The sequence below is a fragment of the Roseicyclus sp. genome, assembly GCF_018402035.1.
Lineage (GTDB): Bacteria > Pseudomonadota > Alphaproteobacteria > Rhodobacterales > Rhodobacteraceae > Roseicyclus.
In genome coordinates, this window is record NZ_JAGYJN010000009.1 from 1 (window position 1) to 54,674 (window position 54,674).

Sequence of the window (54,674 nt, forward strand, 5' to 3'; positions counted from 1 at the left end):
GGTCCATCAGATGCGCGCCCAATACGATCCGGTCGATCAACCCAAAGGCCAGCGCGTCATCGGCGGAAAATTTCTGCCCACCCAAGAGCAACAGCTTGGCCCGCGCCGGTCCCATCAACGCCACAAGCCGCCCGGGGTCGGAGGGTTGCGGCAAAAAGCCAAGCTTCGCCACGGGATAAAAAAACCGCGCCTGCGGCACCGCGATGCGGATGTCACAAGCCAGCGCCATGCCAAAAGCACCGCCCGCCAATGTGCCGTTGAGGGCGGCGATGGTCAAACAAGGCAAGGCCGCAATCGCACCCGAGACCTGTTCCCACAAGGGCGATGTCGCCAGACCCGCGCGCGCCGCATCCAGATCGGCACCGGCCGAGAAAACCTTGTCGCCCGCCCCGGTGATGATCAGCGCGCGCAGATGCGGATCGACCGAGGCTTCGAGCAGCAGATCGACCAGTTGCTCCAGCATCGCAGCGCTCAACGCATTGGCCTTTTCAGGACGGTTCAGCGTCAGCGTCCAAAGCCCGTCATCGCGCGCGCAATCGATCATGGGCCGACACCCACGGCTGCGCGGATATCTGGATCGCGCAGCGAGATGTCGTTGCCCAACCACGGGTCTGCATCAGCCCCGCACATCCAGATCAAGGCCTTTGCGGGCCATTCGGGCGGGATATGCACTGACCAATCCAGCTGGCTGATCGCGTTCACACCCGATTGCTTGATCTCGCGCTGCATGTCGGTGGCAACGGTACCGGGTGACAGGCCCAGCGCACGAATACCGCGCGCGCCATATTCGGTATTGAGGCAAGCGGTGAACATCTTGGCCCCCGCCTTGGAGGCGCAATAAGCGCTCCACCCCTCAACCGGGTTGACGGCAGCGCCCGAGCTGACGGTGATGATCGTACCGCCACCGCGCTGCAACATCAGCGGAAGGGCCGCGTGCGCGCCGTGAAACACACCCTTAAGATTGATGTCGATGGCTTGGCTCCAGACCTCGGGGTCGGCAGCTGCAACATCGGCGATGGGGTCGATCACGCCTGCATTGCTGATCAACACATCAAGGCCGCCAAAGGTAGCAGCGCCAGCCGCAAGGGCGGCCTCCACCTCCCAATAGCGGGTCACATCGCAAGGCACGGCCAGCGCGCGTGCGCCAATCTCGCCCGCAAGCGTGGCAATCGCATCGCGGTCGCGCGCCAAAAGCACGACATTGGCACCTTGCGCGGCAAAGGCGCGCGCAGCGGCCGCACCGATCCCACGGCTTGCACCGGTGATCACAACGGTTTTTGCGCTCATATCGGGCATGGGCTTCCCTTTCTTGTGTGGTGTCTGCGCGACTGGGATGCTAGCGCCACTGATCCGGCGCGACCAGACCAAAGCGTCGCGAACGTCGGATCGGGACTTGACCGCAGCACGGCCTAGGGCCGACAGTTTGGGTTGACGCGCTGCCCACACTCTCTTTCTCGGATGGATGCCATGACCTTTGCAAAACCGCTCATCGTGACATTCTCGGCACTGGCGCTGAGCTGGGCGCAGCCCTTGTTCGCCCTGACCGCATCAGAGCTTTGGGCCGAATGGCAAAGCCAAGCCGCAGCCATGGGCCAGACTGTTACCGTGCAAGAGCAGATCACCGGTGACGGCAGCCTGACGCTCAACGGCTATGCCATGCGCTACGCCGATGGAGAGGTGACCACCATCGCGCGGCTCGATCAGCTGGTGTTCACCGAAACCGGTGATGGCCGTGTCACGATCACCATGTCCGACACCCATAATCTGACCGTCAGCTTTCGCCCGGATAATATCGGGCCGCCGGTTGATCTAAACTTTGCCCTCATCGCGCCAGATCTGCGCGTGATCGCCAGCGGCACGGCGGCAGCACGCGCCTATGACTTTACCGCCCCAAGCTTGATGCTCGAGGATCGCCCGATCACCGGCGGCAGCGGCCCGCTTCCGGTCATCGATGTCATGGTCGCGCTGGCCGATCTGACCGCGCGTTACGAGATTGATGGCACCAATCCCGCCGATCTGCGCTATGCCAGCAATGCGGCGATCAGCGGCATGTCAGGTGCAATCCAGATCAGCCCACCGCCCGGCGAAGATGGGCATTTGAAGGTGAGTTTTGCTTTGGGTGCCAGCACCAGCGCCGGCACAGGCCAGCTTGGCAACATCGCCAACCTCGCAGCCAAGCCCGGTGCCTTGCCCAAGGATTTCGCCGCCAGCAGTGCCTTGGCCTATGACAGCGCGCGGCTCGAGATGACCTTTTCGCATCCGCGCGATGCCTTTACCCTGTTGACCTCTAACCAAGGGGGGCGACTGTCCACCGATGTCTCGCGCGATCAGATCGACTTTGCCCTGAGTGCAATGGCGGCATCCACTTATCTGGCCTCGCGCGAATTGCCGGTGCCTGTGGCCTTTACGGTCGGCGGGGCCGAGCTTGCCTTTCGTCTGCCGTTGGCACCCCGCGATCAGGCCCAAGATTTCGCATTGCGGCTGGCCTATCGCGAACTGGCACCCAGCCCCGAGGTTTGGGCGCTTGCCGATCCGGCAGGGGCCATTCCGCGCGATCCGATCACCGCGATTGTTGACCTCGGCGGCACGGCGCGCATCTTGCGCGATCTGCTTGCAGTCGATCCCACAGCGATGGGCGATATCCCCGCCGAGCTTGTCGATCTGCGCATCAACGAATTGCGCATCACTGCTGCAGGTGCGGAATTGACCGGCAGCGGGCGTGCCGATTTCCCGCCCGGTCCGATCCCCATGCCCGTGGGGGCAGTGGATTTGCAACTGCGCGGGCTAAACGCGCTTTTCGACCGGCTACAGGCGGCGGGTCTGGTACCGATTGAGCAATTGGCCATGGCGCGCGGGCTGCTGGGTGCGTTTGCCCGCCCCGGTGCCACACCCGACACGCTAGAGACGCGGCTGGAATTCACCCAAGGCGGTGGGATCACCGCCAATGGTGTGCCCTTGCGCTGAAGCGCGCGCCCCAAGGCCCAGACCGATGGGGCGGCTGGGATGGCTTGCGCCGGGCGGGTGCGGGCACTAGGTCGATGTGAACCCCAAGCGCCAAGGTGCCATGCCCATGTCAACATCCCTCGCCGATCTGACCGAAGCGTTGCTTCACCACGCGCGCCGCGCAGGCGCGGATGGCGCGGATGCAATCGCTGTCGATGGCACCTCGCTATCCATCAGCGTGCGCGGCGGCGCCTTGGAACAGGCCGAGCGCTCCGAAGGGGTTGAGATCGGGCTACGCGTCATCGTCGGGCAGCGGCAAGCCTGTGTCTCCGCCTCGGACATCCGCGACGAAACCTTGCGCGAAATGGCCAGCCGTGCGGTCACTATGGCGCGTCTTGCCCCCGATGATCCGACCGTGGGGCTGGCTGATCGCGAGCAACTCTCCACCCTGCGCAATGGTGACGCGCTGGATATGTGCGACCCCGGCCCCGATCCCGACCCCGCGCAGCTTGAGCGTATCGCGCAAGAGGCCGAGGCCGCGGCGCTTGCCGTAAAGGGCGTCAGCCAAGTGCAGGCCGCCAATGCGGGCTTTTCGCGCAGCCAAGTGCATATGGCCGCCAGCAACGGCTTTGCAGGCGGCTATGCGCGATCCGATCATGGGCTGTCTTGCGTCGCGATCAGCGGCGAGGGTTTGGGGATGGAGCGGGATTATTTCGGCGATGGGCGCAACCATGCCGCCGATCTTTTGTCCGCCGAAGAGATCGGGCGCATCGCCGGTGAACGCAGCGTGGCGCGTATGGGCGCGCGCAAACCGAAAACCGGCGCATATCCGGTTATCTTTGACGAGCGCATCTCATCGGGGCTGATCGGGCATCTTTTGGCCGCGACCAATGGCACCGCGATCACGCGCGGCGCATCTTGGGCGCGCGATCTCATGGGCGCACAGGTCTTGCCAAGCGATTTGTCGATCATCGAAGACCCGCATCGCCCCCGCGCCTCGGCCTCGCGGCCCTTTGATGGCGAAGGCTTGCCAACCCGGCGGCGCATCATCGTGGCCGATGGCATCTTGATGGAATGGACATTGGATCTGGCCACGGGGCGCAAGCTGGGCCTGCCATCCACGGGGAGCGCCAGCCGCGGCACCTCGTCCCCGCCGTCACCTGCCGTGGGCAACGTCGCCCTGACGCAAGGCGCGCAAAGCCGCGCGGCGCTCTTGCGCGAGATGGGAACGGGTTTGTTGATCACCTCGATGATCGGCTCGTCGATCAACGCGACAACAGGCGATTATTCGCGGGGTGCCTCGGGGTTTTGGGTCGAGAACGGCGAGATCACCTATCCCGTCAATGAATGCACCGTCGCGGGCAATCTACGCGATATGCTTTTGACGATCCGCCCGGCCAATGACGCGCGCCCGCACCTCAGCCGCGTCGTGCCCTCGCTTTTGGTCGAGGGGCTGACGCTTGCCGGGGCCTGAGGCGCGCGAAGATTTGCTTTTGCTGATCGAGGCGGCGCGCGGCGCAGGCCGGATCGCGGCGCGCTATTTCCGCGACGACCCCGAAACATGGGACAAGCCCGATGATGCCGGCCCCGTGACCGAGGCCGATCTGGCCGTGAACGACATGCTGCATGACCGGCTGATGGATGCCCGCCCCGATTATGGCTGGCTGTCCGAGGAAACGCCCGACAATCACGCCCGGCTGGGGGCGGCCCGTGTCTTCGTCATCGACCCGATTGACGGCACCCGCGCCTTTATCGAAGGAAGCTCGGCCTTTTCGCATTCTCTGGCCGTGGTCGAGGATGGGGTGGTGATCGCGGCGGTGGTCTATCTGCCGATCCGTGGCAAGCTTTACGCGGCATCTTTGGGGGGTGGCGCGACACTCAACGACAGGCCGATCCGCGCCTCGGATGCGCGCCATTTCCACGAGGCAGAGGTCTTGGCCACCAAGCATACGCTTGGACCCGCCCATTGGCCCCATGGCGTGCCAGAGGTCACACGCGCCTATCGCCCCTCGCTTGCATATCGCATGGCGCTGGTGGGTGAAGGGCGCTTTGACGCGATGCTGACATTCCGCGCGACATGGGAATGGGATATCGCCGCCGGGACGCTGATCATCACCGAAGCGGGCGGTATGGCCACTGACATGGCAGGGCAAGGTTTGCGCTTCAACAGCGCCAGCCCAAAGGTCGACGGTGTGCTGGCCGGTGCGCCGGTGTTGCACGCAGCCTTTCTACAGGCGCGCGGCAACGCCGCTTGACCCGCGCGGGCCAATCCCTAGGGTGCGCCGCAGCTTTGCCGGTCGCCCAAACATGAATGGCTGACATATCTTATGGAACGCTCACTTGCCCTTGCTCTCTATCTCGCCTGGTCAAAGCGCGGCGCTTTGGGCTTTGCCGAAGGCAAGCTGACCCAGCGCGCGAGTGCCGGTAAGGAAGACCCCGCACGGCTGGATGAGCGGCGCGGGATCGCCAGCCGCCCCCGCCCCCAAGGGCCGTTGATCTGGTTTCACGCCGCAAGCGTGGGCGAATCAATCGCCCTGCTGGAGTTGATCCGCCTGTTGTTGGAAGAGCGGCCCGAGCTTTCCATCCTTGTGACCACGGGTACCGTCACCTCGGCCGCCGTGATGGCCGACCGCCTGCCCGAAGGGGCGATGCACCAATATGTGCCGCTCGATGCGCGCGCCTTTGTGGCGCGTTTCCTTGATCACTGGCGACCCGACCTCGCGGTCTGGACCGAAAGCGAGCTATGGCCCGCCTTGATCTGCGAAACCCATGCGCGGGGCATTGCGATGCTTTTGCTCAATGCGCGCATGTCCAAGGCCAGCCACGACCGCTGGCGGTTCTTGCGCGGCATGGCGCGCAGCCTTTTGGCCCGGTTCCAGCTTGCGATGGTCCAAGATGACCTGAGCGCCATCTACCTGCGCCGCCTTGGTATGCCGATGGACCGCTTGATGGTGACAGGCACCCTTAAGGAAGGGGCCGCTGCCTTGCCGGTCGATAACCGGTTACTTGATGCCATGCGCGCCGTGATCGGCAACCGCCCGGTCTGGGTCGCGGCCTCGACCCATCCGGGCGAGGAACGCAAAGTGCTTGATGCCCATCGCATCGCGATGCGCACCAATCCGCGGCTTTTGCTGATCCTCGTGCCGCGCCACCCTGCGCGCGGCGATGAGATTGCGGTGATGCTCGACGATGACGCTTGGGCCTATACACGGCGCAGCACGGGCGAAAACCCCGAGGCCGAGGCCCCCGTTTACCTCGCCGATACAATGGGCGAGTTGGGCCTATGGTATCGCTTGGCCAGCGTCAGCTTTGTCGGCGGCTCATGGGAGCCGATTGGCGGGCATAACCCGTTCGAGCCTGCCGCCCTTGGATCGGCCATATTGCATGGCCCCTATGTCAGCAATTTCGTCGATATCTACCAACGCCTGAGCGATGCACGCGCGGCAAGGCTTGTCGCCTCACCGCAGGCCTTGGCCGAGGCGGTTGATGAATTGCTTGCCCCTGACCGCGCCGCGATCATGGCCCATGCCGCGTGGGAGGTTGTCTCTGCCGGGGCGGATGTGACGGATCGGGCCAAGGCGATCTTGCTCAAGGCTTTGGACGGGGCGCTCGGCTGATGCGCGCGCCGATGTTTTGGCACGCCTCACCGGGGCTATGGGCGAGGCTATTCTCACCGCTTGGCGCGCTTTATGCGGGCGCGACGCGGCGGCGGCTGGCGCGCGGCCCGCGCGCGCGGCTGGATGTGCCGGTGATCTGCATTGGCAATCTGAATGCGGGCGGCACGGGCAAGACACCGACGGTCATCGCGCTGGCTGCGCGTTTGGCCGCGCGCGGGGTCGCGGTGCATGCGGTCACGCGCGGTCATGGCGGCACATTGCAAGGGCCGGTCCGTGTCGTGGAACGCCAGCACATCGCGGCCGAAACCGGCGATGAGGCACTGCTGTTGGCGGCCTTTATGCCGACATGGGTGGCCAAGGACCGCGCGGCAGGCGCACGCGCCGCAATCGCCGCTGGGGCGCAGGCGATCTTGCTTGATGACGGGTTTCAAAACCCCGCGCTCGCCCATGATTTGGCCATCGTCGTGGTGGATGCGCATATCGGTTTTGGTAATGGCTTGGTTATTCCTGCCGGGCCGTTGCGCGAACCCATCGCCACCGGCTTAGCGCGCGCCGATCTGATTTTGTCGATTGGCGATGCGCAGGCGCAAGCGCGTTTCGCCCAGACATGGGGGCCGGTTCTGACCCTGCCGCATGTCACGGGCGCGCTGGCGGCGCTGCCAACCGGCCTGCCGCTTGCCGGGGTGCCCGTGTTGGCCTTTGCAGGGATCGGCCACCCCGAGAAATTCTTTCGCACACTGCGCGCGATGGGCGCGGATTTACGCGCCACCCATGCGTTGCGCGATCACCAACCGCTGAGCGATGCCTTGATGAGCCGCATGCTGCGCGAGGCCAAGGCGCTGGGCGCACAGGTGGTGACGACCGAGAAAGACGCCGTCCGCCTTGCGCCCGCACTGCGCGCGCAGGTCATGACCTTGCCCGTGCGGCTCGAGATCGCGGATTGGGAGGCGTTGGATGCCGCGCTCGCGCGGGTCTTGACGGCGCGCCCTGCACAGCCGTGAGGGCAAGAAAAAGGGGCGGCCCAAGGGCCACCCCATCCAAAGTCGCGTTGTGCCTTATTGCGCGGCAACAAGCGCTTCGTCGATCAGCACCGCCATTTCGGCATAGCTCATGTTGGAATGCAAACGCCCCGCGATCACAAAGGCAGGCGTGCCCGAGATATCATGCTCGGCCATATGCGCCTCGTAGCGAGTGATCAGCGCTTGGGCCATCGCCCCATCGGTCAGGCAAGCGTCGAGCTGTTCATTGCTCAAGCCCGCCGTACGCCCGATCCGGCGCAGATTCTCGGCCACCTCGGCGGGTGCGCCCTGCGTCCATTCGGCTTGACGACCATAGATCAGATCGACGACGCCGAAATACCGCTCTGGCCCCGCACAGCGCGCGACCATCCCGGCCCAAAGGCCGAAACGGTCAAAATAGACCTCGCGGTAGACATAGCGCAGGCGGCCTTGATCGATGTAATCGGCCTTGAGCAAGGGCAGCGTGTTCTCGTGGAATGTGCGGCAATGCGGGCAGGTAAACGAGGCGTATTCGATCATCTCGACCGGCGCATCCGGATCGCCCATGACCATCTCGATCACCTGCGGCGCATCGGCGGCGGCGGCATCGCTTGTCTGCGCATTGGCTGGTTGCGGCAATAGCGACAGGGCCGGGGTGGTTTGCGGGCGCAAAGCCGCATAGCCGCCTGCAACCAAGACACCGGCGCCTGCGCCCAAAAGAATGGTTCTGCGATCCATGTTCTGCTCTTCTCCTCAACGATCTCTGGGGGTTAGCACATTGCGCGCAAGACGCGCGAGGGCTTGTTTCAATCCATCATCCGCCACCTGATCCACGGTCGCCATTGCGCGCGACAAGGTCGCGGGGTCAGGCGGCAGGGGCGCTTTGGGTGGCTGGGCGCGAAAGGCCACCTGACCATCGGCAAAGCCCGTTGGCGCGGTCTGGGTGATATGGACATGGGCAATGGCGCGGTAGCCATAGGTGGCATTGACCCGTTCAAGGATACGTTCCTTTTGCATCTCGAGAACCGGGGCATGGCCGCCTGTCGTCAGCAAGATCAAGGTGCCACCAAAGCCGCGGCTCCAGCTGATGCGCACGGGCCGCGCGATGGCGGCAATCTCTGTGCCGACGATCTCTTGCCAATGGGTCAAAAGCTTGGCCTCGCCAAAGCCACGCTGGGCTGCGGGTGCCTTGAGCGTGCTGCTAAGCAATGCACCCGCCGTCTCGAAGCCGCGCTTGCGGCGCGCGGGCGGATCAGTTGGCGATATTTTGGGCTTGCGCGGCATGGGTTGCTTTCGTGTTGTCGCGGTCAATCTATGCCTTAATGCGATGCTAACCAATAACAGCCTGCGGGGGAGCAGATAAACCTTGCGTGACGGGTTTTCCGATAGCGATGCCAGCGCGGCCCTGTTGCCGTGGTATGATGCCCATGCGCGCGATCTGCCATGGCGGATTGCGCCTATGGCACTGGCGGGCGGTGCGCGGCCCGACCCCTACCGCGTTTGGCTGTCCGAGGTGATGCTGCAACAAACCACCGTGGCCGCCGTGCGCGGTTATTTCCACGAATTCACAACACGTTGGCCCGATGTAAGTGCTTTGGCCGCGGCCGAGGATGCAACGGTCATGGGCGCTTGGGCGGGGCTTGGCTATTATGCGCGGGCGCGCAACCTGTTGAAATGCGCCCGTGTCGTGGCCCAAGATCATGGCGGACGCTTTCCCAACGATGAGGCGGGGCTTTTGACCCTGCCCGGCATTGGCCCCTACACGGCCGCCGCCATCGCGGCGATTGCCTTTGACCGCCCGGCGGCGGTGATGGATGGCAATGTCGAGCGCGTGCTGGCGCGGCTTTTTGCGGTGCAAACACCGCTGCCAGTCGCGAAAACAGAGCTGAAAGCGCTGGCAGAGCGGCTGACCCCCGCCAAGCGGCCCGGCTGTTACGCGCAGGCGGTGATGGATCTGGGTGCCACGATCTGCACACCGCGCAACCCCGCCTGCGGTATCTGCCCCTTGCGCGCGATGTGCCGGGCCAGCGCCATGGGCATCGCTGCCGAACTGCCGCGCAAAATGCCCAAGAAACGGGTTCCGACACGGCTTGGCATCGCTTATCTTGTGCGGCGCGCCGATGGCGCGATGCTGCTTGAGACACGGCCCGAGACGGGGCTTTTGGGCGGCATGCTTGGCTGGCCCGGCAGCGATTGGGCCGAAACACCCCCGCTTGAGGTGCCGCCTATCGCCGCCGATTGGCACGATCCGGGGCTTGAGGTGCGCCATACCTTCACCCATTTCCACCTGCGGCTAGCGCTGCGGCTGGGGTCTGTCGGCCAAGATGCGACACCTGATCGCGGCGAATTTCACCCGCGCGCCATATTTCGGCCCGCAAACCTGCCTACAGTGATGCGCAAGGCGTGGGATCTGGCCCAAGGGGCATGGCCAGAGGATTGACCAAAAGCCCCCCACGCGCAAAGCATCGCCAAAGGGTGAAAGGAAAGACCGGCCATGATCCCCGCAGCACATGTCGCAAAATTTGCCCGCGCCCTGCCCTATTGGATGTCGCTGGCGCTGTTTCCGCTGATTGCCTTTGTCGCCGGGCAAGGGGGCTGGTGGCTTATCGCGATGCCGCTGATGACATGGTGGCTGTTTAGCCTGCTTGATCTGGCCATTGGCCTCGATCTGGACAATGCCGACCCCACCACGCCCGAGGCTGATCTGTTTTGGTATCGGTTGGTGACGCTGGTGTGGTTCCCCCTCCAGCTTGTGACGATTTTCGCGTTGATCCATTTCGCCACGCACAGCGATACGCTGTCCACCGCCGAGGCCTTTGGCCTGTTTTTCGGGGTTGGCGTGCTTTCGGGCACCATTGGGATCAATTATTCCCATGAACTCATGCACCAATCAAACCGGTTGGAACGCTGGTTGGCCGATCTGCTGTTGGCAAGCGTGCTGTATTCACATTTCCGCTCTGAACATCTGTTGGTCCATCACCGCTATGTCGGCACGACCCGCGACCCGGTGACCGCGCGCTACAACGAGGGGTTCTTTCGCTTTTTCCCCCGCGTGCTGCGCGACAGCTTGATCAGCGCATTTCACGCGGAAAAGGCGATGCTGGCGCGGCGCGGCAAGGCATGGGCAGACCCGGCAAACCCGTTTTGGCGCTACTGGCTGTTACAGGGGCTTTTCCTGATCTTGGCCTTTGCATTGGGCGGTTGGGTGGGGGTGGCGCTGTTCATCTTCCAAGCCGCCATCGCCGTGTGGCAGTTGGAATTGACCAATTACATCGAGCATTACGGGCTGACGCGCAAACATCTGGGCGAGGGCAAATATGAGCATGTCTTGCCACGCCATTCGTGGAATGCGGCGCACAAGGCGTCGAACTGGCTGTTGATCAATTTGCAGCGCCACTCCGACCATCATTACAAGCCAGACCGCCGCTTTCCGCTGTTGCAGAATTATGCCGAGGATGCCGCCCCACAGCTGCCATTCGGCTATCCGGTGATGACCATGGCCGCGATGATCCCGCCCTTGTGGCGGCGCGTCATGAACCCGCGCGTCAAGGCGTGGCGCCGCCAATTCTACCCCGAGATTTCGGATTGGACGCCCTATAACAAGGGTGCGCTGCCCGCCCCGCGCTAGCTTGCGATGGCGTCAAGCGCGCCCAGCCTGTGACGAAAGCGTCATGGGGGAAATGCCAAGGCTGGCCAGCCCCCCTTGCCATTTGGTGTCGTGATCGGTGGCAAAGACCAGATCGGGCGGGGCATCAGCGGTCAGCCAGCTATTCTCGCCGATCTCATCCTCAAGCTGGCCGGGGCCCCATCCGGCGTAGCCCAGCGCCATGAAGGCCCGCAAAGGGCCACGACCCGCCGCCATGTCACGCAAGATATCCGTCGATGCGCTCAGCGCGAAATCGGCATTGATCGCATGATGTTCTGCATCATCGGACCGATATTCGGTGCTGTGCAGCACAAAGCCACGGCGCATATCGACGGGTCCGCCGTAGCAGACCGTCAGATCGGGGGTATTTGCCTGTCGTGCAATCCCCAATTGCCCAAGAATATTGGAAAAGCCGATATCGGACATCGGCTTGTTCAAGATCAGGCCCATCGCCCCTTCGGCGGAATGGCTGCATAGCAACACGACACCGCCATGAAAGCGTGGATCGGCCAGATCGGGCATCGCGATCAACAGCTTTCCGGTCAGATCAGCAAAGGAGGCGGTGGTGTTCGTCATGGCACAAAGGATGGGGCTTTGCCCTGCCATGATCAAGCGATACGCGCGACAAGATCGCCACAGACACGCGCGCGTCGCCAAAACGTGACTTTCCATTTCAGCGCCAAGTTTCTAGCTCCCATGGGATGAAGATTGCAGCACAAAGATATCTCGCCCTTGTGATCGCGCTTGGCCTGTTTTGGGGCGCAGGCGCGGCACGGGCCGAGTTTCAGGGGCAATCCGTGGCCGATGTGGTCACGGTGTCGTTTTTGCCCGGTTGGCGACTGGCCGATGGCAACCATATGGCCGCGATCCGGATCGATCTTGCACCGGGGTGGAAGACTTATTGGCGCGCACCGGGCGAAGGTGGGGTGCCAACGCTGATCCATCTCGACGAAAATGGCGCGGTCCGCGATGTGCTTATCCATTGGCCAAGGCCCGATGTTTTCGTGATCAACGGCATGCGCTCGATTGGCTATAAGGACAGTGTGATTTTACCCTTGGAGTTCATCCTTGGCGCAGCGGGCGAGGTCGCGATTGCAGGGCGTGTTGATATGGGCGTCTGCCTTGATGTCTGCATCCCCGTCACGCTGGATTTGACCGGCCGCTTACCTATGGTCACGCAACGCAGTGCGGCGATTGTCGCAGCGCTGGCTGACCGGCCCCTGACCGCCGCAGAGGCCGGTGCCGGCACGGCGCGCTGCCAACTCACCCCGATCTCGGATGGGCTGCGGGTCAGCGTCTCTATCGCGTTGCCGATGACGGGCGATCTGGAAACCGTGGTGATCGAGCATCGCGATCCGGGCATGTGGGTGTCGGAAACCATGACGCGGCGCGATGGCATGACCATTTCGGCCACCGCCGATATCGTGCCGCCCCATCACGGGGCCTTTGCACTGAACAGGCGCGATCTACGCTTTAGCGTGATCGGCGCGCAGATGGCGGTCGAGCTTGAGGGCTGCCAAGGTTAGCGCTTAGGCAGAGCGTGCCTTGGCGCGCTGCATCAGCATGATGGCCCCCGCCCAAGCCAATACGCACAGCAGCGCCGCACCCGCGACAAAGACACCAAAGGCCGCCCATGTGCCATCGGCCAACCCGGCCAATGGGCCCACCATGCCACCGCCCCAAATCGCGCCGCCCAAGGTCGCGGCGAACAGGGCCAGCAGGGCCAGCGCCAATCCGCCGATGCCCAGCGCCACACCGCGTTGACGGCGCATGGCGCCCAAGGCGCGACGCAGCGCGGTGAATTGCTTACCGATGTCTTGCTGCATCGCCATGATCGCGGGCACGACCAAAAGCACGATCAACATCCCGAAACCCAAACCATAGACCAGCGTGATCACCGTGGGCTTAAGGAATTGCGCATCCGAGGAAGTCTCGTAAAGAAGCGGCGCAAGACCCAGAACCGTGGTGAGCGTGGTCAACAGCACCGGGCGCAAACGGTCGCAGGTACCATCGATGATCGCGGGGATCAGCCCACGCTCTTCGGCATATTCATCGACGGTTGTTACCAAAACGATGGAGTCGTTGATGATAATCCCCGTCATCCCGATCAGGCCAACGACCGTGAACAGCGATAAGGGCACATCCCAAAGCGCATGACCCCAGATCGCACCGACAAGGCCAAAGGGAATGATCGCCATCACCACCATGGGGCGGGTCCAGCTTGCGAAAATCCACGCCAGCACAAGGTAGATCCCAAGCAGGCACAAGATAAAGCCAGTCATCGCATCGCCAAGGAATTCTTGTTCTTGCTCGGCAAGCCCTGCCAGACGCGTCGCCACGCCATAGCGCTCTTCGATCTGCGGGATCAGCACATCGCGCAACTCGGTCATGATCTCTTCGGCGCGCACCGGGTCATCTTCGGACAAATCGCCCGTGACGGAAATCAGCCGCACGCCATTCTCGCGCTGGATGGTGGAAAAGCCCTGCCGCGCGGTGACGGTCACGATATCGGCCAGCGGCACATATTGCCCCGAGGCCGACCGCAACAGCGTGCGGTCAAGGAAATCGGCGGTCAGCTCGTCCTTGGGCATTTCCACGCGGATGGTGGCGGTGCGCGGCCCATCGGGGAAACTGGCCGCCTCGATCCCGCCCAACCGGTCGCGCAAAACCCGGCCCAATGTCCCGATCTCAAAGCCAAGCGCCGCCCCTTGCGGCGTTAATTCAAGGCTCAATTCCTCGCGGTCATAGGCCATGCTGTCTTCCAGCCCCGAAACCTCGGCAAAGCGGGCAAGCTGGGTTTGCAGGCTGATCGCCGCGTCTTTCAATGTTTGGGTATCGGCGCCGAAAATCTGCACATCGATGGAATCACCACCGGGGCCGCCACGGAACCCACGGAAACTGACGGTTTCGGTCAGCGGAAGCTGGCGCACCTCATCTTGTAGCTCGGAAACAAAGGCGAAGGAGGAATAGGGGCGCAGATCGGCATCGATCAACTCAATCGCGATAGAGCCCAACAGATCGGCATCCTTGTTCTCGACACCCGACAGCCCGCCACCTGTGTTGCCACCGATCTCGGCCACGACATAGACCAGCGGATTGGTGCCATGCTCGGCCTCATAGCGGGCGGCGACGGCTTCGGTCGCGCGCTGCATTTCGCGCATCATGGCAAGGCTGTCATTGCGGTCGGCCGCATCGAGCATGGCGAAATTGCCGGTCACGGACGACAATTCCGGCGCGTTGAAAAAGCGCCAGACGACATCGCCGCGCAAAAAGCTGGCCGCTTGCGTCGCCAACAAAAAGATCATCGCCGCCAAGACCGGGTAGCGCGCCACAACGACAAAGCGCATCACTGGGCGAAAGGCCGTCTGCTTGACCCAATCAAAGCCGCGATTGACCACCCGCGAAGGCAGATCATACCAATGCGTCTTGGCCGAATGGGCCAGCGCGTGGGCCATGTGATTGGGCAAGATCAAGAAGCATTCCACAAGGCTCGCGATCAAGACCACGATGACGGTAAAGGGGATATCGGCGATCAAGCTGCCAAAACGCCCACCAATCGCGGTCAGCGCGGCAAAGGCCAGCACGGTGGTCACAGTGGCCGAGAACACCGGGGCGGCCATGCGGCGGGCGGCGGTTTCGGCGGCGGTGACAGGATCTTCGCCCAAGTTTCGGGCGCGGTAATCGGCATGCTCACCCACGACGATGGCGTCATCGACGACGATCCCCAGCGTGATGATCAGCGCGAATAGCGAGATCATGTTGATCGTCAGCCCCGCCGCCCACATCAACGCAATCGCCGCCAGCAGCGCCACAGGAATACCCGCCGCCACCCAAAATGCCGTGCGCGCATTGAGAAACAGGAACAACAGGCCCACGACCAGTGCCAAACCCAAAAGGGCGTTATCGAGCAAGATATTGATCCGGCCCGTGATCGCCTCGGCGCGGGTGCGGATCAGGTCGATGGTGGTGCCGCTGGGCAGCGTCGCCTCCATCTCGGTGGCGACTTGTTCAACAAGCGCCTGAATGGCGATGGCATCGCCATCTTCCGAGCGGTCCACACGAATGGTTATGGCGGGGTTCTCGCCCACGAAATAGGCGCGCTCGCGGTCCACGCCTTCGGTGCGGACGGTGGCGACATCGCCCACGCGTAGCGTCGACCCATCGGCATTGGTGCGCAACGACAGTGCCGCAATCTCGGCGGCGCTGCGCTGGGCGGCACCTGTGCGGATACGCGCATTGGCACTATCGACATCCCCCGCAGGTGCCGTCGTGGCGGCCGCGGCGATGACGCTGGCGATGTCGGACATGGCGATATCGTGGCGGATCAACGCGGCAGGCGAAACCTCGACCACGGTTTGCGGTGCGGCAACACCGCGAATGGTGGTGCGCGTCACACCGACAGCGAATAGCCGGGCGGCGAACTCATCGGCGAAACGGCCAAGCTGGGCGGGTTCCACCGGGCCTGTGATCACCACATCGGTGACATTGTCCCACCACGACCCGCGCCTGACCGAGGGGTCATCGGCATCTTCGGGCAAATCAGAGACAGCATCGAGTGCGGCCTGCACCTCATCGGCGGCGCGTCCCATATCCCAGCCGGGCTCAAATTCCACCCCGATCGAGGCGCGCCCTTCGCGGCTGGAGGCATCGGTCGCAACCACACCCGGCACCAGCAAAAGCGCAGGCTCAAGAATGGCGACAATGCCCTCGTCCACATCCTCGGCACCGGCACCTGACCAGCCGATGACAATATTGATCTCGTCCGAGATGACATCGGGAAAGAACTGCGCACGCATCTGCGGGATAGCCGCCAGACCTGCGACCACCAGCAGCATAAGCAAAAGGTTTGCGGCTGTGCGGTGTCGGGTAAAGTAGCTCAAGATACCGGCGCCGCCGGGGGGAAGGCTGCGCATCGGTCTAACTTCCCATCCGGCTTTCGATGCGCGCGACCATCTGCGCTGGCACCTCGTCTTGCGACAATTGGTTGAGCATATTGGCCTTCACATCGGCTGGGATATAGCCGTTGGCCTCGACAAAGGCGATCAGCCGTGCCCGGCGCTCGGGGTCAAGCGCGATGGTCTGCGGTGCCTCGGGCGGGGCTTCACCGCTCTCGGCCTCGCGGATCGGGTTGATGCGGATACCGTCGCCCAAAACCGGGGTGCGGGCCAAAACCACCTCGCGCCCATCCAGACCCGGCGCGCGCACAAGCACATCATCGCCTTGGCGGCGCAACAGCGTCACGGCCACGGATTGCAGCCGATCTTCATCGCCCAGCACAAGGATACGCCCATCCGAGCCATAGGCCGTCGCCGGAAGCCGCGCGACACCGTCAAGCGGCGGCTCTTCCAGTTCGACGCGCACGAAATCGCCCACGCGCAAACCACGCGGCACATCGATACTGGCAAACAAAAGCCGCCCCGATTGCCCCGCTTCGACCGCACCGCTTTCGCGGGTCAACTTCGCAGTCGAGGCCAGATCCATACCGAAAACATCCAAGATCACCCGCACATTGGCATCGGGCAATGTCGCGCCATCGCGCAAAAGCTGCGCGTATTGGGCGGTCGAAATGCGAAAGGCGACCTCAAGCGCGTCTGGGTCGATCAGGCGCGCGATCTGTTCGTTGCGGTTGACCAAGCGCCCCTCGACCAGCGTGACGCCGGACAAAACGCCATCGAACTCGGCGCGTAGCACTGTATCAGCGCGCGCGCGTTCGGCATCGGCCAAGGCGATGGCGCGACGCTCAAGCGCTGTTTCGGCCTGTGCCAGCCGGGCCTCGGCCTGCGCCAGCGCTTGGCGACGCGACAAGACCGCTTGCGCGGCGTTTGCGGCGGCAAGCTCGGCGGTTTCGACGGAGGCCGCACTTCCGACACCACGCGACAGCAGATCATTCTGCCGGTCCAAGGCACGATCGCGCAGTTCGGCCTGACGGCGCGCGGCGGCGACATCTTCACCCGCAAGACCCACAGCGCGGGCCGCATCGGCCAGTTCAGCCTCAGCATCGCGCAGATTAGTGCGCGCACTGGCCAAGGCGCTGTCGGCCTGCGTCGGGTCGATGCGCATCAAGACCTCGCCTGCCGCGACCGCGCCACCCTCCTCAAAACTGGGGGAAAGCGCGATCACTGTCCCCTCGGCGGGGGCGCGCAATTCGAGCGTGCGGCGCGAGCGGATTTCGCCAAAAGCGGTCAAGATCGGCGTTTGCGCCCCGATCACGATAGGCGCGACCTCAGCCGAGAAAACCCGCTCACGCGCGGGCATGCTGCCGCCACCGCCCGACATGCGATCTTGGATGGCACTGAAAATCGTCTGACCCGCCATGGCCAATAGGCCAAGCGTCACAGCAAATAGGAAAAGCCCGGTCAGGGCACGGCGGAAAAAGCGCATAATTGGCTGCCTTTAGGGGTCGCTTGGTCTAAGATAGGCACGAAAACCGAATGGGCAAAAACATCGATGCAGCGGTTACACGATGCATCCGCCTATTTCCGTCGCAGATGCTCATCAAGCCGTGGCAGGATCTCGACGAAATTGCAGGGGCGATGGCGATAATCAAGCTGGAACGCTAAGATTTCGTCCCACGCATCGCGGCAGGCACCGCTTGAGCCGGGCAGCGCAAAAAGATAGGTGCCACCCGCGACACCACCTGTGGCGCGCGATTGCACGGCCGATGTGCCGATCTTTTGCATCGAGATCATGGTGAACACCGTGGCAAAAGCCTCGATCTCTTTTTCATAGACGTCGCGATGCGCCTCGACCGTGACATCGCGCCCGGTCAGCCCGGTGCCGCCCGTGGTCAAGATCACATCGATCCCCGGATCGGCCACCCAAGCGCGCAATTGATCTGCGATGGCGGCGCGTTCATCGCGCAGCATGTGGCGCGCGGCCAGAATATGACCCGCCGTGGTCAGCCGTTCGACCAAGAGATCGCCGGATTTGTCCTCGGCCATGCTCCGGGTATCGGACACCGCCAGAACGGCGATGCGGACGGGATGGAAAGGGCGGGTTTCGTCGATACGGCTCATATCTTGGTCCTTAACCGGGCCTTGAGCGACAAGAGATCCGCCCAGGCGGCCGCTTTTTCCTGGGGGCGGCGCAACAGATAGGCAGGGTGCAGCATGGGGATCGCGGGGCGATCATCCAGCGTGACCCATTCACCGCGCAAGCGCGTAATGCCGGTTTGATCGATCAGCGCCTCGCAGGCGGCATTGCCCATCAAGACCACCAGATCGGGCGCGGCCAAGGCGATGTGGCGGCGCATGAAGGGGGCCATCATCGCCAATTCCTCGGCCTCGGGCTTGCGGTTTTGCGGCGGACGCCATGGCACGACATTGGCGATATAGACCGCCCTTGCCGGATCGGTCGCGGCGCGGTCAAGGCCGATGGCCGCCAGCATCCGGTCAAGCAACTGGCCCGATTGGCCGACAAATGGCTTGCCCTGCTGTTCTTCGTCGCGGCCCGGTGCCTCGCCCACGATCATCACGCGCGCGCCGACCAGACCATCGGCAAAGACCAGCCGCGTCGCGGTTTCGCGCAAGGGGCAATGGGCGAACCCCTCCATCGCGGCGCGCAGCGAAGGCAGGTCTTGCGCGGCGCTAGCAGCAGCTTGGGCCAAAGCGACCGCATCGACAGAGGGCACAAGCGGCGCGTCAGCGACAGGCGGCGCGGCAACAGGCCCACGCGCAATGGGCGCCATGGCGGCGGGAACAGGGACGGTTGCTTGATCGGCCAAGGCGAAGCGGTCAACGGGCATGTCGCCCAAGGCCTCATCCGCGCCTAGCTCTATCTGCCAGTCGAGCATCGCAAGCGCGTCATGAAAGCTTAGATCATCCATAGGCCGAGGTTATGCCGCCCTGCGTCGCGATGGAAGAGCCGAACAGCTTGCCGCCCTGCCCCACCCACACCTATAAGCGGGCAACGCGACATGCACCGAGGCAGAGCGATGACATTCAACCAGACCCATCTCTTGGGGATCGAAGAGCTTCACCCGGTGGAGATCACGACACTTCTGGATCGCGCCAATGCCTATGCCGAAGCCGAGCGTGGCAGCCGCGAGCATGGCCAGCCGCTGAAGGGGCTGACGCAGATCAACATGTTCTTCGAGGCCTCGACCCGGACGCAGGCAAGTTTCGAGATCGCGGGCAAGCGGCTGGGTGCCGATGTCATGAACATGGCCATGTCGGCGAGTTCCCTGAAGAAAGGCGAAACGCTGATCGACACGGCGTTGACGCTGAACGCCATGCATCCCGATCTGCTCGTCGTTCGCCACCCCCATTCGGGGGCGGTCAAACTTCTCGCCGACAAGGTGAATTGTGCGGTGCTGAACGCGGGCGATGGGCGGCATGAACACCCGACCCAAGCGCTACTCGATGCGCTGACGATCCGGCGCGCCAAGGGGCGGCTGCACCGTCTGGTGATCGCCATTTGCGGTGATATCGCGCATAGCCGCGTCGCGCGCTCGAATATCCACCTGCTTGGCAAGATGGAAAACCGGGTGCGCCTGATCGGTCCGCCCACGCTGATCCCGCCCGGTGCCGCCGATTGGGGGGTCGAGGTTTATGGCGACATGGCCGAGGGGCTGAAAGACGCCGATGTGGTGATGATGCTCAGGCTTCAGAAAGAACGGATGGATGGTGCCTTCATCCCGTCGGAGCGGGAGTATTTCCACCGCTTCGGGCTGAATGCCGAAAAGCTCAGCTTTGCCAAGCCTGACGCCATCGTCATGCACCCCGGCCCGATGAACCGCGGGGTCGAGATCGATGGCAATATCGCCGACGACATCAACCGCTCGGTCATTCAAGAACAGGTCGAGATGGGCGTGGCCGTGCGCATGGCCGCGATGGAACTGCTGGCCGGAAACCTGCGCGCGCGGCGGGCGGCATGAGCGAGCGGCTTCATGTCTTTGCGGTGAACGCCGAGACGGGCCTGCGCCACACCCATTTGACCCGTGCGCAGGGCGAAGCGCCCGCTTTGCCGCCGCTGGCTGATTGGCTGGGAACTGCGGTTGATACCGATGAGATCGAGTTGTTCCCGATCCGCGATCTGGGCGACATGATGCTGTCGGATTACATCACCATGGCCTTTGCGCCCAAGGCGCTGGAAGGCGATGATGCACGGCGGATGAATGCGCTGTTGGGTCATGTGCTTTTGGTGCCAGAGCGCGCGCTGGGGGGAAAGCCCACGCCGGGTGCGGCGCTGACGTTGATTGCAAGCCTGCCCTTGGCAGGGGCCGATCACAAGGCGACGCTGCCCAAGGCGGCGATGGATCTGCGCGCCGATCAGCCCAGCGCCCCGCACCCTGCGACCAGCCGCATAGGCGGGCTGCCTTGGCTGATCTTGGGTCTTGCGCTGGTGGCGCTGATCCTTTTGTGGGTGTCGTGATGGGGATGGCGGCAAGATTGCGCCCACGCGGCGGTGCATGGGGGCAACGGCTTGGTGGGATGGACAGCATAAGATGACCAATGCACTTCTGAGAAATGCGCGCCTGATCGACCCCGAGGCGGGGAGTGTCACCCTCGGCTGGCTCAGGATCGAAGGGGGGCAGATCGCCGAGATTGGCCAAGGTCCGCGCGCAGGCGGGATCGATTGCCAAGGAGCCTGCCTTGCGCCGGGGATCATCGATATCGGCGTCAAGGTGGGCGAACCCGGCGAGCGGCACAAGGAAAGTTTCCGCACCGCAGGCCGCGCCGCGGCGGCGGGCGGTGTGACCACGATGGTGACCCGACCCGACACAGCCACCCCCATCGACACCCCCGAGGTGCTGGAATTCGTCACCCGCCGCGCGCAAGAAGATGCCGCCGTCAAAGTGCGCCCCATGGCCGCGCTGACCAAAGCCCGCGAAGGGCGCGAGATGACCGAGATCGGCTTTTTGATCGATGCCGGTGCCGTGGCCTTTTGCGATGGCGACGCGGTCTGCCCCACGCGGGTTCTGTCGCGCTGCATGACCTATGCGCGGTCGCTGGATGCGCTGATCTTGGGCCATCCGCAAGATCCGGGGCTAAGCCATGGCGGGGCGGTGACATCGGGAAAATTCGCCTCGCTGCGCGGGCTTCCGGCGGTCTCGCCCATGGCCGAGCGGATGGGGCTTGAGCGCGATCTGGCCTTGGTCGAGATGACGGGCGTGCGCTACCATGCCGACCAGATCACCACCGCTGCCGCCCTGCCCGCGCTCGCGCGTGCCAAGGCGGCGGGTCTGGATGTGACGGCGGGTGTGTCGATCCATCACCTGACGCTCAACGCCTTTGACGTTGGCGACTATCGCACCTTCTTTAAGGTCAAGCCGCCGCTCCGCGACGAGGATGACCGGGTGGCAATGGTGGCGGCGGTACGCGATGGGCTGATCGACATCATCTGTTCGATGCACACACCGCAAGATGAAGAAAGCAAGCGCCTTCCGTTCGAGGCGGCGGCCTCGGGCGCGGTCGGGCTTGAAACACTGCTGCCCGCAGCGCTGAGGCTTTACCATGCCGAGGCGCTCAGCCTGCCGGAATTGTTCCGCGCGCTCGCGCTCAACCCCGCGCGCCGCTTTGGGCTGGCCGGGGGGCGGCTTTGCCCCGGCGCGCCCGCTGATCTGGTGATGTTCGATCCCGACATCCCCTATGTGCTGGATCGTTTCGCCTTGCAGTCGAAATCGAAAAACACCCCCTTCGACGGTCAACGCATGCAGGGCCGCGTGCTGCGCACATGGGTCGATGGTGCGGTGGTCTATGACCGCGCGCAAGGTGCAATTGCATGATCCCTATGTTCGAGACATCTTTCGCGCTTTTGGGGCTGGCGGCGGGTTTGGCCTATCTGCTGGGATCGGTCCCATTCGGTATCGTGATGGCACGGCTTTTCGGGTTGGGCGATCTGCGCCAGATCGGGTCGGGCAATATCGGGGCCACCAATGTGCTGCGCACGGGCAACAAATTGGCGGCCTTTCTGACCTTGGTGCTGGATGCGGCCAAGGGGGGTATCGCGGTGCTGGTTGCGCGCCACTTCTTGGGCGAAGATGCCGCGCAGGTCGCGGCTTTCACGGCGTTCTTGGGTCATTGCTACCCGGTGTTTCTTGGGTTTCACGGTGGCAAGGGGGTTGCGACTTTCTTGGGCACATTGCTGGCCTTGGCATGGCCCTTGGGCCTTGCGGCCTGTGCGACATGGGCCGCCGTGGCCGCGATCTGGCGCATCTCATCGCTTGCCGCATTGGCCGCCGCCGCGCTGTCGCCTGTCTGGGCGCTGTTGCTTGGGCTGCCGCAGATCGTGGTGCTGGCCATCGGGTTGGCCGCGCTGATCGCGCTGCGCCATCAGGCCAATATCGCCCGGCTCATCGCTGGCACCGAACCGCGCATTGGAAAGAAAAGCTAAATCAATACCGATAGGCGCTGTAGATCTTGGTCAGATCGCCCGCCCAATCGCCGTGGTAATGATCAAGCAATTCATCGGCAGGCACGCGGCCTGTCTCGGTGCTTTCTTTCAGCGCGTTCAGGAAATGCGTCTCATCAGTGATCAGACCGCCCGCACCGGGGCAGGCGCGCGCTTTCAGCCCGGCCTCCGAGATTGCGACAACCTCGCGCGCCAGATCATGCATGGAGATCTTGCCCACCACGGCCTGTAGCCCATCGACCGAGGCCGCGACGCGCAGCGCATCGCGCGTTTCGGCATCCCAGCCCTTGACCAGATCCCACGCGGCATCGAGGGCGGATTGATCATACATCAGCCCCACCCAGAACGCAGGCAGCGCGCATAGCCGCCGCCATGGGCCACCATCGGCACCGCGCATCTCGATGTATTTCTTGACGCGCGCTTCGGGAAACACCGTGGTCAGGTGATCGGCCCAATCGCTCAGCGTCGGCATCTCGCCGGGCAGCGCGGGCAGTTGCCCCTTAAGGAAATCGCGGAACGACTGGCCCAGCGCATTGATATATTTGCCGTCGCGGTAGACGAAATACATCGGCACATCGAGGACATATTGCACCCAAGCCTCAAAGCCGAACCCATCCTCGAACACGAAGGGCAGCATGCCGGTGCGCGCGGGATCAAGATCGCGCCAGACGCGCGCGCGCCATGATTTGTGGCCATTAGGCTTGCCGTCAAGGAAGGGCGAATTGGCGAAAAGGGCCGTGGCAACAGGCTGCAGCGCCAGCGCCACGCGCATTTTCTGCACCATATCGGCCTCAGAGCCGAAATCGAGGTTCACCTGCACCGTGCAGGTGCGGCGCATCATGGTGGTGCCCATGGTGCCGACGGTTTGCATATAGCCATCCATCAGCTTGTAGCGCCCCTTGGGCATCAAGGGCATATCTTCGTGCCGCCAGATGGGGGCCGCCCCCAAACCGATGAATTCCACGCCCAGCTTATCGGCCACCTCGCGCACTTCGCGCAGATGCTCGTTCACCTCGTCGCAGGTCTGGTGGATCGTCTCAAGCGGTGCGCCCGAAAGCTCCAACTGGCCGCCGGGCTCAAGGCTGACATTGGCACCATCCTTGGTCAGCCCGATGATGTTGCCGCCCTCGAACACGGGGGTCCAGCCAAACTTGGCCTGCAACCCCTCGAGCACTGCCTTGATCGAGCGTGCGCCCTCATAAGGCAAAGGCGCCAGCGTATCGCGGCAATAGCCGAATTTCTCGTGTTCGGTGCCGATCCGCAAATCATCCTTGGGCTTGCATCCCGATGCGAGATATTCGGCCAATTGGTCATGATGTTCGATCGGGCCGCCGCCGGACTGGGGGATGGACATCGGTTCTTGCTTCCACGTTCGGGGCTCTGGTTACGGCGAGAGGTGGCCCGATGGGGCTACTGTGTCAAGGCCGGAACGTCCGCCCGCCACCATAGCCGCGTTTCGCCCAAGGCCGATCCGTTGCGCGCCACCAAGAGGCGTTGGCCGCCAAGACCCGGCAGGGTCGTGAAGGCATCAAACAGCGCATCGGCCCCTTTGGCATCCACTGGCACCTCAAGCACCTGCCCCGCCTCATGCAGCACCCAAACCGCTGCGCCCGCATGATCGCGCCTGAGTGTCAGCGCGGTCAATTCGGCAAGCGAGACCGCCCCACCCGTGACAGGCCCCATGTACAATATACGCCCCTCGACCACCTGCACGATCCCCGGCCCATCGCCTGCGGTGACAAAACGCGCCCGCCGCACCGCCGGGATCAGCGCAAGCCCGGCGAATGCGGCCAGCACATAGCCAAATCCCTGCACCACCGGGCCGGGTCGCGCCGCGATCCACAGCCCAAGGGCCAGCACGCCACAGGCGGCGATCACCTCGGACCAGCGGCGCAAAAGAAGCGCCACCTCGGGGCGGAGAAATCCGCTCACCGCCAATCCCCCAAGCGTGTCTGAAACAGCGTCAAGGCAGCCACGGCGGCGGTATCGGCGCGCAGAATGCGGGGGCCAAGGGCGATCGGCGTGACAAAGGGCAAGGCGCGCAAGCGCTCGCGCTCGGCTGTCGAAAAACCGCCCTCTGGGCCGATCAGGATAGCCCAGCCGCCGCCGGAGGCATCCGGCGCGACAAGCTCCGGAAGGAGCGTGGAGCGGCCCATAGCGGTTTCATCGGCAAAGATCAGGCTCCGCCCTGAGGGCCAGTCCGACAAGACCCGATCAAGACGCTGCAAATCGCTGACCTCTGGCACAAAGGTACCGCCGCATTGCTCGGCGGCCTCAACGGCATGGGCTTGTAGCCTGTCTTGACGGATGCGTTCGGCATTGGTGAAATCGGTCTGCACCGGCATGATGCGCGCGGCCCCCATCTCGGTCGCCTTCTCGACGATGAAATCGGTGCGTGCTTTCTTGATCGGCGCAAACAACAGCCACAGGTCAGGTGGCAGCATCAAGGGTGCCGTTTGGCTTTCGCAAACAAGGCTGCCGCCGCGCTTGCCTGCCTCGGCGACAAGGGCGCGCCATTCGCCGTCGCGGCCATTGAAAAGCGCCACCTCGGCCCCTTGGCCCAGCCGCATGACGTTGAACAGGTAATTGGCCTGCTCCCGCGACAGGTCGACCGTTTGCCCCGCCTGCAAAGCGTGGTCTACATAGAGGCGTATCTTGGGACGGTTCGACATGGGGCAAAGAATATGAGCGAGGCCCGCGAAAGGCCAGAGGGCCAAGTTGCCGACGCCGTGCGCGGCAATTGGGTGGACCGTTTGGCCCCGCCCGCCACGCGCCCCTATCTGCGCCTTAGCCGCGCTGATCGGCCGATCGGGACATGGCTGTTGCTCTTGCCCTGCTGGTGGGCGCTGTTCTTGGCGGCGGCGTCCGAGGGAACCGGGATTGGCGCGGGCGAGCTGTGGCTTTTCGCAGGCGCGGCCATGGGCGCATTCTTGATGCGCGGTGCGGGCTGCACATGGAACGACATCACCGACCGCGATATCGATGCGGCGGTGGCGCGCACAAGGTCACGGCCCATTCCATCGGGGCAGGTCAGCGTGAAACAAGCACTGGCCTGGCTGGTGGCCCAAGCGCTGGTTGCCTTTGCGATCTTGTTGACCTTCAACCTGCCCGCGATTGTCTTGGGCATCGCCTCGCTTGCGACGGTGGTGATCTATCCTTTCGCCAAGCGCTTCACATGGTGGCCACAGGTGTTTCTGGGCCTGGCCTTTAACTGGGGCGCTTTGCTTCTTTGGACCGCGCAGACGGGGCAACTGGGCTGGCCTGCCGTCTTGCTTTATCTGGGCGGGATTAGCTGGACCCTGTTTTACGACACGATCTATGCCCATCAAGACCGCGAGGATGATGCGCTGATCGGGGTGAAATCGACCGCGCGGCTGTTTGCACAGAATACGCTTGCTTGGCTGCGCGTCTTTCTCATCGCGACGGTGTGCTTGCTGGGTCTGGCGGTGCTCATCGCCTTGGCCGATGCGTCGATCCTTGCGCTTGTTTTGGCTGTGGCGGGGGTCTGGGGCATGGGCTGGCACATGCTGTGGCAATTGCAACAGTTGGATATCGATGATCCCGCGACCTGCCTCAGGCTGTTTCGCGCCAACCGCGATACAGGGCTCATCCCTGCGCTGTTTTTCGCCGTCGCGGCCTTGCTTTGATTGAACCCGGCCCCGCGAGGCTGTAGGCCGCTTAAATATCACCGCGCGAAAGTTGCCAAAGCATCCCATGATCCGGTCCCCCCTGCTTCTTCGCATCTGCGCCTTTGGCCTTGGGCTGGGCTTGTGCATCGTGACGGCTGGCCTGCTCGCCTTGTGGATGGAGCGGCGCTCGGTCGATGCGGTCAGCACGGCATTGACCGATACCGGCATCACATGGGCCAGTGTCAGCGCTGATGGGCTGCAACTGTTCTTGGATGGCACCGCACCGAACGAAGCGGCGGCATTTCGCGCCAGCCAGCGCGCCGCCACACAGGTTGATGCCGACCGCATTATCAACCGAATCGAGATCGCCCGGCGCGATGACCTGCGGCCACCGCGCTTTTCGCTCGATATCCTGCGCGCCAGCGACGGGATCCAAGTGATCGGCCTTGTTCCGGCTGCAACCGGTGTCGATGCGATCAACACGACGATCACCGAACTTGCCCAAGATGGGTCAGTCGACAATCTGATCGAGACCGCTGATTTCGCTGTGCCACCCGCATGGGAGGCAGCGCTGAGCTATGGGCTGGAGGCGCTGCGCCGCCTGCCGCGATCCAAGATCACCATCTATGCCGACCGGGTCGAGGTGCAGGCCATCGCCGAAAGCATCGCGCAACAGGGCGAATTCATGCGCATGCTTGGTCAGAACCAGCCCGACGGCGTCACCGTCTATCTCGATATCTCGGCACCACGCCCGGTGTTCACGCCCTTTCAGTTGCGGTTTTCGATCACCGAGGAGGGTCAGGCGCGGCTTGAGACCTGCGTTGCCGATAGCGAGGTCGCGCAACGCCGCATCCAAGCTGCTGCCGTGGCAGCAGGCGCACAGGCCACGCCCTTTTGTCAGGTCGGGCTTGGCGCACCATCAGCGCAGTGGGGTGATGCCGTCGTGGCCGCAATCGCCGCTTTGGCCGATTTGGGCCGCGGCACGGTCGCCCTTTCCGATACCGATGTGACCTTGATCGCAGCCGCAGGCACCAGCCAAGATGATTTTGATAAAGTCTTGGGTGAACTGGACAACGCCCTGCCAGCGCTGTTTTCGCTGCAAGGGGCCTTGAGCCAAGACAGCACCAACGCTGCAAACCCCGAAGGCCCAGCGCGGCTCATCGCAACGCTGGATGATGAAGGCCAGATGCGGCTGCGCGGGCGCGTGCCCGACGGCCCGGTCGGGCGTTCGGTCGCGACCTATGCACGCGCGCTTTTCGGGGCGGAACGCGCCGATATCGCCATGCGCGAGGTCGGCGACCTACCCACAGGCTGGGCGGTGCGCGCGATGATCGGGCTGGAGGCGCTGTCACGGCTGAACGAAGGCACGATGACGCTTGAGCCGGAGATGCTGATCCTGCGCGGGCGCACCGGCGATGCGGCGATGGAATCAGAGCTGTCTCGCTCCTTGGCTGATGCTTTGGGGCAAGGCGCGGCGTTTGAGCTGCGGGTCAGCTATCTTGAGGCGCTTGATCCGATGGCCGCGCTGCCCAGCCCCGAGGAATGTGTCGCACGGATTGACGCGATCCAAGCCGATGCAAAAATCACCTTTGATCCCGGCTCGGTCGAGATCAACGAGAGTGCTGCGGCAATCCTTGATCAGATCGCAACGGTGCTGCCCGATTGCCGCCATGTCAGGATGGAAATTGCAGGCCATACCGATAGCCAAGGCCGCGAGGAGATGAACCTCAACCTCAGCCAATCGCGCGCCGATGCGGTGCTCAATGGGCTCTTGGCACGCAATGTGCTGGTCTCGAATCTTGTTTCGCAGGGCTATGGTGAAAGCCAACCGATTGCGCCCAACGACACCGAGGAAGGGCGCGAGCAAAATCGGCGCATCACCTTCAGGTTGTTGAGCGAGGCCAGCGATGACGCCGCACTTGCAGATGCGCAGGTCGATGATCCGCGAAGCGCGCCCATCGGCAACCCCCGACCGCGACCTGATCGCACGCCAGATGCGGCCGCGCCGCCCCCCGAGCAGGAGTGAGCAAAGTTGAACCGTCTTGAATTCGTCATCGCCATCGCGGCCATCTTGTTTGTCGCCTTTATCCTTGGATGGGTGGCGCACATGTTGTTGTCGCGGTTCAGCCGCGTGTCGCGCGCTGATCTCAACGAGATGGACGCCATGGCCAAGGCGCTGCATGATGCGGAAGAAACCCGCGATCAAGCCATCGCCTATCTGCAGCAGCGCGAAGCGGAACTGACGGGCCAGTTAAGCCAGACCGAGGCAGAATTGCGCGCGACGATGGACGGGCTGCGCGAGGCTCGCCAAGAGACCGAGGAGTTGCGGCTTTATATCGAGCGCAGCAATCAGGGGCAGGATTGACCGGCAGCGCCGAGCAGCAAGGCTTGGTATGGGGGCTCTGCCCCCGCCCGTTCCGGGCCCCCCCGGGATATTTTTGAAACGAAGAAGACCTTAGGATTGAGTTGCATGGTCAGGTATCGACCATGAAGCCAAGGCGTCTTCGTCTTCGGCGCGCGCAGCGACCCATGCGGCACCCGCTGTGGTAATCTCTTTCTTCCAAAAGGGCGCGCGCGATTTCAGGTAATCCATCAAGAAGGCCGCCCCCGCGAAAGCATCGGCGCGGTGGCGCGCAGCGGTTGCGACCATCATGATGGGGTCGCTGGGCGCAAGTGGGCCGTAGCGGTGCAAGATCATCGCATCGATGAGCTGGAAACGGTCAAGCGCCTCGGCCCGGATCGCGGCAAGGGCCGTTTCGGTCATGCCGGGATAATGTTCGATTTCCATCGCCTGCAGATCGCCCGTGGCCAGATCGCGGGTGATGCCCGAAAAGCTGACGATCGCACCGGCACCGGGCACCGTTTCAGCAAAGGCGTTGAGCTCGGCCCCCATGTCGAAGGGGGCGGATTGCACGCGAATGGGGGGGGGCGCCATGCTCAGCCCCCGGTCATCGGCGGGAAGAACGCGACCTCGCGCGCGCCGGCAAGCGGGGCGTCCATCTCGACCAATGCATGGTCGATGGCCGCGCGGATCGCGCCCGGATCGGAAAAGGCCAGCGCATAACCCTCGTCGCGCGCGGCGAGTTCGGCGATCAAATCGGCGATGGTCGCAGCCTCGGTCTCGACCGTCTCGGCGTTCGTGCCAACGCGTTCGCGCAGCCAAGCGAAATAGCGGATTTCGAGTGTCATCAGCGCTCCGTCAGATAGGGCATCGCCTTGCGGAAGTAATCAAGCCCGGTGAGCAATGTCAGGGCGGCGGCGGACCACAACAGGACCAGACCGCCGTAAGATGAGAGCATCAGGCCGCTGAATTTCCAGTTCAGCCCGACATCATCGCGGATCGCACCGTTCAAGATGCCCGAGACAATCTCGGCATTCATGCCCAAGGTCTGCATCACGAAGTAATGATCGAACAGGCCCCAAGCAAACAGCATGGTAATGGCCACCATCTGAACCATCGTTTTCCACTTGGCCAAGGGCGTGACCTTGAGCGTGCCAGCCTGATGGCCCAGAAATTCGCGCAGGCCAGAGACGAACACCTCGCGCAGCAAGATCGCCACGACCGGGATCAAGGTCCAAGCGGTGATGCCATGGATGCCAAGGATCACGGCAAGCGCGATGACGACCACGGCCTTGTCCGCGATCGGGTCGAGCATGGCGCCAAAACGGCTGATTTGGTTCCATGCGCGCGCAAGGTAGCCATCGACATAATCGGTGAGCGAGGCGAGCAAAAAGATCGTCATGGCCGCCCAATCCGCGAAGGGGCGGGGCAAGATCAAGAAGACCAGCGCCACCATGGGGGCCGCGATCATGCGGGCGACGGTCAAGATATTTGGCAAGGTCCAGCGCATAAGGGATGGGTAGCGCGAATGTAGCCCCGGCGGAAGGGGGGCGTTAGCCGCGCTCGTGGAAATGATCGTAGATCTTTTGCGCCAAAGCCTCGTTCACGCCGTCCACGGCCCGCAGATCGGCAAGATCAGCCCGCGCCACCGCCTTGGCCGAGCCGAAATGGGCCAAAAGCGCCCGTTTGCGCGCCGCACCGACCCCTGTGATATCGTCAAGCGGCGTGGCGCTGACAGCCTTGGCCCGCTTGGCGCGATGCGCGCCGATGGCGAAGCGATGCGCCTCGTCACGCAGGCGTTGGATGAAATAAAGCACCGGATCATTGCGCTGAAGCGCGGTTGGGCGGTGGCCGGGGCGATGGAATTCCTCTTTGCCCTGATCGCGGTCGATCCCCTTGGCCACGCCGATGAAGGGGATATCGTCGATACCGAGATCATCCATGATCTGTTTGACCGCCGAGACCTGTCCGGCCCCGCCATCGATGAGCAACAGATCGGGCCAAGACGCGCTTTCGCGGTCGGGATCTTCCTTGAGAAGGCGCTGAAAGCGACGGGTCAGCACCTCTTTCATCATGCCAAAATCATCGCCGGGCGTCAGATCGGTGCCGCGAATGTTGAACTTGCGGTATTGCGATTTGAGAAAGCCATCGGGGCCTGCGACGATCATCGCACCCACGGCATCGGTGCCTTGGATATGGGAGTTGTCGTAAACCTCTACCCGCTGCGGCGGTGCCTCCAGCGTGAAGGCATCGGCCAACCCTTCCAGCAGCTTGGTTTGCGCCTGCCCCTCGGCCATGCGGCGGGCAAGGCTTTCGCGGGCGTTGCGCAGCGCGCCATCGATCAGCTCGGCCTTTTCGCCGCGTTGGGGGACCAAAATCTCGACCTTGCGACCCAGCTTTTGGCTGAGCGCGTCGATCATCAGATCGGCATTGTCGATCATATGGCTGAGGATCAGCTGTGGCGGCGGGTCTTTTTGATCGTAGAATTGGCCCAAGAACGCCTCGAGCACCTCGGGCGGTTCGATATCGGGGCCGATGCGCGGATAGTAATCCTTGTTGCCCCAATTTTGATTGGCGCGGATGAAGAACACCTGCACACAGGCCTGCCCCCCCTCCATATGGAGCGCGATGACATCGGCCTCGCGCACGCCGCGCGGGTTGATGCCTTGGGCCGATTGCACATTGGTCAGCGCGCGGATGCGGTCACGTAGCGCGGCGGCGCGCTCAAACTCCATCGCCTCGGCGGCTTGCGTCATCTGGGTGGCCAATTGCACCTGCAATTCGGTCGAGTCGCCCTTGAGAAAGCGCATCGCATCATTGACCGAAGCCGCGTAATCGGCCGCACTGATCTGGCCCGTGCAAGGGGCCGAGCAGCGCTTGATCTGGTAGAGCAGGCAAGGACGGGTGCGGCTTTCAAAGGTCGCGTCGGTGCAATTGCGCAAAAGAAACACACGCTGAAGCTGGTTCAGCGTGCGGTTGACCGCACCCGCGCTGGCGAAGGGGCCGAAATAATCGCCTTTGGCCGTTTTGGCACCGCGATGTTTCATGATCTGCGGAAAGGCATGGTCGCGGGTGACAAGGATATTGGGAAAGGATTTATCATCGCGCAACAGCACGTTGTAACGCGGCTTGAGCTGTTTGATGAGGTTTTGTTCCAAAAGCAGCGCCTCGGTCTCGGTGCGCGTGGTCAAAAACATCATCGTGGCGGTTTCACGGATCATCCGCGCAATGCGCGGGGAATGGCCCATGGGCTTGGCGTAGTTCGCGACACGTTTTTTCAGCGCGCGCGCCTTGCCGACGTAAAGCACCCGGCTTTGGGTATCGAGCATGCGGTAAACACCCGGCGAATTGTCGAGCGTGCGCAGATAGGCGTGGATCACCTCATGGCCGGTCGCGGGGGTGGTGTCAGGTGGCTGTGTCATGGTGACGAGAGCTTTCGCGATTCCCGTGATGGCTGCAACGGAACCGAGGGGGGATCAAGGGCTGAGCTGTCCACTCAAGCTGTGGATAAGACTGCGGAGAAAACCAGAGCGAGCGGAAATTTTCCTTGGTTTTGCATAGGTTCTACGATTTGCCTAAAATTTAGGCTTATCCGTAAGATGCTGTTTTTAAGTGATTTATTTTTTCATATTGTGCGAGATTAACGCGCTGTTACGCAAGTTTAACAAAAGCTTCACATAAACGATCGCGGTGGAAAACTACCTATCCGTATCGAAAGGTGATGCTATTCCACTCCGATGACGTCTGGGGTTTCCCATCCGAGATGTTGGCCGCCATCGACACAGATCAATTGGCCCGTCACGGCACGTGCATCAAGCAAATAGCGCAGCGCATCACAGATGCCTTTTTCGTCGGCACCACGGTTGAGGATGGTGGCGGCACGCTGACGGGCGAAATGCGCGGCACTTTGTCTTGCGCCCTGTAGGGTCGGGCCGGGACCGATGGCATTGACGCGGACACGCGGGGCCAAAGCTTGGGCAGCGGTGCGCGTCAATGCCCAAAGGCCCATCTTGGCGATGGTGTAGGACATGAATTCCGGCGTCAGCTTATGCACGCGCTGGTCGATCATATTGACGACGAGCCCCTGCGCCAGCGGCTCACCATTCTCATCCGCGATGGGAGCGGGGATTTGCGCGGCCAAGGCCTGCGTCAGCACGAAGGGCGCGCGCAGGTTGGATTCAAGATGCCGGTCCCAACTGGCCCGCGTGGCGCTGGCCAGATTATCATACTCGAAAATCGAAGCATTGTTGATCAGCACGGTAATCGGCGCGCCGAAAGCCTGTGCCGCGCGCGGCAAAAGGGTCTGCATGTCATCTTCGACGGTAAGATCGGCTTGCAGCGTCACGGCACGCACACCGAAGCCGCGCACCTCCTTGGCCGTATCCTCGGCCGCGTCGGCGCTGCCGGCATAATGGATCGCGACATCATGGCCGGCGCGCGCCAGTTCCAACGCCATTGCCCGGCCAAGCCGCAGCGCTGCACCTGTTACCAATGCGGTCATCTGATCTGCCTCATGCGAAAATGCTTACCAGATAGGCAAGATAGAGCGCGGTGAACACAGCGCCAACCGCCCGGCCCATCGGCCAGCGCAAGAACACGAACGGGGCCAGTGCCAGCGTCGCGGCAAGCATAACCCAAAGGTCGAACCGCAAGATCACTGGGTCGACCGGAATCGGCCCCACCAGTGCTGCCACACCGATGATGCCCATCAGGTTGAACATGTTCGAGCCGATAACATTGCCGATGGCCACATCGGCATGGCGGCGCAGCGCGGCCATGACGGTCGTGGCCAGTTCCGGCAATGTCGTACCGATCGCCACGAAGCTGAGGCCGATGACGGTTTCGCTGATCCCCACATCACGCGCGATGGCGACCGCGCCATCGACGAAGAGGTCCGCACCAAAGGGCAGGCCGATCAGGCCCAAGAGCAGGAAAAGCACGATCTGCCAGATCGGCATATCGGGGTCGGCCACTTCCAAGCTGTCTTGGTCATCCTGCGCGGCCAGCGCATCGGCCGTGGCGCGGCGATGGGCCTGCGCGCTGCGCGCCGCATCCACCAAGATCAGGCCCAACCCCGCCAAAAGGATCAGCCCATGCCACCAAACATAGGGGCCAGCCAAGCCCAAGCCGATGAACATGAGCGTGCCGATGAACATGAAAACATAGCTGCGCCGTGTATCGCTCCCGACGCCTAGGCCAAAGATCAGCGCAGGCAGGCCAAGGATCAGCAAGATATTGGCCGTGTTCGCGCCCACGACATTGCCCAAGGCCAGACCCGGCACACCATCAAGCACTGCCTTGATCGAAATCAGCAATTCCGGCGCAGAGGTACCAAAGGCCACCACCGTCACGCTGACGATCAGCGCAGGAATGCCAAGGCGCAGGCTGAGATTGACCGCCCCTTTGACCAGCGCATCGCCCGCAAGCAGCAAAATGATCAGGCCAAGGCCGGCATAAAGGACATCTAAAGGCAAATGATTAACCTAGGTCGTTACGACAATGGCGGCAGGGGCCACCGCGCAGATTGTAGCGCCCGCAATCAGGGCAAAGCCGCGGCTTGGGCAGATGCGCCTTGCCCCCGCCCTTGCGCCCGATCCCCGGAAGGCGGAGGCGGCCAAACATGGCCAGCACCACCATGAAGATCAAAAACAGGCTGACGATCTTGAGCATCACGTTAGACCGAACCGCGCCCAATGGCTGCGGTCTTCGACCCCGGCCAAGACTCCCGCACCAAGGCTAGCACCGAACCGCTGGAACAGGCCACGTTTCGGCCCATAGTGGCGCAAGCGCACCTTGTCGCCGTAAAGCGCGGTAAGCTTGGGCATCATATGGGCGACACCATCGGCAAGGCCCAGTTCGACAGCGCGCGCACCCGCCCAGAAACGGCCTGTGAACAGCTCTTCCGCGGCATTGAGGCGGTCGCCGCGGCGCGCCTTGACATGGGCGATGAAACTCTCGTGGATCTGGTCTTGGATCGCGCGCAGACGGGCCACATCCTCGGGGTTTTCGGGTTTGAACGGGTCGAGCAGGGATTTGTCGCGCCCGGCGGTGTGCAAGCGCCGCTCGACCCCGATGCGCGCGATGGCATCGCTGAAGCCGAAACCGGCCGAGATGACGCCGATGGAGCCAAGGATCGAGCTTGCATCGACCCAGATGTCATCGGCCGCGCAAGCCAGCCAATAGCCACCCGATGCAGCGACATCTTCGACAAAGGCGTGAACGGGGATCTTTTTCTCATCGGCGAGGCGGCGGATGCGTGCAGCGATCAGCGAGGATTGCGCCGGGCTCCCACCGGGGGAATTCAGCACCAAGGCCACAGCGGCGGGTTTGCCCTTGGTGAATGCCCGCTCAATCGCGGGGGCAAGTGCCTGATCGCTTAACCCACCGCCACGGGCAGAGGCCACGATCACGCCCGAAAGGCGGATCACCGACACGGTCGGGGCTTGGGTGATAAACGGGATGAAACGTTTCATATGATGCGATGTAGAGTGCCCTTTGCATTGGAACAAGGCGGCAGCGGTGGAATGATGGTGATGTGGTTTGCATGCATCGGGCAATGTCTTGGGCGGCTTGGTCGCATGGGGGGCGCTGCCCCCCGGCCTTCGGCCTCCCCCCGGAGTATTTGTGAAGCAAAGATGGGCTGGGCGCGTCAGCGCAAATCTGCGCGCAAGCGGTCGCGGAGGGTGGTCTTGAGCACCTTGCCATAATTGTTGCGCGGCAGATCGGCGATCTGGATATAGGCCTTGGGGCGTTTGAACCGGGCAAGTTCGGTCAACAGATGCGCATCGAGTATCGCGGGATCGGGTGCCGCGCCGGGGGCAGGCACGATAAAGGCCACCACCTCTTCGCCCCATTCGGGCGAGGGGCGACCCACGACCGCCACGGCGTGGATTGACGGGTGGGTCAGCAACACCTCTTCGATCTCGCGCGGATAGATATTGGTGCCGCCCGAGATGATCACATCCTTGGAGCGGTCGACCAAGGTCAGGTAGCCGTCGTCATCAACATGGCCCAGATCGCCGGTTTTCAGCCAGCCATCATGCAAGGTGGCGGCGCTGGCGTCGGGGTTGTTCCAATAGCCGGGCATGACGGGGGTGCCGCGCACCATGATCTCGCCGGTTTGGCCGGGGGGAAGGGGTTGGCCCGTCTCATCGACGATGGCAAGCGTCACAGCACTTTGGGCGCGCCCGACCGAGGCGAGGCGCTGTTGCCAGCGCGCGTGGCTGCGATCGGCGATATCGGCGCGCGACAGGGCGGTGATCGCCATGGGGCATTCACCTTGACCATAAATCTGGACAAAGCGGGGGCCGAACCAATTGACCGCCTCTTCGATATCGGCGCGATACATCGGGCCGCCACCATAGACGATGGTCTTGATCCCCTGCCCGCGCGCGCCGCGCACCTTGGCCGCATCGGTCAGGCGGCGCAGCATGGTGGGTGCCATGAACATGGATGTGGGGCCATGCGCAGCCGAGAGGGCGAGGATTTCATCGGGGTCGAACCCGCCCGAGCGCGGCACGATATGGCGCGCGCCGATGCGCACATGGATGGCGGCGTAAAGCCCCGCGCCATGGCTCATCGGGGCGGCGTAAAGCGCGGCGTCGTCTTGGCTGACCGGATCGACATCGACCGGGTAGCACAGCGAAGCGGCGGCAAGCATGCCATGGGTGATCTGCACCCCCTTGGGTCGCCCCGTGGTGCCGGAGGTGTAGAAAAGCCATGCCAGATCATCGAGCTTGCGCGCCACGATGGGGGCAGGTGGGCCGCTGGTCATCGTGGTGAAATCGGGCCCATCGAGCGCTGTGACCGGCAACGCGGTATCATCGGCCAGATCGGGGAGATGCGCCTTGCTGGCAAAGACATGGCGCGCGCCACTATCTTGCAGGATAAAGGCGACCTCTTTTGGATGAAGCTTGGCATTGATCGGCACGATGGCGGCACCCGCAATCCAGACGCCGAACATCGCGACAAGGTAATCGGGCGTATTGGCCGAACACAGCGCGACCCGGTCGCCCTTGGCCAGCCCGCGATCGATCAAGGCGGTTGCAAGGGCGGCGGCGCGCGCGTGAAACAACGCGTAGTCAGCCAACAGATCGTCGCCATGCATCAAGGCGGGGCGCGCACCCGCGACACGGGCGGTCCGTTCTAGCCAATGGGCGATATTCATCCAAACCTCTTGCGTCGGCCCCCGCTGCCATCTTCCGCGTCTGGCGTGCGCAGGCAAGGGCCGCTAGGATCAAACTGGACCATGCAGGAGAGAAGCCTTGCCGCATGATATCGTCATCTTGGGCGTTTTCGTCGCCGATGCCGCCTTTCGCTGCGATCGCTTGCCCGTCTTGGGCGAGACCAAGATCGCCACGGGCTTTACACTCGGGCCGGGCGGCAAAGGGTCGAACCAAGCGGTGGCCGCAGCAAAGGCAGGCGGCGATGTGGGGTTCATATCGCGCATCGGCAAGGACCCATTCGGACAAATGGGATTGCAGGTTTGGGCGGCGGCAGGTGTTCACCCCTTGGTCACGCAAGACCCCGATCATCCGACAGGTGCGGCCGGGATTTTCATCGAAGAGGGCAGCGGGCGAAATGCGATCTTGATCAGCCCGGGCGCGGCCGGTGCCATCACCTTGGCCGATCTTGCCCCCCATGCGGCGATCATCGGGGGGGCCAAGGTGGCGATGACACAGTTGGAACAGCCTGTCGAAGTGGCCCATGCGTTTTGCCGCATGGCACGGGCCGGTGGGGCGATCACGATCCTGAACCCCGCACCGGCGGCGGCGCTGCCTGCCGATCTGCTGGGGCTATGCGATTTCGTGACCCCCAATGAGACCGAGGCAGAAGCGCTGACTGGAATTGCCGTGACCGATACCGAAAGCGCCACGGCGGCGGCAAAGGCGCTTTTGGCACAAGGCGTGCGGCAGGGCGCGATCATCACGCTCGGGGCCAATGGCGCGCTGTTCTGCGATCAGACGGGTGTGCGCCATGTGCCACCCATTCATGCGGGGCCAGTGCGCGACACGACCGGGGCGGGCGATGCCTTCAACGGCGGATTTGCCTGCGCCTTGGCGCAGGGGTTGGAACTGAACGCCGCCCTCGATTTCGCGACCGCTGTTGCGGCGATTTCGGTGACGCGGATGGGCACGGCGGCCGCGATGCCCAGCCGCGCCGAGGTGCTGGCGCTTTTGCAGCGCTAGGCGCAGATCACCCACCATCACGGCGCAGCAGCGATCAGATCAGATGGCAAGGTCAGCCACGAAAATTCCCGCATGGCCACCGGCGCAGGCGGCAACCAACATAGCACCTGCGCGGATATGGTCGGGATGGGCCTCATAGGCCAGATGGGCCGCGCGGTCGGTAAAACTGACGCTAAAGCCATAGGTGAAGCGGGCCGATTTCCCCTCGAAATCAAGGTTGGGACCATGGGCAAAGCCCGTGGCACCGGCGAGCTGGTCGCAGACGGTGGCAAGGATCGGCATGGCGGCCTTGATCTGATCCAAGCCTTGCGCGTTTGCGGGTTCCATCAAGACGATATGATGCAGCATCACCTTACCCTTCGATCAAAATGGCCCGAAAATCATTCACATTGGTCAGCGTCGGCCCCGGCACCACCTGTCGGTCGATCGCTCCGAAAAAGCGATGCGCATCATTGCGCGCCAAGGCGTCTTGGGGGTTAACGCCTGCGGATCTCGCCAGTGCCAGCGTGTCGGGGCCGATCACGGCACCCGCGACCTCGGCCGCGCCATCAACGCCGTCGGTATCGCAGGCAATCGCATGGATGCCCGCCGCACCATTCAGCGCCAATGCAAGGGCGAGCGCATATTCAGCATTCGGCCCGCCGATGCCGTCGCCACGGCGCGTCACGGTCAACTCTCCCCCCGACAAGATGACGCGCGGCCCCTTGGCGGCCAGTGCCAGCTTGGCGTGTTGTCCCGCGACATCGCGCGCCTCACCCTCGATCGCATCGCCAAGGATATCGACAGCAAAGCCATGCGCGCGGGCCAGTGCGGCGGCAGCCTCTAGCGATTGGGCGGGCGCAGCATAGATTACATTCTCGACACGCGACAGGCGCGGATCATCGGGGCGCAGCGGGTCACCCCCCGCCGCAAGATAAGCCTTGATCGCAGCGGGCGGTGTCACGCCCCAACGCGCCAGGGCCGACAGCGCGCGTGCCGCACTGCCATCATGGCCGACCGTCGGGCCAGAGGCGATATCGCCCGGATCATCACCCGGCACATCCGAGATCATCAGCGCCAGCATCCGCGCCGGATATGCGGCCGCGGCCAGCCGCCCACCCTTGACCGCCGAGATTTCCTTGCGGATGCCGTTGATCTCGCCAATCGGCGCACCCGAGGCCAAAAGCGCCCCGGTCAAAGCCTGTTTTTCATCCAGCGAAATACCAGCCGCAGGTGCGCAAAGCAGAGCCGAGCCACCGCCCGAGATCAGCGCAAGAATGAAGTCATCCGCGCCGCACCCGCCCACCAGATCAAGCATGCGCCGCGTCGCGGTGACACCGGCTTGATCGGGCACGGGATGCGATGCCTCGACAATCTCGATCCCCTGACAGGGGCGGCCATAGCCATAGCGCGTGATCACCAAACCTTCGCAGGGGCCCCAAGCTGCCTCGACCGCTTCGGCCATGCGCGCGCTGGCCTTGCCCGCACCGATCACCAGCACCCGGCCCGGTGGTTTGGGCGGCAAGGCTTTGGCCAAGCTTTGCATCGGGTCGGCAACGGCCACGGCGCGATCAAAGAGCGCGCGCAACAACAGATCGGGGTTCATGTCTCATTCCCAAGGCTAGAGGCACGCGCGACCAAGCGCACGGCGCTGGGTAGTTCAGGCGCGGGGCGATCTTGGTCGACCATCCATGCCAAAAGCCGCGCGGCGGTGTCTTGGGCGAATTGCGCGATGTCACATGAAACCGAGGAAAGCGGCGGCCAGCTTTGCGCGGCCTCTTCGATATCGTCGAAACCCACGACGCGGAACCCCTGCCCCACGGGTCGCCCTGCCCGGGCAAAACCCGCCATCAGGCCCAGCGCGACAAGGTCGTTGAAACAGATCGCGGCATCGACCTGCGGATGCTCGGCGATCAGTTGATCGGCGGCTTGCAGACCGAAACCGCGCGTGGATTTTCCATGTAGCGCCACCTCGGCGAGGCCTGCCTCGCGCAGCACCTCGCGCCAGCCTGATTTCCGCTCGCGCGTGATGGCCCGACCGGGCAGACCACCGACAAAGGCGATGTTGCGCGCGCCTTGATCGATCAAGTGGCGCGTGGCCGCGACACTGCCCGCCGCATAATCGAAACTGGCAAAGGGGAAAAGTTCGGTCCGCTCGTCAGCCTTGCGCAACACCTGACACACCGGCAAGCCGCTGCGCGCCAATTGATCGAAGGTCTCGCTGCCCTCGCCATAAACCGGCGAGATGACCAAGGCGGCCACCCCATGTTCGATCATCGAGGCCACAAGCTTTGCCTGAAGCGCGGGGTCTTCGTCGGCGTTTGCGATCACCGTGGCATAGCCATGCGAGGCCAGCGTCATTTGCAATGTGGTGGCAAATTCGGTGAAGAACGGGTTGCGCAGATCATTGATCACCAACCCCACCAGCCCAACCGAGGCCGAACGCAGATTGGCCGCCGCGCGGTTATAAACATAGCCGATCTCGGCCATGGCCGTTTGCACGGCCGCACGCGTGCCGGGCTTGACCTGTGGCGAGCCCTGCAACACGAGCGAGACGGTGGATTTCGACACGCCCGCTTGGGCTGCGACATCCAAAATGGTCGGGCGGCGTTTCATGCCCCCTTGTTAGCCGTCGATGCCATGCAACGCCAGAAGGCTGCGCATCCGTTCCTCAGCCAAATCGGGCCGGACCAGAAGGCGGGCCTGATCGGCAAGGCGATAGACCTGCCCATAATGGGCAATCTCGCGCGAGGATTGCAGCCCGCCGGGCATGATGAAATGGCTTTGCATGCCGTTGAGCCAGCTGAGAAAAGCGATGCCTGCCTTGTAGTAGCGCGTAGGCGGTTTGAAAATCTCGCGGCTGAGTGGAACGGTCGGGGCCAAAAGCGCATGATAAGTGACAAGATCGCCCATCGCCAATGCCTCAAGCGCTTGCGATGCGGCAGGCGCGATGGCGGCGAAAATGCCCAAAAGCGCATGCGAGTGATGCAGCCCGTCACCGGCGATCAGCGCGGCATAGTTGAAATCATCCCCGGTATAAAGCCGGACACCGGGGGGGAGCTGGGCACGAAACGCCTCTTCATGGGCTTGGTCAAGCAGGCTGATCTTGATGCCATCAATCTTGGCCGAATGACGACGGATCAAATCAAGCACCACCTGATTGGCGCTTGCGATATCGCTGGCACCCCAATAGCCGGTCAGCGCCGGATCGAACATATCGCCCAGCCAATGCAGGATTACAGGCTGCGCAGATTCTTCTATAAGAATCTCATAGACGCGGGCATAATCCTCGGGTCCGGCCTTGATCGCGGGGAGCGCGCGGGTCGCCATCAAGATGATTTGGCCCCCCGCCGCCTCGATGGCTTCCATCTGGGTGCGGTAGGCGGCGATGATCGCATCTGTGGTGGTCAGCGCATCAAGCGCAAGGTGATCGGTGCCAGCGCCGCAAGCGACACGCGGACGCATCGGATGGGCGCGGGCATCGACCATCGTGCGTTGGATCAACTCCAACGCCGTGCGCCAATCGACGCCCATGCCGCGCTGTGCGGTATCCATCGCCTCGGCCAGCCCCAAACCTTGATCCCAAAGCGCATGGCGAAAGGCCAGCGTCGCCGCCCAATCCACGGCGGGGCGGCTATCCCATGGGTTGCGCGCGGCCAAAGGGTCGCTGATCACATGGGCGGCGGCAAAGGCGGTGCGGGTCAGGCGCACACGCGGCGCGCGCGCCACTAGCGGATCGCCGGTCAGGCGATAGGGCGCAAGCGTTCCGTCATTGTTTGGCAGCAGCATCTTCAGCCCCTCGCATCCGCGCGGATCATATCGGCGGCTTTCTCGCCGATCATGATGGCCGCGGCATTGGTGTTGGAGGAAATCACCACTGGCATGATGGCATTATCCACCACGCGCAGCCCCGCGATCCCGTTCACGCGTAGGCGTGGATCAACCACCGCGCCCGGATCAACGCCCATCCGACAGGTGCCAGCGCAGTGATGCGAGGTCTTGGAATGGGCGCAGATGAAATTGAAATAATCCTGATCCGTCTTGACGTCAGGCCCCGGCAAACGCTCGGCCAGCACATATTTCGCCAAGGGGGCTTGCGCCATGATCGCTTGCGTCAATTTCAGGCCACGGATCGACATTTCGCGGTCGCGCGGATCTTGCAAATAATTGGGGTCGATCAAGGGCGCTTGGGTCGGATCGCTTGACGCCAGCTTGACGGTACCGCGCGAACGCGGGCGCAAGTAGCAGGAGTTCAGCGTCACACCCCCTTGCGGCATGGCGGCAACCCCCTTCTCGATCCCGGTGCCAAGGCCCAGATGAAACTGGATATCGGGGGAACGCGCATCAGGGTCAGCATACCAAAAGCCACCCGTTTCAAACAGCGATGAGGCGACCGGCCCCTTGCGGGTAAACAGGTATTGCAGCCCGGCCAAGGCCGCCATGTGCGGTTTGGCGTAGCGGTCATAGCTATAGGGGCCGCTGAGTTCGCTAATGCAGTAAAGGTCAAGATGGTCTTGTAGGTTCTCGCCCACCTGCGGTTGATCGAGCACCACGGGGATGCCAAGTTCTTGTAGAAGATTTGCAGGGCCGATACCCGACAATTGCAAAAGCCGGGGCGACCCAATCGCACCCGAAGACAAGATCACCTCGGTCGTGGCGGTCAGGCATGTGCCATCCATCAGCTCGACACCCGTGGCGCGGCCAGCCGCAACCATGATCCGGCGGACCTGCGCGCCGGTCTTTACGGTCAGGTTGGCGCGCGCCAAGTTCGGCGCGAGATAGGCCATCGCCGCCGAGGAGCGGCGCGCATGGCGCTGGGTCAGCTGGTAATAGGCGACGCCATCTTGCTGTTCGCCATTCACATCGTGATTGCGCGGAATTCCAAGCGCGGCAGCAGCCTCGAAATAGGCCTCGCAGATCGGGAGGGGGGCTGCGGGTTGCGACACGCCCAAGGGGCCGCCCTTGCCGTGATAGCGGTTGTCGTAAGTGTCGTTATCCTCGGCCTTGCGGAAATAGGGCAGAACATCCTCATACCCCCAACCGTCGCAGCCCATCTGACACCATTCATCGTAATCTTGCGCATTGCCACGCGTGTAGATTTGCGCATTCAGGCTTGATCCGCCACCGATCACCTTGGCTTGGGTATAGTTGAAAACCCTGCCCTGCATGTGGCGCTGCGGCACGGTTTGCCAACCCCATGATCCCAGCCCCTTGGTCATTTTCGCAAATCCCGCGGGCAGGTGGTAAAGTGGATTGCGATCGCCCCCGCCCGCCTCAAGCAAGCAGACATTGACGGCCGGGTCTTCCGACAGGCGCGCGGCCAAAACGCAGCCGGCGCTGCCACCGCCGATGATCAGATAGTCGAAACCTTGGGCCATGATCCCCTCAGAGCCGGTGAATGGATAGCCCGCCATCGACGGGAATGACGGCACCCGTGGCAAAGGCGAAATCGCCCCGCACGAGCGGCAGAATTGTTTGCGCGATATCGGCGGGCTGGCCCCAGCGGCGTGCGGGCACCAAGCCATCGGCGATGCGACTGTCATAGCGGTCGGCGACGGGGGCGGTCATCGGTGTGGCGATGATACCGGGACGGATATCGAAAACGCCGATCCCCTCGGGCGCAAGCCGGGCGGCAAAGGCCTGTGCCATCATCGCAGCCCCGGCTTTGGAGATGCAGTACTCCGCCCGGTCGGGCGAGACCATCGCCGCACTGACCGAGGTGATGAAGATGATCGACCGGTAGGGTTCGGGTGGTTGTTCCAGCATCCCAAGCGCCACCGCCTGCGCCAGAAAGAACCCGCCGCGCAGGTTCACATCCATGCAACGGTCGAAACTCTCTACCGTCACCTCGAGAAGGTCGCCGCGCTGCATCGCAGGCACGCCGGCATTGGATACAAGCGTCGTCACCGGCCCCACCGCTGCAACAAGCGCCGCGACCGACGAGAGATCGCTCAGATCATGCTGAAAATAGCGTGCGCCGGGGCAACTGGCCAAAGCCGCCTGTACCGCTTCGGCATCGGGCGGCAATTCAGCGGCAAGCGCCACATCCCAGCCTGCGCCATGAAGGGTCTGTGCGATGCCAAGGCCGATGCCTTGTTGCCCGCCCGTGATCAACACCTTGCCTGTCATGCCGCCTCCGATGCGATACGGTCCGCTTGCCTGAGCGCCAGCGCCGCAATGGTCAGCGACGGGTTCACCGCCGCCGAGGTCGGTAAAAGCGATGCGTCACAGATCCATAGGTTAGCGTGATCATGGCATCGCCCATAGGGGTCTGTCACGCTGGTTGCCGGGTCTTTGCCCAAGCGTGCCGTCCCGCATTGATGCGAGGGCGTGCGCCGATCAAAGGCTTTCGACAAGATCAGCGGAAAGCCCGCGCGGCGCAGCGTTGATGACAGCTTGGCCACCAAGGCTTGATGCGCCGCCAAGTTCGAGCGCCGCCAATCCAATACGATGTCATCGCCGCGCAGGGTGACGCGACTTTCCGGGTTGGGGAGGTCTTCGGACATAACGTAGAAATCGATGGCGTGATGGGCGATGAGCCGCGCCAATGGCGCCAGCAGCCCCGTTTGCGCCGCAAGGATCGGGGCCGAGACGCGGCCCAAAAGCTGGATATTGCCCAAGGGTTCGCCCCCCGGCCCACCGGTCAAATACCAATCATTGATCTGAAGCGTCTTTTGATAGACCGAACGGTTGCGCCGCGTCGAAAGCGCCAGAAGCGCCGAGGCGTTGTGGTTCATGAAATTGCGCCCCAATTGATCAGAGCGATTGCCAAGCCCATGCGGATGATCCGCATTCGCCGACCGTAAAAGAAGTGCCGCGGTCATCACCGCACCCGCCGCCAGCACGATACGCGGCGCGCTGAAGCGGCCCATGCTGGTTTGCAACGCGCTGATACGCGCGCCCTCACACTCCAGCCTGTGCACGGTCACGCCGGTTTGCAGCCGGACATTGGGAAAGCACAACGCTTGGGCCAAGGCCGCCGTCTCGGCATCAAGCTTGCCGCCCGTCGTGTCGGGGAAAGCGTCCCAAGGTGTCGCCGCACGCGCCAGCCAATGGTCAAGATCAACGGCCAAGGGCAAGGGCGCTGGATGCAGCCCGACCGCCCGCAGCCGCCGCGCCAGATCGGCGATGGCGGGCTCATGCGGGATGGGCGGGAAAGGATAGGGTGCAGCATGCGGCGGCTCTGTCGGGTCATGGCCCAGCGCGCCGCGCAGTTGGTAAAGGGCCTCGGCCTTGTCATACCATGGCGCAAGCGTGCCATAATCAAATGGCCAGCCTTGGGTGGTGCCGCCCATGTGGCGGATCGGGGCAAAGTCGCTTTCGCGGTAGCGCATCATCACCGCGCCATAAAATTTCGAATTACCGCCGACATAGGCGTAATTGCCGGGGTTGAAGCGCACACCCTCGGGCGTCAGCCATGTCTCTTGCGGACGGAAATGCCCCTTGCCAAAGATCGCCACCGGATCGCGCGCCTCGGGGCTGTCGGCAAGCCGTTTGCCGCGCTCAAGGATCAAGATCCGCAACCCCGAGGCCGCCAAGCCCGCAGCCAGCGTCGCACCCCCCATGCCAGACCCGACGATGATGATATCGGCGTCGTCCATCCCGATCCTCCCGCGCGCGATTCATATATTTTGGATCGTTCCAATTCCAGTATAAAAACATGCCCGCAAGCATATCGCTGCGGGCATATCAGGGTCAGGCGATACGCTGCTCTGTCTTGGGGTCGAACAAGACCGCCTTGTCCATATTGATCGCGAAATCAAAGTTACGCCCGGGCTGCACATCGGCATCCGCACGCATCCGCGCGATGCAATCCTTGCCCGACATCGTCATGGTGACAAATGTATCGGCCCCCGCAGGTTCGGTCACGGTCACGCGATTGGTCAAGGGCTGGATATTGCGCGCATTACGGTCAGCCCCTTCGGGGTCGGTGATCGCCTCGGGGCGGATGCCCAACAGCACTTGCGCATCCTTATAGGCGGCGTAAGCCGGCGGCGGATTTTCGATCCGCAAGGCATGCTCTTGCGCGTCCGCAGCGGTGATCAGCGCATGCAGCGCGCCATCGCATTCGATCAAACGGGTGGGCAGCACATTCATCGCGGGGCTACCCATAAAGGTCGCCACGAAAAGATTGGCGGGGCTGTCATAGATTTCCTTAGGCGTCCCAAGCTGCTGGACATAGCCATCGAACATCACCGCGATGCGCGTGGATAGCGTCATCGCCTCGATCTGGTCATGGGTCACATAGACGATGGTGGTGCCAAGGCGCTGGTGCAGCTTCTTGATCTCGATGCGCATGTCGACGCGCAGCTTGGCATCGAGGTTCGAAAGCGGCTCGTCAAACAAGAAGACATCGGGGTTGCGCACCAGCGCGCGGCCCATGGCGACGCGCTGGCGTTGGCCACCCGAAAGCTGGCCGGGCTTGCGGTCCAGCAGATGCTCGATCTGCAAAAGCTGCGCGACCTGTTTCATCGCGCGCTCACGCTCGTCCTTGGGGGTGCCATGCATCTCAAGGCCAAAGGTGATATTCTTGCCCACGGTCATATTGGGGTAGAGCGCGTAAGACTGGAACACCATCGCGATATTGCGGCGCGAGGGATGCACACCGTTCATCACGCGATCCTTGATCCGGATCTCGCCCGAGGAAATCCCTTCAAGCCCTGCGATCATGTTCAACAGCGTGGACTTGCCACAGCCCGAGGGGCCGACCAGCACGAGGAATTCGCCCTCTTGCACCGCGATGTCGACCTTATGCAGCACTTCGACCGCGCCATAGGATTTGGTGACGTTATCGATGTCGAGGAAACCCATCTCTCAGATCCTTTTCAGAAGTCGCGCTGCCGATCTTTCGTACGAAAGATCGTGGACCCGAATTTTCGTACGAAAATTCGGCGTCATCCCTTCACACTCCCAGCCATGAGGCCGCGCACGAAATAGCGTCCCGCAACGATATAGACGAGAAGCGTCGGGGCGGCCGCCATGATGGCACCCGCGAAATGCACATTGTATTCGCGCACACCCGTGGAGGAGTTCACGAGGTTGTTGAGCGCCACCGTCATCGGTGCTGAACCGCCCGATGCAAAGGAAGCCCCAAAGAGAAAGTCGTTCCAGATATTGGTGAATTGCCAGATGAAACTGACCGCGATGATCGGGCCGGAACTGGGCAGCATGATGCGCCAGAAAATCTGGAAAAACCCCGCCCCGTCGATCTGGGCCGCCCGCACCAATTCGGTGGGAAAGGCCGCGTAATAGTTGCGGAAATATAGCGTGGTAAAGCCAATGCCGTAGACGAAATGCACTAAGATCAGCCCCGGTGTCGTCCCCGCTATATCCAAAAGCCCCAAAATGCGCGCCATGGGGATCAGGACGATCTGGAACGGGATAAAGCACGAAAACAGCAACAGCCCGAAGATGATGGTCGAGCCGCGGAATTGCCATTTGGTCAGCACATAGCCGTTGAGCGCGCCCACGACAGTGGACAGCACCACGGCGGGAACGGCCATGACCAGCGAATTGATGAAATAAGGGCGTAGGCCCGTCGGCTCCACCCCGATTTGGGCGGTGGACCATGCCGACAGCCATGGCGCAATCGTCCATTCCTGCGGCAGGGCGATCATGTTGCCGCCGGTGATCTCCGACAAGGGTTTCAGCGAGTTCACCAGCATGATCCCGAAGGGCAGCAGGTAGAACAGCGCAAACAAGAGCAAGAACAAATAGATGAAGGCCCGCGTGATGCGCGAGGTGCGAATGGCGGTATCGGCGGAGGCGACAGCCATCACTTCTTCTCCTTCAACTCAGCGTAAAGATAGGGAACCATGATCGCGGCAATCGTCATCAGCATGATCACCGCCGAGGCCGCACCGATGCCCATTTGGTTGCGCGTGAAGGTGTAGGAATACATGAAGGTCGCAGGCAGCGCCGTGGCATTGCCGGGGCCACCCCCCGTCAGCGCGATGACCAGATCATAGGATTTGATCGCGAGATGGCTCAGGATGACGAAGGCCGACAAGAATGCAGGGCGCAGTTGCGGCAAGATGATCCGGCGATACAGGTTCCAGTTCGAGGCGCCATCGATCTGGGCGGCCTTCAAGATCTCGTTGTCGATGCCCCGCAGCCCCGCCAGAAACATCGCCATGACAAAGCCCGAAGATTGCCAGACCGCGGCGATGACAACGGTATAGATCGCCATTTCGCGGTCTTTGATCCAATTGAAGGTGAAACTTTCCCAGCCCCACAGGTGCATGGTGTTTTCCAGCCCGATGGCGGGATCGAGAAACCATTTCCACGCCGTGCCGGTGACGATGAAGCTTAGCGCCATCGGGTAGAGAAAGATTGGGCGCAGCACCCCTTCGCCCCGGATTTTCTGATCGAGGAGAATGGCAAGGCTGAGCCCGATCAGGGTCGAGATGCCGATGTAAAGCGTGGCGAAAACCGCAAGATTGCTGATCGCCGTGTTCCATTCGCGGATGCGGAAAAGGCGGTCGTAATTGTCCCAGCCGACCCAGCCGAACGAGGGCAACATGCGGCTGTCAGTAAAGCTGAGGTAGATCGTGAAGGCGATAAAGCCGTAGACGAACACCAGCATGATCGCGAGCGAGGGTGCCAAGACCAGCTTGGGCAGCCATGTCTGAAGCCGCGTGCGCAGGTCAACGCCCGTATCGGTCGATGCGGCCATTGGCCCCCCCCTTTGTCTTGAAGATGCTGCTTTGGTCCGGTTGGACCTGAAAAAAGACCGGCCCCGCGCGTGTCGGGGCCGGTCATCTGCGCAAGGACTACTGCGCGATCTCGACTGCAGTGACGAGTTCGGCGGCAGCGGTGGCCGCGTCATACTCACCGTTGAAATGCGCGGTGATGACGTCATACATCGCGTTTTGCACCGACGGCGGGTTGGCATGGCCATGTGCCATCGAGCCGAACAGACCGCCATTGGCGCCCGCTTCGGCAAGCTGTGCCATGCCCATCTGGCCGCACATGTCGAACTGGTCCGAGGGGATATCGGTCCGCGCGGGCACCGAACCCTTGACGAGGTTGAACGCCACTTGGAATTCCGGGCTCAACACGGCGGATGCCATGGCAAGCTGGGCCTGCTGGGCAGACGCGTCGGACACGTTGAACATCGCGAACTGGTCAGAGTTGAAGGTCACGGTGCCTTCGGTGCCGGGCACGCGGAAGCAAGTGAACTCGTTGCCGGCGGTCATGCCCGCGTTCACGAATTCGCCCTTGGCCCAGTCACCCATGATCTGGAACAGCGCATCGCCATTGATGACCATCGCGGTGGCAAGGTTCCAGTCGCGGCCCGAGAAGTTGTCATCGACAAAGCCGCGCAGCGTTGCCATGCGGTTGAAGGCCTCGACCATCGTGTCCGAACCCAGCGCGGCGGGGTCGAGATCGACCATCGCGGCCTGATAGAAGTCGGGGCCACCGGCACCCATCACCATCGAGTCGAACATGGTCGCTTCCTGCCATGCCTGACCACCATGAGCGAGCGCGGTCTTACCGGCGGCCTTGGCGGCTTCCATCGCGGCGACGAACTCTTCCCAGCTGGTGGGCTGCGACAAGCCAAGCTCTGCCATTATTGCAGTGTTGGCCCAAACCCAGTTGGTCGAGTGGACGTTGACCGGTGCGGCAACCCAGCTGCCATCATAGGTCGAAAAGCGCTGAAGTGCGGCCGGCACAACAGCGGCCCAGCCTTGCTCGGCGGCAAGGGCGTCGAGATTAGCAAGCGCGCCCTCAGCCGCCCAATCCTGGATCGAGAAGCCAAGCATCTGCACGGCGGTCGGCGCATCGCCTGCGGTGACGCGGGCGCGCAGAACGGTCATGGCGTCAGAGCCGCCACCACCGGCCACGGGCATGTCGAGCCAGCTCACGCCGCCAGCGGCCAGCGTGTCGCGCAACGTGCCAACGGCAGCAGCTTCACCGCCAGAGGTCCACCAATGCAGCACTTCTACCTCTTGGGCCGCGACCGCAGTGGTCGACAGTGCCAAAACGGCAGCGGTCATATGTAGTTCTTTCAGCATGGTCATGTCTCGGTTCCTCCCTGATTGACCATCGCCCTTATCGAGCTTGAGATAATTGAAACGTTATAAATTGGGGTCGCGTCAACCCCAAATTGCAAGTTTCAATGTCACCGCATTTCGCATAAGCAGCAATAAACAGAAGATTCTTCTGCGATGCAGAAAAATATTCGTTGCAGATTCGACTATTGAAACGTTTGAAAACTTGGTCACTATGCCACTCACCACAACCCAAGGACGAAATTTAGCGATGGGCGAGGATATCCAAGGCGAGAAGCCGACCTTGCGCACCTTGTCGCAAGAAACGGGCTTTGCCGTCGCGACCGTGTCGCGTGCCTTGGCCGGCGATCCGCGAATCGCCGCAACCACCCGCGAGACGGTGACCGCTGCGGCCAATCGGCTGGGCTATGTGCCAGATCGCGCCGCGCGCCGCCTGCGCACGGGTCGCACGCAGGTCATCAGCCTTTTGCTCAATACCCAGCATGAATTTCTGGGCTTCACCCATGAATTCCTGTCCGGCATCACCGAGGTGCTGGCCGGCACCGGCTATTCCGTCACCGTGGTGCCCGATAGCCCCGGCGAAGACCGGCTGGCCCCCGTGCGCACGATTCTGCGCAACAATCTGGCCGACGGGATCTTGTTCACCCGGACAGAGGCTTTTGATCCGCGCGTGCGCCTGTTGATGGAGGCGGATTTCCCCTTTGTCAGCCACGGGCGCACCGAATTCACCACGCCCCATCCTTGGGTCGATTACGATAATGAGGCTTTTGCGCGCCAAGCAGTCCAGCATCTCGTCGCCAAGGGGCGACGCCGGATCAGCCTTGTTCTGCCCGGCGATCAGTTCACCTTTACCCAGCATTTGCGCTACGGCTTTTTATCGGCGGTGCGCACGGCGGGCATCGATCATGAGATTGTCCCCGGTGTGACGCTCGACAGCCCCCCGCCCGCGATTGCAGCCGCGCTGATGCAACGCCGCCATGCCCCCAACCCGCCCGATGGCTATGTCTGCGTGGGCGAGGTCACGGCGCTTTTGGCGCTGGCCGCGCTAACCGACACGGGCGCGGTGCAAGGGGTGGATGCCGATATCGTGGCCAAGCGCGCCTCGCCGATCTTCGACAATGTCCGTCCGCGTATCGACACCGTCTTCGAGGATCTGCGCGCCACGGGCCGCGCCATGGCCGAGATGCTGCTCAGGCGGATGAATGGCGAACCGCAAGAGCGGCTGAACCGACTGTTCATGCCTGAAACGGATGTCTGAGCACTTATCACTGTCATACGACCCACGCCGCAGATTGCGACCAATCACCAGACCTTGGGCGCAAAGCCCCGCCGCTTTTGGATAATCCGACCAGAACCCGGTTTGCCAATCCGCACAATCGAAATAACGGCAGCGCGTTGCACTGCTTAGCTTGCGGGGAATATGGGTTTGCGTTTCTCGGCAAAGGCCGCAACGCCTTCGGCCCTATCGGCGCTGGCACCGATCATGCCGCCGCCCAGCGCCTCGATCATGGCGGCGCGGTCTTCGCCAACGCCGGCGTGGATCTGGTATTTTGCCACCTCGACCGCGCGCGGAGAGGCATGGGCGAGGCGGGCCGCGATGCTTTCGGCCATGGCCAACGGGTCGTCAGCAACCTCGGCCACAAAGCCCAAGCCGTGGGCGCGGGCAGCATCCAAACGCCGCCCAAACAGCGCCATTTCTTTCAACACCGGTTCCGGGATCAGCCGGGCCAATCGCTGTGTGCCCGACCAGCCCGGCACGATACCCACCTGCGCCTCGGGCAGTGCAAGCGTCGCACTTGGGGCCATCACCCGGATGTCGCAAGCGGCGGCAAGTTCCAACCCACCGCCAAAGGCCGGGGCGTGGATCACCGCAATGGTGGGTTTCGACAACCGCGCCAAGCGGTCAAAGATGCGATGCCCCTCGCGCACCCAATGACGCGCGAAATCGAAGGGGGAAAGCCCCGCCCAAGCCTTGATATCAGCGCCCGCGCAAAAGGCGCGATCCCCTTCGGAGCGCACGATCACACCCAATACGCCGCCCGCGCGCTCCAGTGTGGTGCAATGCGCCTCGAGCGCTGCCAGCATTTCGGGGGTAAAGGCATTCAGCTTGGCGGGGTTGTCCAGCACGATCTGCGCGATTGGCCCGTCGATCTGCAGATGAACGGCACTCATGGCGCCCATCCCATCGGCTGATCGCGCAAAAGTGACAAGGGCATCGCAGTTGCGTTTTCCGCCACCCGCACCCGCCCGTCGCTGGCCGCCACGATGTCGCGCGCGGGGTCCATCCCCGGCATGATTTCGACCGCGACAAGCCCCTGTGCCGTCAAGCGGATCACGCAGCGTTCGGTCACGTAGATGACGTCTTGCCCCTGCGCGACCGCACGCGCGCCCGAGAACGTCACATGTTCAACCTGATCCACCATCTTGGCGAATTTGCCGGGCTTGGTGACGCGCAGGCCGGTGTCAGACAGATCCAGATCGGCCCCGGCCTCGAAAAACCCAGAGAACACGATCTTTTTCGCATGCGATGTGATGTCGACGAAACCGCCACAGCCTGCTGTCAGATAAGGCTTCTTGCCCAGTTTCGAGACATTGACATTGCCCTGCACATCCACCTCGAGAAACGACAGGAATGTCTGGTCGAACCCACCACCTTGGAAATAGCTGAACTGGTTGGGCGAAGGGACAAAGGCATCGGCGTTGGAGGCACAGCCAAAGGCAAAGCCGGTCAGCGGCATGCCACCCACGGCACCTTGTTCAATGGCCCATGTCACGGCCTGCGCATACCCTTCTTCCAGCAAAATGCGCGGCACCATAGCAGAGATGCCAAAGCCAAGGTTCGCGGTCTGCCCGCGCTTCAACTCCATCGCGGCGCGGCGCGCGATGACTTTTTCCACGCCATGTTCACCAAAGCTGAAACTGTCCCATGGGCGCATGATCTCGCCCGAGATGGCGGGGTCATACTGCGTTTCGGTCGTCTGTTTCTGGTCGGGGGCCAGAACGATCAGATCGACCAGATGGCCCGGCACATGCACATCATGAGGGCGCAAAGACCCGGCGGCGGTCATGCGCTTGACCTGCGCGATCACCAGCCCGCCATGGTTACGCACGGCAATCGCCTGATCAAGGCCGCCAAGATAGGCGCCTTCGTGTTCATAGGTCAGGTTGCCACGCTCATCGGCGGTGGTGGCGCGAATGATGGCGATTTGCGGCACGATGTTGGGGAAATGCAGCCATGTCTGCCCGCCAAATTCCTGTCGCCGCACAATCGGCGCGGCAGCACCGCGCGCGTTCATCGCGCAGCCCTCGCGCAACGGATCGACGAAGGTCTCAAGCCCCACCTTGGTCAACACACCGGGGCGGCGCGCTGCCACATCGCGGTGCATGTCGAACATGATACCCGAGGGCACGTTATAAGCGGCGATGCGATCCTCGACGATCATGCGCCAGATCTCGGGCATGGGCAGGTTGGATGGCCCCGACGGATAGCTGCCCGCGATCACACGCGACAAAAGCCCGTCTTGCGCGATATGCTCGACGCCCTTGACCCCATACATGTCGCCCGCTGCGATCGGGTGCAGGGTGGTAAGGCCCCTCGGATGCCCCTCGGCGCGAAAGCGGTCGCCCAACGCTTTCAGCACCGCATCAGGACAGCCCAGCGCCGATGAAGACGACACCGTGACAACCGCCCCATCGGGAATGCGCGCGACAGCCTCGGCGGCGGTGACAAGTTTGCCCATGATCACACCCCGCCGTAATCGACCGCGGTGCGCTCGCCGGTCTTGGCAGCCTGCGCCACGGCGGCGGCAACGGCCAAGGATTTGATCCCGTCGATCCCATCGGCCGATGGCCGCCCCTCCCCCCGCATCGCGGCGTGGAAATGATCCATCGCGCGGACGTAAAGATTGTGATCGGAAAAGCTGATCGTTTCCTCGCCCGCCTCTGTGCGCAGTGTGATCTGACCCACGGGGCGCTGCGTCATCACGTTGCGCGCGATGATCGACCCCTTGGTGCCATGCAGTTCAAGCCCCGTTTGGGCATAGGCATGGGTAAAGCTTTCATGCGCCATGACCATCGCGCCCGATGGCATGGACCAGACCGACATGCAGCTATCCTCGACCCCTTGGCCAAGGCCCGATGCGGCGTCGATGGCCACGACATCCACCGGGTCTTCACCCAAGTGAAAGCGCACGGTGTCGGCGTCATGGACGACAATATCGGGGATCACCCCGCCACCCGCGCTGGGATTATCAAGCCGCCAGCCATGCAAGAAAGGCGGCAGGTACACCGCGTGAAACACCCGCACGGACAGCACCTGGCCGATGCGCCCGGCCGCGACCGCGTCTCGGATCGCCAGATGCGATCCTGCGTTGCGCAGATGGTGGTTGGTGCCAAAGACAACGCCCGCCGCATCGGCGGCGCGCACCATGGTGACGGCGTCGGCGACAGTCATGGCAAGGGGCTTTTCGCACAGCACATGCTTGCCTGCGGCGATGGCAGCCATGGCTTGGGCGAAGTGCTTTTCATTGGTGGTCGAGATATAGACAGCATCCAGATCATCGGCGGCCAGCATCGCATCCAGATCGTAATGACCCTGCGTGATGCCATGCTCGGCGGCGTAAGCTTTGGCGCGATCCGCGTCTGAACTCAGAACCGAACGGATATCGCCACCGGCCGCGCGAATGGCCCCGATCATGTGATTTGCCGCGATATTGCTCGCGCCGATCAATCCCCACCGCATGGTTCGCTCTCCCCCTTAGTGACCCGCGCACGAATCATGGGCCGCAGTATCCGGCCCTGTTGACAGAATTATTGGATCGTTCCAATTTCCTTGTCAACAAAACAAACAGGCCCGCGAGCATATGGAAAATAGATATATTTCAATGTATTGATGAAAATCTGACCAACACGTCTCGCGTGCTGATCAGATTTGATTGCGCGTCGATCAATGATCGCTTGGCGCGGGC

General features: G+C 62.8%; 52 protein-coding genes. 17 read left to right on the plus strand and 35 right to left on the minus strand.

Features of this window, described 5'->3' with window-relative positions:
• Nucleotides 1-544 (minus strand): enoyl-CoA hydratase/isomerase family protein (locus KG698_RS12460; protein ID WP_213685912.1); only part of this gene is annotated, 544 nt, incomplete at its 3' end.
• Nucleotides 541-1,296 (minus strand): SDR family oxidoreductase, encoded by a 756-nt coding sequence (locus KG698_RS12465; RefSeq protein ID WP_213685913.1) that lies wholly within the window; start codon nucleotides 1,294-1,296, stop codon nucleotides 541-543. The genes KG698_RS12460 and KG698_RS12465, both read right to left, overlap by 4 nt.
• Nucleotides 1,297-1,467: 171 nt before the next feature.
• Here KG698_RS12465 and KG698_RS12470 point away from each other — a divergent pair, with 171 nt between their 5' ends.
• From KG698_RS12470 to lpxK, 5 genes are all read left to right on the plus strand, one after another.
• Entirely contained in the window at nucleotides 1,468-2,964 is a 1,497-nt protein-coding gene (locus KG698_RS12470) for a DUF2125 domain-containing protein (protein ID WP_213685914.1), read from the plus strand.
• Nucleotides 2,965-3,070: 106 nt separating this feature from the next.
• On the plus strand, nucleotides 3,071-4,417 hold the full coding sequence (locus KG698_RS12475; protein ID WP_213685915.1) for a TldD/PmbA family protein: 1,347 nt from the start codon (nucleotides 3,071-3,073) through the stop codon (nucleotides 4,415-4,417).
• The gene (locus KG698_RS12480; RefSeq protein WP_213685916.1) at nucleotides 4,404-5,198 is read left to right on the plus strand and encodes a 3'(2'),5'-bisphosphate nucleotidase CysQ; all 795 of its coding nucleotides are present in this window, start codon (nucleotides 4,404-4,406) and stop codon (nucleotides 5,196-5,198) included. Before KG698_RS12475 ends, KG698_RS12480 begins: the two co-directional genes overlap by 14 nt.
• Nucleotides 5,199-5,270: 72 nt before the next feature.
• Nucleotides 5,271-6,560 carry a 3-deoxy-D-manno-octulosonic acid transferase gene (locus KG698_RS12485; protein ID WP_213685917.1) on the plus strand — a complete coding sequence of 430 codons (1,290 nt, stop codon included), beginning with the start codon at nucleotides 5,271-5,273 and terminating at the stop codon, nucleotides 6,558-6,560.
• The gene (lpxK, locus tag KG698_RS12490) at nucleotides 6,560-7,561 is read left to right on the plus strand and encodes a tetraacyldisaccharide 4'-kinase (RefSeq protein ID WP_213685918.1); all 1,002 of its coding nucleotides are present in this window, start codon (nucleotides 6,560-6,562) and stop codon (nucleotides 7,559-7,561) included. The genes KG698_RS12485 and lpxK overlap by 1 nt, the downstream gene beginning before the upstream one ends.
• A gap of 54 nt (nucleotides 7,562-7,615) precedes the next feature.
• On the opposite strand, the gene KG698_RS12495 is transcribed toward lpxK, so the two are convergent.
• Entirely contained in the window at nucleotides 7,616-8,296 is a 681-nt protein-coding gene (locus tag KG698_RS12495) for a DsbA family protein (protein WP_213685919.1), read from the minus strand.
• Nucleotides 8,297-8,311: 15 nt separating this feature from the next.
• Nucleotides 8,312-8,842: a DUF721 domain-containing protein gene (locus tag KG698_RS12500; protein WP_213685920.1), complete on the minus strand. Its 531-nt coding sequence runs from the start codon at nucleotides 8,840-8,842 to the stop codon at nucleotides 8,312-8,314.
• A gap of 82 nt (nucleotides 8,843-8,924) precedes the next feature.
• Between KG698_RS12500 and mutY the strand changes: the two genes are divergently transcribed.
• Both mutY and KG698_RS12510 read left to right on the plus strand, forming a co-directional pair.
• Nucleotides 8,925-9,998 (plus strand): A/G-specific adenine glycosylase, encoded by a 1,074-nt coding sequence (gene mutY, locus KG698_RS12505; RefSeq protein ID WP_300983886.1) that lies wholly within the window; start codon nucleotides 8,925-8,927, stop codon nucleotides 9,996-9,998.
• Between the two features lie 54 nt (nucleotides 9,999-10,052).
• Nucleotides 10,053-11,186 carry an alkane 1-monooxygenase gene (locus KG698_RS12510; protein WP_213685921.1) on the plus strand — a complete coding sequence of 378 codons (1,134 nt, stop codon included), beginning with the start codon at nucleotides 10,053-10,055 and terminating at the stop codon, nucleotides 11,184-11,186.
• Between the two features lie 12 nt (nucleotides 11,187-11,198).
• Here KG698_RS12510 and KG698_RS12515 read toward each other — a convergent pair whose 3' ends face one another.
• Nucleotides 11,199-11,780 carry a YqgE/AlgH family protein gene (locus KG698_RS12515; protein ID WP_213685922.1) on the minus strand — a complete coding sequence of 194 codons (582 nt, stop codon included), beginning with the start codon at nucleotides 11,778-11,780 and terminating at the stop codon, nucleotides 11,199-11,201.
• 125 nt (nucleotides 11,781-11,905) lie between these two features.
• Here KG698_RS12515 and KG698_RS12520 point away from each other — a divergent pair, with 125 nt between their 5' ends.
• Nucleotides 11,906-12,730, plus strand: coding sequence for a protein-disulfide reductase DsbD domain-containing protein (locus KG698_RS12520; RefSeq protein WP_213685923.1), 825 nt, complete (start codon nucleotides 11,906-11,908; stop codon nucleotides 12,728-12,730).
• 3 nt (nucleotides 12,731-12,733) lie between these two features.
• Here the strand turns inward: KG698_RS12520 and KG698_RS12525 are convergent, their stop codons facing one another.
• The 4 genes from KG698_RS12525 to KG698_RS12540 form a co-directional block, all read right to left on the minus strand.
• Nucleotides 12,734-16,117 carry an efflux RND transporter permease subunit gene (locus KG698_RS12525; RefSeq protein WP_213685924.1) on the minus strand — a complete coding sequence of 1,128 codons (3,384 nt, stop codon included), beginning with the start codon at nucleotides 16,115-16,117 and terminating at the stop codon, nucleotides 12,734-12,736.
• A gap of 4 nt (nucleotides 16,118-16,121) precedes the next feature.
• The gene (locus tag KG698_RS12530; protein WP_213685925.1) at nucleotides 16,122-17,585 is read right to left on the minus strand and encodes an HlyD family efflux transporter periplasmic adaptor subunit; all 1,464 of its coding nucleotides are present in this window, start codon (nucleotides 17,583-17,585) and stop codon (nucleotides 16,122-16,124) included.
• A 92-nt stretch (nucleotides 17,586-17,677) separates the two neighbouring features.
• Nucleotides 17,678-18,220 carry a molybdenum cofactor biosynthesis protein B gene (gene moaB, locus KG698_RS12535; protein WP_213685926.1) on the minus strand — a complete coding sequence of 181 codons (543 nt, stop codon included), beginning with the start codon at nucleotides 18,218-18,220 and terminating at the stop codon, nucleotides 17,678-17,680.
• Nucleotides 18,217-19,029 (minus strand): uracil-DNA glycosylase, encoded by an 813-nt coding sequence (locus KG698_RS12540; protein WP_213685927.1) that lies wholly within the window; start codon nucleotides 19,027-19,029, stop codon nucleotides 18,217-18,219. Before KG698_RS12540 ends, moaB begins: the two co-directional genes overlap by 4 nt.
• A 108-nt stretch (nucleotides 19,030-19,137) precedes the next feature.
• Between KG698_RS12540 and KG698_RS12545 the strand changes: the two genes are divergently transcribed.
• The 4 genes from KG698_RS12545 to plsY all read left to right on the plus strand — a co-directional run bounded on the left by KG698_RS12545 (nucleotide 19,138) and on the right by plsY (nucleotide 22,538).
• Nucleotides 19,138-20,079: an aspartate carbamoyltransferase catalytic subunit gene (locus KG698_RS12545; protein ID WP_213685928.1), complete on the plus strand. Its 942-nt coding sequence runs from the start codon at nucleotides 19,138-19,140 to the stop codon at nucleotides 20,077-20,079.
• Nucleotides 20,076-20,576, plus strand: coding sequence for a hypothetical protein (locus KG698_RS12550; protein WP_213685929.1), 501 nt, complete (start codon nucleotides 20,076-20,078; stop codon nucleotides 20,574-20,576). Before KG698_RS12545 ends, KG698_RS12550 begins: the two co-directional genes overlap by 4 nt.
• A gap of 73 nt (nucleotides 20,577-20,649) precedes the next feature.
• Nucleotides 20,650-21,930, plus strand: coding sequence for a dihydroorotase (pyrC, locus tag KG698_RS12555; protein WP_213685930.1), 1,281 nt, complete (start codon nucleotides 20,650-20,652; stop codon nucleotides 21,928-21,930).
• Between the two features lie 5 nt (nucleotides 21,931-21,935).
• Nucleotides 21,936-22,538: a glycerol-3-phosphate 1-O-acyltransferase PlsY gene (plsY, locus tag KG698_RS12560; protein ID WP_300983912.1), complete on the plus strand. Its 603-nt coding sequence runs from the start codon at nucleotides 21,936-21,938 to the stop codon at nucleotides 22,536-22,538.
• 1 nt (nucleotide 22,539) lies between these two features.
• Here the strand turns inward: plsY and KG698_RS12565 are convergent, their stop codons facing one another.
• Genes KG698_RS12565 through KG698_RS12575 form a run of 3 tightly spaced genes read right to left on the minus strand, consistent with a single transcriptional unit; the run spans nucleotide 22,540 to nucleotide 25,228 of the window.
• Nucleotides 22,540-23,910, minus strand: a complete 1,371-nt coding sequence (locus KG698_RS12565) for a glutamate--cysteine ligase (RefSeq protein WP_213685932.1) — start codon at nucleotides 23,908-23,910, stop codon at nucleotides 22,540-22,542.
• Nucleotides 23,911-23,966: 56 nt separating this feature from the next.
• Nucleotides 23,967-24,488, minus strand: a complete 522-nt coding sequence (locus KG698_RS12570; RefSeq protein WP_213685933.1) for a hypothetical protein — start codon at nucleotides 24,486-24,488, stop codon at nucleotides 23,967-23,969.
• A complete protein-coding gene (locus KG698_RS12575; RefSeq protein WP_213685934.1) occupies nucleotides 24,485-25,228 on the minus strand; it encodes a 16S rRNA (uracil(1498)-N(3))-methyltransferase in 744 nt (247 codons plus the stop codon). The genes KG698_RS12570 and KG698_RS12575 overlap by 4 nt, the downstream gene beginning before the upstream one ends.
• Before the next feature lie 12 nt (nucleotides 25,229-25,240).
• On the opposite strand from KG698_RS12575, the gene ubiA reads away from it, so the two are divergent.
• The 3 genes from ubiA to KG698_RS12590 all read left to right on the plus strand — a co-directional run bounded on the left by ubiA (nucleotide 25,241) and on the right by KG698_RS12590 (nucleotide 28,550).
• Entirely contained in the window at nucleotides 25,241-26,203 is a 963-nt protein-coding gene (gene ubiA, locus KG698_RS12580; protein ID WP_213685935.1) for a 4-hydroxybenzoate octaprenyltransferase, read from the plus strand.
• 67 nt (nucleotides 26,204-26,270) lie between these two features.
• Complete coding sequence (locus KG698_RS12585; RefSeq protein WP_213685936.1) at nucleotides 26,271-28,211, plus strand: OmpA family protein; 1,941 nt, start codon at nucleotides 26,271-26,273, stop codon at nucleotides 28,209-28,211.
• A gap of 6 nt (nucleotides 28,212-28,217) precedes the next feature.
• Nucleotides 28,218-28,550 (plus strand): hypothetical protein, encoded by a 333-nt coding sequence (locus tag KG698_RS12590; RefSeq protein WP_213685937.1) that lies wholly within the window; start codon nucleotides 28,218-28,220, stop codon nucleotides 28,548-28,550.
• Nucleotides 28,551-28,640: 90 nt separating this feature from the next.
• Here KG698_RS12590 and KG698_RS12595 read toward each other — a convergent pair whose 3' ends face one another.
• From KG698_RS12595 to KG698_RS12635, 9 genes are all read right to left on the minus strand, one after another.
• Complete coding sequence (locus KG698_RS12595; protein ID WP_213685938.1) at nucleotides 28,641-29,120, minus strand: molybdenum cofactor biosynthesis protein MoaE; 480 nt, start codon at nucleotides 29,118-29,120, stop codon at nucleotides 28,641-28,643.
• 2 nt (nucleotides 29,121-29,122) lie between these two features.
• Complete coding sequence (gene moaD / locus KG698_RS12600; RefSeq protein WP_213685939.1) at nucleotides 29,123-29,374, minus strand: molybdopterin converting factor subunit 1; 252 nt, start codon at nucleotides 29,372-29,374, stop codon at nucleotides 29,123-29,125.
• Nucleotides 29,374-30,036: a CDP-diacylglycerol--glycerol-3-phosphate 3-phosphatidyltransferase gene (gene pgsA / locus KG698_RS12605; RefSeq protein WP_213685940.1), complete on the minus strand. Its 663-nt coding sequence runs from the start codon at nucleotides 30,034-30,036 to the stop codon at nucleotides 29,374-29,376. The genes moaD and pgsA overlap by 1 nt, the downstream gene beginning before the upstream one ends.
• A gap of 43 nt (nucleotides 30,037-30,079) precedes the next feature.
• On the minus strand, nucleotides 30,080-31,948 hold the full coding sequence (gene uvrC / locus KG698_RS12610) for an excinuclease ABC subunit UvrC (protein WP_213685941.1): 1,869 nt from the start codon (nucleotides 31,946-31,948) through the stop codon (nucleotides 30,080-30,082).
• A 302-nt stretch (nucleotides 31,949-32,250) separates the two neighbouring features.
• A complete protein-coding gene (locus tag KG698_RS12615; RefSeq protein WP_213685942.1) occupies nucleotides 32,251-33,027 on the minus strand; it encodes an SDR family oxidoreductase in 777 nt (258 codons plus the stop codon).
• 10 nt (nucleotides 33,028-33,037) lie between these two features.
• On the minus strand, nucleotides 33,038-34,000 hold the full coding sequence (locus tag KG698_RS12620) for a calcium/sodium antiporter (protein WP_213685943.1): 963 nt from the start codon (nucleotides 33,998-34,000) through the stop codon (nucleotides 33,038-33,040).
• 4 nt (nucleotides 34,001-34,004) lie between these two features.
• The gene (locus tag KG698_RS12625) at nucleotides 34,005-34,196 is read right to left on the minus strand and encodes a hypothetical protein (protein ID WP_213685944.1); all 192 of its coding nucleotides are present in this window, start codon (nucleotides 34,194-34,196) and stop codon (nucleotides 34,005-34,007) included.
• Entirely contained in the window at nucleotides 34,196-34,999 is an 804-nt protein-coding gene (locus KG698_RS12630; RefSeq protein ID WP_213685945.1) for a S49 family peptidase, read from the minus strand. The genes KG698_RS12625 and KG698_RS12630 overlap by 1 nt, the downstream gene beginning before the upstream one ends.
• A gap of 176 nt (nucleotides 35,000-35,175) precedes the next feature.
• A complete protein-coding gene (locus KG698_RS12635; protein WP_213685946.1) occupies nucleotides 35,176-36,693 on the minus strand; it encodes a class I adenylate-forming enzyme family protein in 1,518 nt (505 codons plus the stop codon).
• A gap of 97 nt (nucleotides 36,694-36,790) precedes the next feature.
• Here KG698_RS12635 and KG698_RS12640 point away from each other — a divergent pair, with 97 nt between their 5' ends.
• The gene (locus KG698_RS12640; protein WP_213685947.1) at nucleotides 36,791-37,714 is read left to right on the plus strand and encodes a ribokinase; all 924 of its coding nucleotides are present in this window, start codon (nucleotides 36,791-36,793) and stop codon (nucleotides 37,712-37,714) included.
• A gap of 39 nt (nucleotides 37,715-37,753) precedes the next feature.
• On the opposite strand, the gene KG698_RS12645 is transcribed toward KG698_RS12640, so the two are convergent.
• The 11 genes from KG698_RS12645 to KG698_RS12695 all read right to left on the minus strand — a co-directional run bounded on the left by KG698_RS12645 (nucleotide 37,754) and on the right by KG698_RS12695 (nucleotide 49,710).
• Complete coding sequence (locus KG698_RS12645) at nucleotides 37,754-38,062, minus strand: Dabb family protein (RefSeq protein WP_213685948.1); 309 nt, start codon at nucleotides 38,060-38,062, stop codon at nucleotides 37,754-37,756.
• Nucleotides 38,063-38,066: 4 nt separating this feature from the next.
• Complete coding sequence (locus tag KG698_RS12650; RefSeq protein WP_213685949.1) at nucleotides 38,067-39,299, minus strand: glycerate kinase; 1,233 nt, start codon at nucleotides 39,297-39,299, stop codon at nucleotides 38,067-38,069.
• Entirely contained in the window at nucleotides 39,296-40,309 is a 1,014-nt protein-coding gene (locus tag KG698_RS12655; protein WP_213685950.1) for a LacI family DNA-binding transcriptional regulator, read from the minus strand. The genes KG698_RS12650 and KG698_RS12655 overlap by 4 nt, the downstream gene beginning before the upstream one ends.
• Before the next feature lie 9 nt (nucleotides 40,310-40,318).
• The gene (locus tag KG698_RS12660; protein WP_213685951.1) at nucleotides 40,319-41,482 is read right to left on the minus strand and encodes a dihydrodipicolinate synthase family protein; all 1,164 of its coding nucleotides are present in this window, start codon (nucleotides 41,480-41,482) and stop codon (nucleotides 40,319-40,321) included.
• 2 nt (nucleotides 41,483-41,484) lie between these two features.
• Nucleotides 41,485-43,107 (minus strand): GMC family oxidoreductase, encoded by a 1,623-nt coding sequence (locus KG698_RS12665; RefSeq protein ID WP_300983905.1) that lies wholly within the window; start codon nucleotides 43,105-43,107, stop codon nucleotides 41,485-41,487.
• Nucleotides 43,079-43,822, minus strand: coding sequence for a 3-ketoacyl-ACP reductase (locus tag KG698_RS12670; RefSeq protein WP_213685952.1), 744 nt, complete (start codon nucleotides 43,820-43,822; stop codon nucleotides 43,079-43,081). Before KG698_RS12670 ends, KG698_RS12665 begins: the two co-directional genes overlap by 29 nt.
• Nucleotides 43,819-45,294 carry a GMC family oxidoreductase gene (locus KG698_RS12675; RefSeq protein WP_213685953.1) on the minus strand — a complete coding sequence of 492 codons (1,476 nt, stop codon included), beginning with the start codon at nucleotides 45,292-45,294 and terminating at the stop codon, nucleotides 43,819-43,821. Before KG698_RS12675 ends, KG698_RS12670 begins: the two co-directional genes overlap by 4 nt.
• Nucleotides 45,295-45,388: 94 nt before the next feature.
• Nucleotides 45,389-46,504, minus strand: coding sequence for an ABC transporter ATP-binding protein (locus KG698_RS12680; protein WP_213685954.1), 1,116 nt, complete (start codon nucleotides 46,502-46,504; stop codon nucleotides 45,389-45,391).
• Nucleotides 46,505-46,587: 83 nt separating this feature from the next.
• Nucleotides 46,588-47,469, minus strand: coding sequence for a carbohydrate ABC transporter permease (locus KG698_RS12685; RefSeq protein WP_213685955.1), 882 nt, complete (start codon nucleotides 47,467-47,469; stop codon nucleotides 46,588-46,590).
• On the minus strand, nucleotides 47,469-48,368 hold the full coding sequence (locus KG698_RS12690; RefSeq protein WP_213685956.1) for a sugar ABC transporter permease: 900 nt from the start codon (nucleotides 48,366-48,368) through the stop codon (nucleotides 47,469-47,471). The genes KG698_RS12685 and KG698_RS12690 overlap by 1 nt, the downstream gene beginning before the upstream one ends.
• Before the next feature lie 97 nt (nucleotides 48,369-48,465).
• Nucleotides 48,466-49,710 carry an ABC transporter substrate-binding protein gene (locus KG698_RS12695; protein WP_300983914.1) on the minus strand — a complete coding sequence of 415 codons (1,245 nt, stop codon included), beginning with the start codon at nucleotides 49,708-49,710 and terminating at the stop codon, nucleotides 48,466-48,468.
• A gap of 211 nt (nucleotides 49,711-49,921) precedes the next feature.
• Between KG698_RS12695 and KG698_RS12700 the strand changes: the two genes are divergently transcribed.
• Complete coding sequence (locus tag KG698_RS12700) at nucleotides 49,922-50,965, plus strand: LacI family transcriptional regulator (protein ID WP_300983909.1); 1,044 nt, start codon at nucleotides 49,922-49,924, stop codon at nucleotides 50,963-50,965.
• A gap of 146 nt (nucleotides 50,966-51,111) precedes the next feature.
• On the opposite strand, the gene KG698_RS12705 is transcribed toward KG698_RS12700, so the two are convergent.
• Genes KG698_RS12705 through KG698_RS12715 form a run of 3 tightly spaced genes read right to left on the minus strand, consistent with a single transcriptional unit; the run spans nucleotide 51,112 to nucleotide 54,448 of the window.
• Entirely contained in the window at nucleotides 51,112-51,879 is a 768-nt protein-coding gene (locus KG698_RS12705) for an enoyl-CoA hydratase/isomerase family protein (protein WP_213685958.1), read from the minus strand.
• Nucleotides 51,876-53,447 carry an acyl CoA:acetate/3-ketoacid CoA transferase gene (locus KG698_RS12710; protein WP_213685959.1) on the minus strand — a complete coding sequence of 524 codons (1,572 nt, stop codon included), beginning with the start codon at nucleotides 53,445-53,447 and terminating at the stop codon, nucleotides 51,876-51,878. The genes KG698_RS12705 and KG698_RS12710 overlap by 4 nt, the downstream gene beginning before the upstream one ends.
• Before the next feature lie 2 nt (nucleotides 53,448-53,449).
• The gene (locus KG698_RS12715; protein ID WP_213685960.1) at nucleotides 53,450-54,448 is read right to left on the minus strand and encodes a Gfo/Idh/MocA family oxidoreductase; all 999 of its coding nucleotides are present in this window, start codon (nucleotides 54,446-54,448) and stop codon (nucleotides 53,450-53,452) included.
• Between the last annotated feature and the right edge of the window lie 226 nt (nucleotides 54,449-54,674).

What these genes read in the sequence shown, in the direction of transcription:
- KG698_RS12465 (WP_213685913.1), bottom strand. Translation starts at nt 1,296, where the DNA reads ATGCCCGATATGAGCGCAAAAACCGTTGTGATCACCGGTGCAAGCCGT.
- KG698_RS12470 (WP_213685914.1), top strand. Translation starts at nt 1,468, where the DNA reads ATGACCTTTGCAAAACCGCTCATCGTGACATTCTCGGCACTGGCGCTG.
- KG698_RS12475 (WP_213685915.1), top strand. Translation starts at nt 3,071, where the DNA reads ATGTCAACATCCCTCGCCGATCTGACCGAAGCGTTGCTTCACCACGCG.
- KG698_RS12485 (WP_213685917.1), top strand. Translation starts at nt 5,271, where the DNA reads ATGGAACGCTCACTTGCCCTTGCTCTCTATCTCGCCTGGTCAAAGCGC.
- lpxK (WP_213685918.1), top strand. Translation starts at nt 6,560, where the DNA reads ATGCGCGCGCCGATGTTTTGGCACGCCTCACCGGGGCTATGGGCGAGG.
- KG698_RS12495 (WP_213685919.1), bottom strand. Translation starts at nt 8,296, where the DNA reads ATGGATCGCAGAACCATTCTTTTGGGCGCAGGCGCCGGTGTCTTGGTT.
- KG698_RS12500 (WP_213685920.1), bottom strand. Translation starts at nt 8,842, where the DNA reads ATGCCGCGCAAGCCCAAAATATCGCCAACTGATCCGCCCGCGCGCCGC.
- KG698_RS12510 (WP_213685921.1), top strand. Translation starts at nt 10,053, where the DNA reads ATGATCCCCGCAGCACATGTCGCAAAATTTGCCCGCGCCCTGCCCTAT.
- KG698_RS12515 (WP_213685922.1), bottom strand. Translation starts at nt 11,780, where the DNA reads ATGACGAACACCACCGCCTCCTTTGCTGATCTGACCGGAAAGCTGTTG.
- KG698_RS12520 (WP_213685923.1), top strand. Translation starts at nt 11,906, where the DNA reads ATGAAGATTGCAGCACAAAGATATCTCGCCCTTGTGATCGCGCTTGGC.
- KG698_RS12525 (WP_213685924.1), bottom strand. Translation starts at nt 16,117, where the DNA reads ATGCGCAGCCTTCCCCCCGGCGGCGCCGGTATCTTGAGCTACTTTACC.
- KG698_RS12530 (WP_213685925.1), bottom strand. Translation starts at nt 17,585, where the DNA reads ATGCGCTTTTTCCGCCGTGCCCTGACCGGGCTTTTCCTATTTGCTGTG.
- moaB (WP_213685926.1), bottom strand. Translation starts at nt 18,220, where the DNA reads ATGAGCCGTATCGACGAAACCCGCCCTTTCCATCCCGTCCGCATCGCC.
- KG698_RS12540 (WP_213685927.1), bottom strand. Translation starts at nt 19,029, where the DNA reads ATGGATGATCTAAGCTTTCATGACGCGCTTGCGATGCTCGACTGGCAG.
- KG698_RS12545 (WP_213685928.1), top strand. Translation starts at nt 19,138, where the DNA reads ATGACATTCAACCAGACCCATCTCTTGGGGATCGAAGAGCTTCACCCG.
- KG698_RS12550 (WP_213685929.1), top strand. Translation starts at nt 20,076, where the DNA reads ATGAGCGAGCGGCTTCATGTCTTTGCGGTGAACGCCGAGACGGGCCTG.
- pyrC (WP_213685930.1), top strand. Translation starts at nt 20,650, where the DNA reads ATGACCAATGCACTTCTGAGAAATGCGCGCCTGATCGACCCCGAGGCG.
- plsY (WP_300983912.1), top strand. Translation starts at nt 21,936, where the DNA reads ATGTTCGAGACATCTTTCGCGCTTTTGGGGCTGGCGGCGGGTTTGGCC.
- KG698_RS12565 (WP_213685932.1), bottom strand. Translation starts at nt 23,910, where the DNA reads ATGTCCATCCCCCAGTCCGGCGGCGGCCCGATCGAACATCATGACCAA.
- KG698_RS12575 (WP_213685934.1), bottom strand. Translation starts at nt 25,228, where the DNA reads ATGTCGAACCGTCCCAAGATACGCCTCTATGTAGACCACGCTTTGCAG.
- ubiA (WP_213685935.1), top strand. Translation starts at nt 25,241, where the DNA reads ATGAGCGAGGCCCGCGAAAGGCCAGAGGGCCAAGTTGCCGACGCCGTG.
- KG698_RS12585 (WP_213685936.1), top strand. Translation starts at nt 26,271, where the DNA reads ATGATCCGGTCCCCCCTGCTTCTTCGCATCTGCGCCTTTGGCCTTGGG.
- KG698_RS12595 (WP_213685938.1), bottom strand. Translation starts at nt 29,120, where the DNA reads ATGGCGCCCCCCCCCATTCGCGTGCAATCCGCCCCCTTCGACATGGGG.
- moaD (WP_213685939.1), bottom strand. Translation starts at nt 29,374, where the DNA reads ATGACACTCGAAATCCGCTATTTCGCTTGGCTGCGCGAACGCGTTGGC.
- pgsA (WP_213685940.1), bottom strand. Translation starts at nt 30,036, where the DNA reads ATGCGCTGGACCTTGCCAAATATCTTGACCGTCGCCCGCATGATCGCG.
- uvrC (WP_213685941.1), bottom strand. Translation starts at nt 31,948, where the DNA reads ATGACACAGCCACCTGACACCACCCCCGCGACCGGCCATGAGGTGATC.
- KG698_RS12615 (WP_213685942.1), bottom strand. Translation starts at nt 33,027, where the DNA reads ATGACCGCATTGGTAACAGGTGCAGCGCTGCGGCTTGGCCGGGCAATG.
- KG698_RS12625 (WP_213685944.1), bottom strand. Translation starts at nt 34,196, where the DNA reads ATGCTCAAGATCGTCAGCCTGTTTTTGATCTTCATGGTGGTGCTGGCC.
- KG698_RS12630 (WP_213685945.1), bottom strand. Translation starts at nt 34,999, where the DNA reads ATGAAACGTTTCATCCCGTTTATCACCCAAGCCCCGACCGTGTCGGTG.
- KG698_RS12635 (WP_213685946.1), bottom strand. Translation starts at nt 36,693, where the DNA reads ATGAATATCGCCCATTGGCTAGAACGGACCGCCCGTGTCGCGGGTGCG.
- KG698_RS12645 (WP_213685948.1), bottom strand. Translation starts at nt 38,062, where the DNA reads ATGCTGCATCATATCGTCTTGATGGAACCCGCAAACGCGCAAGGCTTG.
- KG698_RS12650 (WP_213685949.1), bottom strand. Translation starts at nt 39,299, where the DNA reads ATGAACCCCGATCTGTTGTTGCGCGCGCTCTTTGATCGCGCCGTGGCC.
- KG698_RS12655 (WP_213685950.1), bottom strand. Translation starts at nt 40,309, where the DNA reads ATGAAACGCCGCCCGACCATTTTGGATGTCGCAGCCCAAGCGGGCGTG.
- KG698_RS12660 (WP_213685951.1), bottom strand. Translation starts at nt 41,482, where the DNA reads ATGCTGCTGCCAAACAATGACGGAACGCTTGCGCCCTATCGCCTGACC.
- KG698_RS12665 (WP_300983905.1), bottom strand. Translation starts at nt 43,107, where the DNA reads ATGGCGGGCTATCCATTCACCGGCTCTGAGGGGATCATGGCCCAAGGT.
- KG698_RS12670 (WP_213685952.1), bottom strand. Translation starts at nt 43,822, where the DNA reads ATGACAGGCAAGGTGTTGATCACGGGCGGGCAACAAGGCATCGGCCTT.
- KG698_RS12675 (WP_213685953.1), bottom strand. Translation starts at nt 45,294, where the DNA reads ATGGACGACGCCGATATCATCATCGTCGGGTCTGGCATGGGGGGTGCG.
- KG698_RS12680 (WP_213685954.1), bottom strand. Translation starts at nt 46,504, where the DNA reads ATGGGTTTCCTCGACATCGATAACGTCACCAAATCCTATGGCGCGGTC.
- KG698_RS12685 (WP_213685955.1), bottom strand. Translation starts at nt 47,469, where the DNA reads ATGGCTGTCGCCTCCGCCGATACCGCCATTCGCACCTCGCGCATCACG.
- KG698_RS12690 (WP_213685956.1), bottom strand. Translation starts at nt 48,368, where the DNA reads ATGGCCGCATCGACCGATACGGGCGTTGACCTGCGCACGCGGCTTCAG.
- KG698_RS12695 (WP_300983914.1), bottom strand. Translation starts at nt 49,710, where the DNA reads ATGCTGAAAGAACTACATATGACCGCTGCCGTTTTGGCACTGTCGACC.
- KG698_RS12700 (WP_300983909.1), top strand. Translation starts at nt 49,922, where the DNA reads ATGCCACTCACCACAACCCAAGGACGAAATTTAGCGATGGGCGAGGAT.
- KG698_RS12705 (WP_213685958.1), bottom strand. Translation starts at nt 51,879, where the DNA reads ATGAGTGCCGTTCATCTGCAGATCGACGGGCCAATCGCGCAGATCGTG.
- KG698_RS12710 (WP_213685959.1), bottom strand. Translation starts at nt 53,447, where the DNA reads ATGGGCAAACTTGTCACCGCCGCCGAGGCTGTCGCGCGCATTCCCGAT.
- KG698_RS12715 (WP_213685960.1), bottom strand. Translation starts at nt 54,448, where the DNA reads ATGCGGTGGGGATTGATCGGCGCGAGCAATATCGCGGCAAATCACATG.